The 57,671-nt window shown below is 47.8% G+C and carries 41 protein-coding genes and 1 pseudogene (2 of these 42 cut by a window edge); 33 read left to right on the top strand and 9 right to left on the bottom strand.

Annotation, left to right across the window (positions count from 1 at the left end; translation table 11 throughout):
• On the bottom strand, positions 1-1,297 hold the 5' portion of the coding sequence (locus HRM2_RS21500) for a succinate CoA transferase (protein WP_015906147.1). Its footprint begins 191 nt before the window's first position; only the first 1,297 of its 1,488 coding nucleotides appear in the window; it begins with the start codon at positions 1,295-1,297; its stop codon lies off the left edge, out of view.
• 644 nt (positions 1,298-1,941) lie between these two features.
• On the opposite strand from HRM2_RS21500, the gene HRM2_RS21490 reads away from it, so the two are divergent.
• The 12 genes from HRM2_RS21490 to HRM2_RS21435 all read left to right on the top strand — a co-directional run bounded on the left by HRM2_RS21490 (position 1,942) and on the right by HRM2_RS21435 (position 19,602).
• Entirely contained in the window at positions 1,942-3,075 is a 1,134-nt protein-coding gene (locus HRM2_RS21490) for a serine hydrolase domain-containing protein (RefSeq protein WP_015906146.1), read from the top strand.
• Between the two features lie 57 nt (positions 3,076-3,132).
• Positions 3,133-3,327 (top strand): hypothetical protein, encoded by a 195-nt coding sequence (locus HRM2_RS21485; protein WP_041273424.1) that lies wholly within the window; start codon positions 3,133-3,135, stop codon positions 3,325-3,327.
• 52 nt (positions 3,328-3,379) lie between these two features.
• Entirely contained in the window at positions 3,380-4,528 is a 1,149-nt protein-coding gene (locus HRM2_RS21480) for a SpoIIE family protein phosphatase (RefSeq protein WP_148214687.1), read from the top strand.
• Positions 4,529-4,628: 100 nt separating this feature from the next.
• Positions 4,629-8,447, top strand: a complete 3,819-nt coding sequence (locus tag HRM2_RS21475; protein ID WP_015906143.1) for a PocR ligand-binding domain-containing protein — start codon at positions 4,629-4,631, stop codon at positions 8,445-8,447.
• The gene (locus HRM2_RS21470; protein ID WP_015906142.1) at positions 8,444-10,903 is read left to right on the top strand and encodes a glycogen/starch/alpha-glucan phosphorylase; all 2,460 of its coding nucleotides are present in this window, start codon (positions 8,444-8,446) and stop codon (positions 10,901-10,903) included. The genes HRM2_RS21475 and HRM2_RS21470 overlap by 4 nt, the downstream gene beginning before the upstream one ends.
• A gap of 77 nt (positions 10,904-10,980) precedes the next feature.
• Entirely contained in the window at positions 10,981-11,325 is a 345-nt protein-coding gene (locus HRM2_RS21465) for an STAS domain-containing protein (RefSeq protein ID WP_015906141.1), read from the top strand.
• The gene (locus tag HRM2_RS21460; RefSeq protein WP_015906140.1) at positions 11,279-11,773 is read left to right on the top strand and encodes an ATP-binding protein; all 495 of its coding nucleotides are present in this window, start codon (positions 11,279-11,281) and stop codon (positions 11,771-11,773) included. The genes HRM2_RS21465 and HRM2_RS21460 overlap by 47 nt, the downstream gene beginning before the upstream one ends.
• Before the next feature lie 738 nt (positions 11,774-12,511).
• Positions 12,512-13,600 (top strand): chorismate synthase, encoded by a 1,089-nt coding sequence (aroC, locus tag HRM2_RS21455; protein ID WP_015906139.1) that lies wholly within the window; start codon positions 12,512-12,514, stop codon positions 13,598-13,600.
• Positions 13,601-13,671: 71 nt separating this feature from the next.
• Positions 13,672-15,081, top strand: a complete 1,410-nt coding sequence (gene leuC, locus HRM2_RS21450; protein WP_015906138.1) for a 3-isopropylmalate dehydratase large subunit — start codon at positions 13,672-13,674, stop codon at positions 15,079-15,081.
• Positions 15,082-15,123: 42 nt separating this feature from the next.
• Entirely contained in the window at positions 15,124-15,768 is a 645-nt protein-coding gene (gene leuD / locus HRM2_RS21445) for a 3-isopropylmalate dehydratase small subunit (RefSeq protein WP_015906137.1), read from the top strand.
• A 211-nt stretch (positions 15,769-15,979) separates the two neighbouring features.
• The gene (locus HRM2_RS21440) at positions 15,980-17,074 is read left to right on the top strand and encodes a hypothetical protein (RefSeq protein ID WP_015906136.1); all 1,095 of its coding nucleotides are present in this window, start codon (positions 15,980-15,982) and stop codon (positions 17,072-17,074) included.
• A 179-nt stretch (positions 17,075-17,253) separates the two neighbouring features.
• Positions 17,254-19,602: an SLC13 family permease gene (locus tag HRM2_RS21435; protein WP_015906135.1), complete on the top strand. Its 2,349-nt coding sequence runs from the start codon at positions 17,254-17,256 to the stop codon at positions 19,600-19,602.
• A 21-nt stretch (positions 19,603-19,623) separates the two neighbouring features.
• On the opposite strand, the gene HRM2_RS21430 is transcribed toward HRM2_RS21435, so the two are convergent.
• Both HRM2_RS21430 and HRM2_RS21425 read right to left on the bottom strand, forming a co-directional pair.
• Entirely contained in the window at positions 19,624-20,394 is a 771-nt protein-coding gene (locus HRM2_RS21430) for an acyl-CoA dehydratase activase (RefSeq protein WP_015906134.1), read from the bottom strand.
• An 80-nt stretch (positions 20,395-20,474) separates the two neighbouring features.
• Complete coding sequence (locus tag HRM2_RS21425) at positions 20,475-21,629, bottom strand: double-cubane-cluster-containing anaerobic reductase (protein ID WP_015906133.1); 1,155 nt, start codon at positions 21,627-21,629, stop codon at positions 20,475-20,477.
• A 133-nt stretch (positions 21,630-21,762) separates the two neighbouring features.
• Between HRM2_RS21425 and HRM2_RS27875 the strand changes: the two genes are divergently transcribed.
• The 13 genes from HRM2_RS27875 to HRM2_RS21360 all read left to right on the top strand — a co-directional run bounded on the left by HRM2_RS27875 (position 21,763) and on the right by HRM2_RS21360 (position 38,558).
• Positions 21,763-22,029 carry a hypothetical protein gene (locus tag HRM2_RS27875; protein ID WP_041273420.1) on the top strand — a complete coding sequence of 89 codons (267 nt, stop codon included), beginning with the start codon at positions 21,763-21,765 and terminating at the stop codon, positions 22,027-22,029.
• A 55-nt stretch (positions 22,030-22,084) separates the two neighbouring features.
• Positions 22,085-23,965 carry an anaerobic carbon-monoxide dehydrogenase catalytic subunit gene (gene cooS, locus HRM2_RS21415; RefSeq protein ID WP_015906132.1) on the top strand — a complete coding sequence of 627 codons (1,881 nt, stop codon included), beginning with the start codon at positions 22,085-22,087 and terminating at the stop codon, positions 23,963-23,965.
• A 35-nt stretch (positions 23,966-24,000) separates the two neighbouring features.
• Positions 24,001-24,507: a 4Fe-4S dicluster domain-containing protein gene (locus HRM2_RS21410; RefSeq protein WP_015906131.1), complete on the top strand. Its 507-nt coding sequence runs from the start codon at positions 24,001-24,003 to the stop codon at positions 24,505-24,507.
• Position 24,508: 1 nt separating this feature from the next.
• A complete protein-coding gene (locus HRM2_RS21405) occupies positions 24,509-25,759 on the top strand; it encodes an NAD(P)/FAD-dependent oxidoreductase (RefSeq protein ID WP_232364104.1) in 1,251 nt (416 codons plus the stop codon).
• 259 nt (positions 25,760-26,018) lie between these two features.
• Complete coding sequence (locus HRM2_RS21400; RefSeq protein WP_015906129.1) at positions 26,019-26,471, top strand: DUF302 domain-containing protein; 453 nt, start codon at positions 26,019-26,021, stop codon at positions 26,469-26,471.
• Positions 26,472-26,551: 80 nt separating this feature from the next.
• Positions 26,552-27,544 (top strand): alpha/beta fold hydrolase, encoded by a 993-nt coding sequence (locus tag HRM2_RS21395; protein WP_015906128.1) that lies wholly within the window; start codon positions 26,552-26,554, stop codon positions 27,542-27,544.
• A 200-nt stretch (positions 27,545-27,744) separates the two neighbouring features.
• Entirely contained in the window at positions 27,745-28,566 is an 822-nt protein-coding gene (locus HRM2_RS21390; RefSeq protein ID WP_015906127.1) for an EFR1 family ferrodoxin, read from the top strand.
• A 47-nt stretch (positions 28,567-28,613) separates the two neighbouring features.
• The gene (locus tag HRM2_RS21385; RefSeq protein WP_015906126.1) at positions 28,614-30,029 is read left to right on the top strand and encodes a dihydrolipoyl dehydrogenase; all 1,416 of its coding nucleotides are present in this window, start codon (positions 28,614-28,616) and stop codon (positions 30,027-30,029) included.
• Positions 30,030-30,152: 123 nt separating this feature from the next.
• On the top strand, positions 30,153-30,632 hold the full coding sequence (locus tag HRM2_RS21380) for a YbhB/YbcL family Raf kinase inhibitor-like protein (protein ID WP_015906125.1): 480 nt from the start codon (positions 30,153-30,155) through the stop codon (positions 30,630-30,632).
• Between the two features lie 413 nt (positions 30,633-31,045).
• Complete coding sequence (locus HRM2_RS21375; RefSeq protein WP_015906124.1) at positions 31,046-31,390, top strand: DUF3088 domain-containing protein; 345 nt, start codon at positions 31,046-31,048, stop codon at positions 31,388-31,390.
• A gap of 104 nt (positions 31,391-31,494) precedes the next feature.
• Positions 31,495-32,754: a metallophosphoesterase family protein gene (locus HRM2_RS21370; protein ID WP_015906123.1), complete on the top strand. Its 1,260-nt coding sequence runs from the start codon at positions 31,495-31,497 to the stop codon at positions 32,752-32,754.
• A gap of 2 nt (positions 32,755-32,756) precedes the next feature.
• Positions 32,757-36,257: an AAA family ATPase gene (locus HRM2_RS21365; RefSeq protein ID WP_232364103.1), complete on the top strand. Its 3,501-nt coding sequence runs from the start codon at positions 32,757-32,759 to the stop codon at positions 36,255-36,257.
• Positions 36,258-36,503: 246 nt separating this feature from the next.
• Positions 36,504-38,558, top strand: a complete 2,055-nt coding sequence (locus tag HRM2_RS21360) for a hypothetical protein (RefSeq protein WP_148214686.1) — start codon at positions 36,504-36,506, stop codon at positions 38,556-38,558.
• A gap of 312 nt (positions 38,559-38,870) precedes the next feature.
• Here HRM2_RS21360 and HRM2_RS28125 read toward each other — a convergent pair whose 3' ends face one another.
• Entirely contained in the window at positions 38,871-39,503 is a 633-nt protein-coding gene (locus tag HRM2_RS28125) for a TonB-dependent receptor domain-containing protein (RefSeq protein ID WP_015906120.1), read from the bottom strand.
• Positions 39,449-40,897: a TonB-dependent receptor plug domain-containing protein gene (locus HRM2_RS28120; protein WP_269719594.1), complete on the bottom strand. Its 1,449-nt coding sequence runs from the start codon at positions 40,895-40,897 to the stop codon at positions 39,449-39,451. The genes HRM2_RS28125 and HRM2_RS28120 overlap by 55 nt, the downstream gene beginning before the upstream one ends.
• A gap of 1,220 nt (positions 40,898-42,117) precedes the next feature.
• Between HRM2_RS28120 and HRM2_RS21350 the strand changes: the two are divergent.
• The 6 genes and pseudogenes from HRM2_RS21350 (at position 42,118) to HRM2_RS21325 (ending at position 50,166) form a co-directional block, all read left to right on the top strand.
• A pseudogene (locus HRM2_RS21350) lies at positions 42,118-43,374 on the top strand (IS110 family RNA-guided transposase).
• Positions 43,375-43,523: 149 nt separating this feature from the next.
• A complete protein-coding gene (locus HRM2_RS27865) occupies positions 43,524-43,805 on the top strand; it encodes a hypothetical protein (protein ID WP_232364101.1) in 282 nt (93 codons plus the stop codon).
• Between the two features lie 116 nt (positions 43,806-43,921).
• Positions 43,922-44,332 (top strand): hypothetical protein, encoded by a 411-nt coding sequence (locus HRM2_RS21345; RefSeq protein WP_015906116.1) that lies wholly within the window; start codon positions 43,922-43,924, stop codon positions 44,330-44,332.
• Between the two features lie 248 nt (positions 44,333-44,580).
• Positions 44,581-45,153 (top strand): YfiR family protein, encoded by a 573-nt coding sequence (locus HRM2_RS21335; RefSeq protein ID WP_015906114.1) that lies wholly within the window; start codon positions 44,581-44,583, stop codon positions 45,151-45,153.
• Positions 45,150-48,053, top strand: a complete 2,904-nt coding sequence (locus HRM2_RS21330; RefSeq protein WP_015906113.1) for a response regulator — start codon at positions 45,150-45,152, stop codon at positions 48,051-48,053. Before HRM2_RS21335 ends, HRM2_RS21330 begins: the two co-directional genes overlap by 4 nt.
• The gene (locus tag HRM2_RS21325) at positions 48,040-50,166 is read left to right on the top strand and encodes an EAL domain-containing protein (protein ID WP_015906112.1); all 2,127 of its coding nucleotides are present in this window, start codon (positions 48,040-48,042) and stop codon (positions 50,164-50,166) included. Before HRM2_RS21330 ends, HRM2_RS21325 begins: the two co-directional genes overlap by 14 nt.
• Positions 50,167-50,402: 236 nt before the next feature.
• Here HRM2_RS21325 and HRM2_RS21320 read toward each other — a convergent pair whose 3' ends face one another.
• The 4 genes from HRM2_RS21320 to HRM2_RS21305 form a co-directional block, all read right to left on the bottom strand.
• A complete protein-coding gene (locus HRM2_RS21320) occupies positions 50,403-50,627 on the bottom strand; it encodes a hypothetical protein (protein WP_015906111.1) in 225 nt (74 codons plus the stop codon).
• A 173-nt stretch (positions 50,628-50,800) separates the two neighbouring features.
• Positions 50,801-51,730, bottom strand: a complete 930-nt coding sequence (locus tag HRM2_RS21315; protein ID WP_015906110.1) for a hypothetical protein — start codon at positions 51,728-51,730, stop codon at positions 50,801-50,803.
• Between the two features lie 30 nt (positions 51,731-51,760).
• Entirely contained in the window at positions 51,761-52,693 is a 933-nt protein-coding gene (locus tag HRM2_RS21310) for a chymotrypsin family serine protease (RefSeq protein WP_015906109.1), read from the bottom strand.
• Between the two features lie 645 nt (positions 52,694-53,338).
• Complete coding sequence (locus tag HRM2_RS21305; protein WP_015906108.1) at positions 53,339-55,819, bottom strand: heavy metal translocating P-type ATPase; 2,481 nt, start codon at positions 55,817-55,819, stop codon at positions 53,339-53,341.
• A 361-nt stretch (positions 55,820-56,180) separates the two neighbouring features.
• Here HRM2_RS21305 and HRM2_RS21295 point away from each other — a divergent pair, with 361 nt between their 5' ends.
• Both HRM2_RS21295 and hutI read left to right on the top strand, forming a co-directional pair.
• On the top strand, positions 56,181-56,828 hold the full coding sequence (locus HRM2_RS21295) for an IMPACT family protein (RefSeq protein ID WP_015906106.1): 648 nt from the start codon (positions 56,181-56,183) through the stop codon (positions 56,826-56,828).
• Positions 56,829-57,054: 226 nt separating this feature from the next.
• A protein-coding gene (gene hutI, locus HRM2_RS21290; RefSeq protein WP_015906105.1) for an imidazolonepropionase crosses the window boundary here: on the top strand, positions 57,055-57,671 show its beginning. The gene runs 634 nt beyond the window's last position; 617 of the gene's 1,251 nt are visible here — the first part of the coding sequence; it begins with the start codon at positions 57,055-57,057; the stop codon falls past the right edge of the window.

Below are 57,671 nucleotides of genomic sequence, written 5' to 3'. Positions count from 1 at the left end.
CTGCCAGCCCCTGTTCTGTTACCACCACCTGGACCGAATGCTCATTGTTGTCCACATGGGGGACCATGGGAACCACTGCAGAAATTTTTCCCCCTTTGGCTATGGATGGGGTCATGAAAATGGACAGATGGCTGTTCCGGGCAAATTCGCCGCTGCCACCCACCCCGTTCATCACATGGGTTCCCAGCACATGGGAGGAGTTTACATTACCGTAAATGTCGATTTCAAGGGCCGTGTTAATGGCCACCACACCCAGGCGACGGATAATGCCTGGATGGTTGGAGATTTCCTGGGGTCTTAATACAATTTTTTTGCTGTAAAAATCCATGTTGTCTTCGATCTGTTTCAGCTTTTCCGGCACAATGGTAAGGGCCGTGGCCGAAGCACCTAAAAGTTTGCCAGAATCTATCAACTCCAGCATGGCATCCTGGAAAACTTCCGAATACATGTAAAACGGCGGGATATCCGGGTGGCGTCCTAGCCCGGCCAGCACGGCATTGGCTGTATTGCCCACACCGGCCTGGAGGGGAAATAATTGGGGGGGGATTCGGCCTGACTGTTTTTCGTTCAGTAAAAATTCAATCACATGGTTTGCGATTTTTTTGCTGGTTTCATCTTCCTGGCTAAAAGCCATGACCTGGTCCGGTTCATTATTTTCCACAATGCCCATCACTTTTTTGGGATCCACCTGGGCAAAGGGCCATCCAATTTTAGCCAGGGGGTTGTAAACATTGATGGGATGGCGTCTTGGCGGAGGAGGCATGATGAAAATATCGGCCAATTCGCTCAGGCGGGGGGAGTGGCAATGGTTAATTTCTATGATCACCTTGTCAGCACAGGTCAGCCAGGTGGGAGACGCTCCAATGGAGGCGGATAGATAGACCCTGCCGTCCGGTGTGATCTGGGTTGCTTCCACAACCGCCACGTTCACTTTTCCAAAGAATCCTGCGCTCACTGTCTGGGGCACATGGGACAGGTGCATGTCCACATACTCAACTTCCTGGCTGTTGATCTGATCCCTGAGATTTTTGCCCCCCTGGTAGGGGGCCCGCCATGAAATCGCATTGGCCTCGGCCAGATCATTGTCGATATAGTTTCCGCTGGAAGCACCGGTGATGACCCTTATCCGGAAGCTACGTCCATGGGCATGTTCCTGCCTTGCATGTTCAGCCAGCATGGCTGGAACAGCCTTGGCTGCACCGGCTGCGGTAAACCCGCTAAAGGCTACGGTATCTCCATCCTTTATCAGGGAGACCACTTCTTGTTTCGAAATTATTGGATATCCGGCTGTTTTCATCTTAACACTCCATGTGACTTATATTATTTCACAAATGCCTTGCATAAAATTATGAATGAAAAAATCAAAGGCGATCTGTTGATTTTTAACCCAAGTAGAAAATAAAAGGACTGTCTCTATCCTTTTTTTAATAAAGATACAAGCCTTTTGTGTCTTTTTTTATTCTTTTGCCGGTCGGTTGTGCGATAAAGGTGTCATGCCTGTCCTTCTCAAAAATCTGTCTTGGCTGCAATCATTGACAATTCGGTTAGCGCCTGATAGAGCCCTCAAGCAATATGGAGACGATAATTTTCACATTTTTAATCATGATTTTGATCTTTAAATTGAATTCACGATCTGCAATTGAGAACCTTGGGTTTCGCCAACAATGGGCCGTAATGAAACGGATAAACAAACGGCCTAAAATCCGAATGGCAGATCGGCTCTTCTGGGTTTTGCTTTTTCGTGCCGCAACTTAACTATTGGTTGATCGAAAACCTGTGTTTGGGCGGCTCGAAGGGGAGCTATGCTCACAAAATTGCCCGTGTGTATGGCGTAAAAAATTCTGGAACCGGGGTGTACTGCTGTAAATGAGGATTTCGTAATTTTGAAGCAACATTGCAGATTTTTCAGTGAACCCTTAATCAGGAAAAGGGAATCGAAGTATGAAAAAATTAATTGAATCATTTATTTCATCAAAAATCCAGCAGGGTTTATTTTCAGGATGCCAGGTGTTGGTGGCACACAAAGGAGAGACCCTGGTGGAACTTAGCCGGGGATTCATGGTGGAGCACTCCAATGCTCCTTTAGAGAGAGTGACGCCTCAGACATTGTTCAATATTGAGTCCATAACAAAGGTAATGGTGACATTGCCTCTGGTTTTTAAGTTGGTTGAACAGGGGCGGTTAAACCTTGAAAATAAGCTTGTTGATTATCTCCCGGAATTTGGAACCGATGAATTTAAAACAAGGGTAACCCTCAGGGATATGCTCAATTTTACCGCAGGCATCTCCCTTGAGGATCCCCAGGGTTGTGAGGCAGCCGCATTGGAAAAAGATCTGGAAAAGGTATGGGAACTGCACTATACCCAGAAACTTTCTGCGCAACCCGGTACCCGGGTTTTTTATTCTGATGTTTCCTGTAGAATCCTGGGAAAGCTACTTGAACGGCTATTCGGGGCAGATCTTGGAACCGCTGCCAGGCAATTTATTTTTGAACCCTTGAACATGAAAGATACGATGTTCACACCGGAGAACCAAGCCAGGTGCGCTGCCACGGGAACCTCGGACAGCGGCCGGAATCTTCGGGGAAGTCTTTGTCAGGATCTGGAACACAACATGGGAGGAATCCTTGGCTCAGATGGTCTTTTTACCACTGCACAGGATATGCTGAAATTTTCCGCCATGTTGTTGAATCAGGGAATTCTGGGCGGAAACAGGCTCTTTGGCAGGCACACCGTTGGAAAAATGACCGGTGCCGTCACCAATGAGGCGTTATACGAAACACCAACCTCTTACCTGCATTATATTTTAAGCGGGCCCAAGGTCTGGTTCTGGGAGTATGGGAAGTCGCCCTACTCATTTTTTGGTGATCTTGTTTCTAATAGGGCCATTGGTAAAATGGGAGGGGCGGGAACTTTTCTTCTGATTGATCCTGCTTTGGATTTGATAGTGATTTATTTGACCAATTACGGACAACCTGAGAATACCCTTGAAGGTGAAGCCTCCTGGACAAAGTTTCAAAATGACATCAACATGCCCGGCCTTTGTAACCTTATAATCGGAAATCTTGGGTGTTGATTAATTGGTAAGCCTGAACAGGGAAAGGAATAGAAAATTCATTACTTTTTCATCTTCATGATCAACGATGTTATGCCCGGTGCTGTCCTGGGGCTGGCTGAAGAAGTGCAGGCAGCCATCGGTTGCCCTGCGCTGGAGAATTTGCTGCGATTCAATATTCCTGATTTGACCATTGATCTTTTCTCTCTTTTTTATTGTGTCGAATTGATGGTTGCGGTATTAGATTACGAGCATGAGAGCATAAGAGTATGACGGAGGGTATATGGGCCTTCGGCCATGGGGCGGCCTGCCCAAGGGAGCGGTCATGACAGCAACAATCAAGATCACGGAATCTATTCTCCTGGTTGACGATCAACCTGTGAACCTTCAGGTGCTGATGCACACCCTGGAAAGGCTCGGCTGCAAGCTGCTGGTCGCTAAAAATGGCGAAACAGCCCTGACCATTGCCCAAAAGGCGCGGCCGGATCTCATTTTGCTGGATATAATGATGCCGGGAATCGACGGATTTGAGGTGTGTCGACGGTTAAAGGCGGATCCAAGCACCCAGAAAATTCCGGTGATTTTTCTTTCTGCCCTTGATGATACCGGGGACAAGGTGCGTGGGCTTCAGCTGGGGGCGGTGGACTATGTTGCCAAGCCCTTCCAGCCCGAAGAGGTCATCGCCCGCGTGAATACCCACCTGACGATTCATCGTCTCAGTCGCGAGGTGCAACAGCAAAGGGATGAGCTGGAGCACGAGCTGCAGGTGGTCTCCCAGCTTCAACGTAACCTTCTGCCCGAACGTCTGCCCCAGGTCCCCGGGCTGAGACTGGCAGTGCACTATGAAACCAGTCGTTATGCCGGTGGCGATTACTACGATTTTATGACGCTGCCAGGGGGGCTTCTGGCCGTTCTGATCGCCGATGCAGAAGGCCACAGTGCTCCTGCGGCTGTCATGATGGCCATGACTTGCGCCCTGTTTCGCTCCTGTTCAACCGGCCTTGCCGAACCGGACAGAATGCTCTCCTTCATCAATGAAAATCTCTGCAAGGTGAACAGGGATAGTTTTGTCACGGCAGTCTATGCTGTTTATGATCCCGCCCGAAGGACCCTCAGAATCGCCTGTGCCGGCCATCCACTCCCTATCCTTTATCGGTTTTCGGAAAAAGCAGCGGCTGAAATTCCCTGTGACAGCGTTTTGCTGATGGGATTGGGTCCCTATGCCGATGTGCCGGTGACCGAAGTCACCCTTCATCCCGGCGACCGCATTCTGTTTTATACGGATGGGGTCACCGACCGATTCAACGCATCCCAGGAGCGTTACGGGACGAACCGCTTGCTGGGACAGTTTTCAAACGCCGCCTCCGATGACCCAGAAGTCATTCTTAAAGAAATTGTTGACGACATCTCCAAGTTTGCAGGAGACTGTCCGGCTGATGATGATCAGGCCATGGTGATTATCGTTGTTGATTAGCATCAACGCCCCTGTGGTTTCTGTCAAGAAGTCTGATATGGGTACGTCGGTATAAAACGCCTGCTATCTTATTTGGGCGGAAAAAATTTAGGAGAACGCCTTGAAAGAAAACGGAGATACCAACGCGGTCAAGACGAAGGCGGAACATTCTCATGCCAAAAATGACCAGGCGGCTTTTGAGAGCGAAGGGTTTTCCTTGACGGAAGTGATCGATATTGACCAGCTGGAACCTGTTCTTGAAGATTTCTGTAATGTAATGGGGATCTCCTCTGCCATCATCGACCTGGAGGGAAATGTCCTGACGTCCGTACACTGGCAGCGGATCTGCACCGAGTTTCATCGTATTGATGAGCGGACGTGTATGCGCTGTGTAGAGAGCGACACGAAACTTGCTGCAAACCTGGAAGATGGGAAGCCATTTTCGATTTACCACTGCAAAAACGGCCTGACCGACGCTGCTTCGCCTATCATCATTGAAGGCCGGCGTGTTGCCAATTTTTTTGTAGGGCAGTTCTTCACTAAAGCGCCAGACAAGAATTATTTCAAACAGCAGGCCCGGAAATTCAATTTCAATGTGGCGGATTACCTGGTTGCCCTTGATGAGGTTCCGATCATTTCCCAGGAAAAACTCCTCACCATTATAGTTTTTCTGACAGGTTTTGCTAACATTGTTGCCAGTTTGGGCATCGAGCGGATTAAAGCTATAAAAGCCGAGCAGATCGCCAGAGTTCAGGCTGAAGATGCCGAGAGAACCCAAAAGGAGTTGACGCGCTACAAGGAACATCTTGAAAACCTGGTGGAGGATCGAACGGAAAGGCTCAGGGAATCCGAGGAATACAACCACCTTATCCTGCAATCGGTGGCAGAAGGTATTTTTGTTACAGATACTGAAGGTCTATGCACCTATGCCAATGAAGCTGCACAGAAGATGCTCGGATACGAGATCAAAGAACTTGTCGATGAAAACATACATGACCTGTTTCACCATTCAAATGATGATGGATCGCCACACCTTCGCGAGGACTGTCCGATTTATTGGGCCCACACTAAGGGGATCACTAGCTTTCGCAGGGACGAGGTCTTCTGGCGCAAGGACGGTTCATTTTTCTATACTTCCTACACAAGCGTGCCCCAGCGTAAAGACAAAACCATCATTGGCTCCGTAGTTGTCTTCCGTGACATCTCTGCCCGCAAGAAAGTCGAAGATGCCCTTCGGGAGAGCGAATACCATCTTAAAAGCATTCTGATGACGACCAATGAAGGGTTTTTGTGGGTAAACAATGGGGCGCACATCGTGTCCGTCAATGACACCATGTGCAAAATTTCCAGCAGGGCCCGGGAGGATCTTTTGGGAAGGGCGCTTTTCGAATTTCTGGACGAGGAAAATATAGCGATCTTGAACGAACAGCTTCGGCTCAGAAACACCGGCCAAACGAGCGTCTATGAGATTGCCCTCAACCGTCCTGACGGTTCAAAGGTGATCTGCGAGTTCCATGCCACCCCCCTTTACGATAAAAACGGTGTAAAAACAGGGTCCTTTGCCATGGTCTCGGACATCACCCACCGCAAAAAAATGGAGGAGGAACTCATCGTCGCCCGGGATAAGGCAGAGGCGGCCACCCGGGCCAAAAGCGATTTTCTGGCCAACATGAGCCACGAAATCCGCACGCCCATGAACGCCGTTATGGGAATGACCCATCTGGCCCTCCAGACGGATCTTACGCCGAAGCAGAGGGACTATCTCCACAAGATTCAGATTTCCGCCAACTCTCTTCTCGGGGTCATCAACGATATTCTCGATTTCTCAAAAATCGAGGCTGGCAAAATGGGAATGGAGTCCATTGACTTTAACCTGGATGAAGTCCTGGAGAATCTTTCCACCATGATAGCGGTCAAACTCCGGGAAAAAGAGGGAATCGAAGTCCTTTTCGACACCGGAGCCGACGTGCCCCGCCAGCTGGTGGGAGATCCCCTGCGGCTGAGCCAGATCCTGGTTAACCTGGCCAACAATTCCATCAAGTTCACCGAAAGCGGAGAAATAGTGGTCTCCACCAAAGTTGTCAGCCAGGGAAATCATGTTATAGTTCTCCAGTTCTCCGTGCGGGATACGGGCATCGGCCTTACCGAGGAGCACATGGTCCAGCTTTTCACGGCCTTTAGCCAGGCGGATACCTCCATCACCCGCCGGTACGGCGGCAGCGGGCTGGGGCTATCCATCTGTCAGCGTCTGGTGAAGATGATGGGCGGCAAGATCTGGGTGGAAAGCATTTACGGGAAAGGCAGCACGTTCTATTTTACTGCGGTTTTAAGGACAGTGCGGGAATCCAGAGAGGCCTGCTACATACCCCCGCCGGAGTTGAGAGGCCTTAAAGCGCTGGTGGTGGACGACAATGCAACTTCCCGGGAAATTTTCCAGAGTATGCTGGAATGTTTCTCTTTTGACGTTACCCTGGCGGCGTCCGGCGAAGAGGGGCTGGAGGAGATTGGAAAGTCTGTCGGGGGACGCCCCTACGACATCGTGGTGATGGACTGGAAGCTGCCGGGTATCGACGGCATCGAGGCTTCGAAACGAATCAAGAAGAATACAGGGTTGACCCGGATTCCACTCGTTATCCTGGTCAGCGCGTACGCCCGGGAAGAGATTATGTGGCGGGCCGAGGCGGCCGGGCTGGACGGTTTTTTAATCAAGCCCATCAACGCCTCGGTGATGTTCGATACCATCATGAACGCGCTGGCCAAAGAGGGCGGCAAGGAGATGCCGCCGCCGGCAGAGGAGGAGAAGAAACAGGCCTCAGATCTGCTCAAGAGCCTTGAAGGCGCCCGGGTGCTGCTGGTTGAAGACAATGAGATCAACCAGGAAGTTGCCATGGAAATCCTTGCCGCAGGGGGAGTTACCGTCTCCCTGGCCGCCAACGGCCGGGAAGCCGTTGACGCAGTGGGGATGAATCACTTTGACGCTGTGCTGATGGATCTGCAGATGCCGGTGATGGACGGTTATACCGCAACCCGGACCATCCGCCAGGATGTGCGGTTCAAGGACCTGCCCATCATCGCCATGACGGCCCATGCCATGGCCGATGATCCGGATAAAAGCCGCCATGCCGGCATGAACGCTCATATCACCAAGCCCATTGATCCGGAGGTACTCTACTCAACCCTGGCGGAGTGGATCTCAGCCGCCACACCCGGGGGTGAGGCAGGATCCAAGGCGGAGACGACGCAGCAGCCCGTTCCCGGAAATAGCGGCGCTGTCGTCCCGGCATCCCCGGAGGAGAAGCCGTTTCCAGCGCTTATGGATGGGTTTGATCTTTCTTCCGGCCTGGGACGTCTTCAAGGAAATCAGGCCTTGTATCGCAAGCTGTTGATCAGCTTTGGTGACAGGTACGCCCAGCGGTCCAATGAGATCCGGCAAGCTCTGGATGCCGGGGACTACCCCAACGCCCACAAACTGGTCCACGAAATCAAGGGGCTCGCCGGCAACCTCTCGGCATCCCAGCTGTATGCTGCGGCTACGGCCCTGGACCAACTGGTCAAGCATGGGGACTCCCAGAATCCCCCCCCGGCGGATGCCCTTGCCATGGCCTTTGCCACCTTGGAAAGTCGGATGGAAGAGGCCCTGGGATCCGTCCGACAGCTGTCGTCATCGACGGAGGACTCCGTCCCTGAACCTGCCCCTGAAGCGGTGCACCAACTGGCTCCGGACCTGGCCAGGGAGGCCGCCATACACCTGCGGGAGGCCGCCGAAATGGGCGATGTGTCGGCACTGACGAAAATTTCCGAAGAGATGGCTGACCGGTCAAAGGACTTTGCCCCCTATCTTGGCAGGATAAGACGAATGAATGATGACTTTGATTTTGAAGGGATCCTCGGCCTGGCCGATGATCTGGAAAATGATCTGGGAAAAAATGAGGGGAAATGAAACCAACCGTTAACAAAATTTCGAAATCCGATTTGAAAGCATCCATAGACTACCATCTCCGCTGCTCTCTGTGCAAGGAACCGCTGTCAAGGGAGAACCGTGACCTCTTTTTGTCCACGGCCTTTTCCCTGCGGGACCGAATGGCGGAAAAGATTTTACAGACGGAGCGGCGATACCAGGCATCCCAGACCAAGCGGGTCTATTACCTGTCTTTGGAATTTTTAATCGGCAGGCTGCTGGGCAATACCCTTCACAATCTCGGGATGTTCGACGCCTGCCGTGAACTCTTGACAGAGGCAGGCATCGACATCGAAGAGGTGCGGGAGCAGGAGAACGACCCCGGTCTTGGAAACGGCGGGCTCGGCCGCCTGGCGGCCTGTTTCCTCGATTCCATGGCAACGCTGGACATTGCCGGTTTCGGCTACGGTATCCACTATGAATACGGCCTATTCAAACAGGAGATCGACAACGGCTATCAGCGGGAAAAGCCGGACAACTGGCTGGCGGACCTCAACCCCTGGGAGATCAAGCGGACCGATGAAAAATGCATCATTCCCATCTACGGACGGATCGAACATTTCCAGGACCGTGATGGGGGGTACAATCCCATGTGGCTCGACTGGAAGCTCATCGTGGGGATTCCCTTTGATATTCCCGTTGCCGGATACGGGGGGAAAACGGTGAACTGGTTGCGGCTCTACGGTGCGGGTTCTTCTGCGGACTTTGACATCCAGATCTTCAATGAGGGTGATTACTTCCGGGCGGTGGAGCAGAAGGTTGCTTCCGAAACAATTACCAAGATGCTTTATCCCCTTGATACCATCAAGTCAGGCAAGGAACTTCGCCTGGTGCAGGAATATTTTCTCGTGGCCTGCGCCCTCAAGGACATCATTCGGCGTTATCTGAAAAACAACGAAAATTTTGACCGGTTCCCTGACCAGGCCGCCATCCAGATGAACGACACCCATCCCTCCCTGGCCGTGGCGGAACTGATGCGGCTTCTCGTGGATGAATATGCGCTGCCATGGGAGCGTGCCTGGGAGATCACCCAACAGACCCTGGCCTATACCAACCACACGGTGCTGGCTGAAGCCCTGGAAAAATGGCCCGTGGCTCTCCTTGAACGCGTCATTCCCCGCCATCTTCAGATTATCCATGAGATCAACCATCGATTTCTCGAAAAGGTTGCAGGTCGCCATCCCGGTGACGTTGATCTTCTCCGGCGCGTGTCTCTTATCCAGGAGGGGGAGACCAAGATGGTCCGGATGGCCCACCTGGCCCTGGTGGGGTCCCATTCCGTCAACGGTGTCTCCGCACTCCACACGGATATTTTAAAACAGGATAATTTTTCAGACTTTTACGCCCTCTGGCCGGAGAGATTTGTCAATATCACCAACGGCATCACCCAGAGGCGCTGGCTTCTCGAAGCTAATCCCCGACTGGCAAGACTGATCACCGACACCATCTCAGATGCATGGATTACCGATCTCAGCCAGCTTCGACTGTTGGAGCCCTATGCCGATCAGGCGATTTTCATGGATGAATTTAGTGGCATCAAGCGGGCAAACAAACAAGCATTGTCGAAAATCATCTCCGACACCCTCTGGCTTTCCATCGATCCCGACAGCCTCTTCGACATTCACGTCAAACGAATTCATGAATACAAACGCCAGCTCCTGAAAATCATGCATATCATCCATGAATATCTGCAGATCGTCAGGGGAGAAAAGACGCCCACGGTTGCCAAGACTTTTATTTTTGCCGGCAAGGCCGCACCCGGATACTGGGTGGCCAAACAGATGATCAAGCTGATTCACAATGTCGGGCAGGTCATTAATCAGGACAGACGGATCAAGGATGCCATGAAGGTCGTTTTTCTGCCGGATTACAGTGTCTCTCTTGCGGAAAAGATCATTCCGGCAGCGGATTTGAGTGAACAGATTTCCATGGCTGGCCAAGAGGCGTCTGGAACAGGAAACATGAAATTCATGCTTAATGGTGCCTTGACCGTGGGAACACTGGACGGCGCCAATGTTGAAATGCTCGAAGAAGCGGGTGTGGACAATATTTTTATTTTCGGATTAAAGGCGGAAGAGATTGCCGACATGATCAAAAAGAATACCTACCGCTCTAGGGAGTATTATCATCGCTTTCCGGAAATACGAACGGTCTTGGACGCCTTTCGTGATAATATCTTTAGCCCTGACGAACAGGGGCTCTTTCAATGGATTTACCATCGGATGATGAATAATGAGGATCCCTATTTCCACCTGATGGATTTTTCCCCCTATCTCCAGGTGCAGGATCAAATAGAAGCGGAATACCGGGACTCGGCCAATTGGACAAAAAAAACGATCCTGAATGTGGCCCGGTCCGGGAAATTTTCCAGCGACCGGGCCATTTCCGATTATAACCACCTCATCTGGAATAAGAAGGTCCTGAACGGATCGTTATGAAGGGAAAATTCTCAATGTGGGCTTGTCAAAATTGAGTCCAACAACTATCTGGAAAAATAGATTTTAGGAAGGAAATCATGCAGCTGAAGCATAAAAATATAAAGGATGTTCTGATTGTGAGACCGCTGGAAAAAAGAATCGACGCTTCAACGGCGGCGGAATTCAAACAAAAGATGGGCGATTGGATCGATTCGGGAAATCGGCGGATTGTGCTCAACCTCTCCGAAGTGGACTTTATCGACAGCAGTGGCCTTGGCGCCATTATTTCGGGGTTCAAAAAGATCGGCAATGACGGCCGTCTCGTAATCTGTGTCGTAAAGGAAAGCGTCATGAGCCTTTTTCGTCTGACCCGCATGAATCGGGTATTTGATATCTATGCCTCAGAGAATGAAGCCCTTGAGGCGCTTTCTGGAAAGGTATAAAACGATGAAAGCGGTGGGCATGATTCGGCTGATCATTGACAGCAGGCTTGAGAATGTTTCTTTGGTAGGGGGGGCCGTGCGTGGCATCGCCGACATCCTGTCCATGGACAGCACGACCCGTTACCAATTAGAACTATGTGTCGTGGAAGCGGTGAACAACGCTATAAAACACGCCTACCATTGCCAGGCAGGGCATTCAGTGGAAGTAGATGTCCTGCTTTATCCGGACCGGCTGACCTTCAAAATCTGCGACAGCGGAGAAAGCATGAATCCGGCAAAGGTCAAGCCCTTCTGCTTCGATCCTCTGAAGGTTGAAACCCTTCCCGAGCGAGGGATGGGGGTCTATATCCTGAACTCCCTGATGGACGAGGTCCATTATGAAACCATCAGCGGACAAAACATTTTGAACCTGATCAAATATTTGAAAAAACCGGAAAAATCTGCATAAGCAGGCCAGTTGAACATTATGGTGTAAAGATAGCAGTTTATACCGCTTATGTAGATAGTGTTTGAACGAAAACTCACCCATCTGCGGCGTTGCTACAAATTTTTGAAATCCTCACGGACAATAGTACGCTCCGGTTTCAGAAATTTTTGCGCCTTGCATATGGGCAATTTTGTGAGTATAGCTCCTTTTCGAGCCTCGCAAACACGGGTTCTCGGTCAGCTACTGTATAATTTCTCAACTTTGGGATTGGCTGTTTACATGGGTCAGGCTTGCATTGTTGCACTTTTAAAGACAACTCATTTCAACAAATCATTGTTATTAAGTCCTTGATTGTGCGGCTGGGCAGGGTCGTATAATTCAGCGGGTGGGACGCCCACTCCGGAAGGTAGGACTGCCGGATAGCAAGTTTTTGGCGGTTTTTTAAGGGAAAGACCGCGAGCAGATAGGCCGTAAGCCAAAAGGTTGAAATGCCATGTCGTCATGTGTGGTGGACCTCCTAGTAAAAACTTGTAAACTCCCCATGGAACGTGATACCAAATAAGACTGACTGGCCTTGGGACCAGCAGCTTAATCTGGGCGTTGAAGCTGTCGAAAAGGTCCGGGTAATATCAACTGTTAAATAAAAATACGACAAAAAATCGAGCCGGGATTTTTTCTATAGTTTCGTTATGTTGACTCAACCTCCAGTTTTTTGGGGAGGATCAAATTAAAGAAAATCTAACATATCAGGAGAAACAGATGGCAAGTACCTTTGGAAAATTGTTCAGGGTATCAACCTTTGGTGAATCACATTGCAAGGGGGTTGGCGCCATTGTTGACGGATGCCCTTCGGGTATGGATCTGAATGAATCAGATATCCAGACCCAGTTGGATCGTAGAAGACCGGGTCAGAGTAATGTGGCAACGGAGCGAAATGAAAAAGACCAGGTCACCATCCAGTCTGGAACAGAACTTGGAAAAACCTTAGGCACCCCCATATCTCTCTTTGTTCCAAACCAGGACCAGCGACCCGGCGATTATGCCGATATGGTGGATATCCCGCGACCCTCCCATGCAGACTATACCTACCAGATGAAATACGGCATCCGGGCGTCAAGTGGCGGTGGCCGATCCTCGGCTAGGGAAACCATCGGACGGATCTGCGGTGGAGCCATCGCTGAAAAATTTTTACTGACCGGCCCCGGAGTTGAGATTGTCGCCTGGGTCAGCTCTGTGGCAGACCTGGACGCCAAAACCCCCGACCTGCTCACCATTAATAGAAAAAAAGTGGACCAGAACATTATCCGTTGTTCAGATCCTGATGTTGCCGCGTCCATGGAAAAAATAATCATCCAGGCCAAAAATGAAAAGGATTCCGTGGGTGGCATTGTCAGCTGTGTGTGCAGGAATGTTCCCCCAGGGCTTGGAGAGCCCGTTTTTGATAAGCTTGAAGCCATGTTGGCCAGGGCCATGCTCTCTATCCCGGCCACCAAGGGGTTTGATATCGGATCCGGCTTTGCAGGAGCCAGGATGAAAGGATCGAATCATAACGATCCCTTTGTCTTAAAGGGAGATCTGCTGGGCACCCGAACTAATTTCAGCGGTGGTATCCAAGGTGGGATTTCCAATGGGGAGCCCATTGTTTTCCGGGTCGCCTTTAAGCCGCCGGCAACCATCGGGCTGCCCCAACAGACTGTGGACTTTAATGGAAACCCTGCTGTTCTTGAGGCAAAGGGGCGCCATGATCCCTGCGTGGTGGCACGGGCGGTCCCCATTGTGGAAAGCATGGCAGCCCTTGTTATTGCAGATTGCCTCCTTCAGCACCGGGCAGGGCGGTATTGGAATTAGTGTGTTTTAAATGAAAGCTTTGATTGCAGTCCAGGATACAATTTCAACCTTAACATACGGTGACAATAGCCATGGGAAAAACATTATTTGAAAAGATCTGGAATACGCATGTGGTAAAAGAGCTAGCAGATGGGACTTCTTTAATCTATATCGACCGCCACCTTGTGCACGAGGTAACCAGTCCCCAGGCTTTTGAAGGATTACGTCTGAAGGGTCTCAAGATAAGGCATCCAGAGCTTTGTTTTGCAACCATGGACCATAACGTTCCGACCACAGAGAACCGCATGGATATCAAAGATCCGGTTTCCAGAGCCCAGGTGGAAGCCATGCGTTCAAACTGTAAGGACTTTGGCATCCAATTGTATGATCTGGGTCATGACCGTCAGGGGATTGTGCATGTCATCGGACCTGAGCTTGGCATTACCCTGCCCGGACTGACAATCGTCTGCGGCGATTCCCACACATCAACCCACGGGGCCTTCGGCGCTCTGGCTTTTGGCATTGGTACCTCTGAGGTGGAACATGTATTGGTAACCCAGACACTGGTGCAGCACAAACCAAAAACGTTTAAGGTGGAGTTCAGAGGGCCGCTTGGCCAACATGTATTTTCCAAGGATATGATCCTCAAGTTGATCGGCACAATTGGTACGGCAGGCGGTGCCGGTCATGTACTCGAGTTTTGTGGAGAAACCATTCGCAGCCTTTCAATGGAATCCCGGATGTCCATCTGTAATATGAGCATAGAAGGCGGTGCCAGGGCAGGTATGGTGGCACCGGATGACACCACCTTTGAATATATCATTGGTCATGACCGTGCCTTTGCACCCCGGGGTAAAGCGTTGGAAAAGGCTCTGGCCTATTGGAAAACCCTGCCCAGCGACGAAGGGGCTACTTTTGATCAGTCAATCACCATTGATTGCAGCCAGCTCAAACCACAGGTAACCTGGGGTACCAATCCCGGCATGGTGATGGATATCGATCAGGCCATCCCTGAGCCCGACAAAACAAAAGGTTATAGTCCTGGTGATGTTGAAAATGCCCTGGGTTACATGGGCCTGACACCTGGCATGCGAATGACGGATGTTGAAGTGGATGTGGTTTTTATCGGCAGCTGTACCAATTCACGGATTGAAGACCTGCGGGTGGCGGCTGGCGTATTGGATGGTCGGAAAAAAGCTGAAAATACAGAACTGATAGTAGTGCCCGGTTCCACACAAGTTCGCAGACAGGCTGAAGCTGAAGGGCTGGATGAAATATTTAAGGCTGCCGGTGCACAATGGCGCCATGCCGGCTGCAGCATGTGCCTGGGCATGAACCCCGATCAACTCAAGCCCTTGCAACGCTGCGCATCCACCTCCAATCGCAACTTTGAAGGTCGGCAGGGTAAAAACGGACGGACGCATCTGGTAAGTCCTGAAATGGCCGCTGCCGCTGCTGTGGCTGGTAGATTTGTGGATGTTCGCAAATGGCTGGATGCTTAAATTATATCTTATTTGAACCATGCACAGAATACGAGGCTCTATATGAAACCCTTTACAACCCATACCGGCGTCATTGCCACCCTTAATCGTTCCAATGTGGATACCGATGCAATTATTCCAAAACAATTTTTGAAGTCCATTAAGCGGACAGGCTACGGCCCCAGTGCTTTTTATGACTGGCGCTATACGGCAGACGGCAGACCAGATCCCAATTTCGAGCTCAACCACCCCCGTTTTGAAGGCCGTTCAATTTTAGTGACCCGCAACAATTTTGGATGCGGGTCCAGCCGGGAACATGCGGTATGGGCCTTGGTTCAGGATGGATATCGGGTGATCATTGCTCCATGGAAGGAAATCGGTGAGAAACGATTACCCGCCTTTGCGGATATTTTTCTTTCCAACACCACCAAAAACGGAATGTTGTGCATCGAACTGTCCGAAACGATCATAGACGCAATTTTTGAACAAACCGCCTCCCAACCAGGGTTACAGGCCACCGTTGATTTAACGGTTCAGCAGTTAACAATTCACGGCAGGATACCTGCGACATATCCTTTTCAGATTGAGGAAGGCGTCAGGGAGCAGCTTATCAACGGTCTGGATGAGATCGCTCTCTCCTTGAAGCATGAGGCTGATATCGCTGCTTTTGAGGCCAGGCGCCCAACCTGGATGGATGGACGTGATTGATCCTCTTGAAAATAACGCCATTCTTGGGGGGTGTTATTCCAGGTTGGATTTGATTTTAAGCTGTTTTACAATATTTCCTAAGATCGTTTTTGTAATGAATAAAGCGATAGCTGGAAAACGTTTTGGGGAGGAGAAATTTACGATCCGTGTCCCTTAAATTTTTATTTTGAGGGTCTTTTTTTTAAAATTTAAATCAGGTATGATAAATTCCATGAATCAAAAACAAAATATTCTTTCACGTTTTCAGCCCGGTCAATTGAGTGACCCGGTTTTTATGCCGGATCTGACCCTGTGGTATAAATGGCACAGGGACCGGAAAACTCTACCCGGGAAATATAAAAATCACACTATGGTTGAAATCGCCCAGGTACTTGGGTGTCCCGTCTGGAATCCACTTCGTCCCTGGCGAATGGATAACCTGGGAGTTGATATTATTGAAGAGAAATCTGACAATGAAAAGGTGATCTGTTATAAAACACCGGAACGGGAGCTAACCGAACGATGGGAGCTAGGACCTGACGGGGACTGGTGGCAGGTAGAATATCCCATTAAGGGTATGGATGATCTGAGTGCCGCCCGCACCGTGGTCCAGAGCAGGCAGTATAAACTGGACCCAGATATTATCTCAACCCTGTCCCGGGAAGAAGTGAAAAACCATGTGATCGTTCTGGAACTACCCATGCAACCCTATGCCGACCTGCTTCACAATTTTCTGGGGTGGAGTGACGGTCTGATGTTGCTCATGGGTCAGGGAAAAGCCCCTTTGACCGAAATGATGGTATTAATGGAAGAAAAACGGTTGGCCATCCTGGAAGAAATTGCCGGGCTGCCCGGGGATATAGCGCTTGCTGCGGACAATCTGGATGGTCAGTATATCTCGCCGCCCATCTTCAAGGGCCATCTTCAAGAAAGTTATGAGAAAACGGCAGCGATGTTTCACAACCATGGCAAAAAATTGATGGTTCACGTGGGCGGACCTGGCAAACATCTTTTCCCTCTGCTTGCGCAGGCCGGTGTGGACGGTGTTCAGGGGGTTTCTGGTCCCCCCCAGAGCAATGCCACCCTTAAAGAAGCCCGCAAGGTATCGGGTCCGGATTTCACCTTGTGGGGGGGCATTCCCCAGGATCTGATGATTTCAACACACACGGAATCCGAATTGATGGAATCCATACAGGAGGCCATCGCCCATGTCAGACAGGACAACAGAATGATCATTGGTATTGCAGATCGTGTTCCTGTGGATTGCGATTTTTCAAGATTGCAGACCACCGCTAAACTTATTGCTGCAGCGGCTGATCCTTCTTGATTCTTTTTTCCCTGTGAGAATTCGGAATTCGGATGAATTTGGGGGATACGAATAAAGGTTCCTGTTCCATGCTCTATCCTGCTAAAATCTCCAGGAAACCTAAAAACTGCGTTTTACCTAAAACTTATAGGTAAAACGCTTACTTTATTGTACGCAGAAAGGTTGAAAGGGTTTGTTTCATGACTGTTCAGGTAATTCTGCTGCTGATAATTGTCGGCATGGCCCTCATCGTCTTCATCGGAGGGTGGTTGTCCGTGGATCTTGTCGGGCTGCTCGTGCTCTCGGCCCTGGCGCTGTTTGGGTTCCTCAGCCCGGAAGAGGCTCTGGCAGGATTCAGCAGCCCGGCGGTGGTCACAGTATGGGCAATGTTCATCATCTCTGCAGGGCTGAATCGCACCGGCATTGCCCATCAAATCGGGCAGCCACTCCAGCGTTTTGCCAAGGGAAGCGAAGTGTTGCTCATGGTGGTCTTGATGGTCACGGCAAGTATTCTTTCGGCCCTTATCAATACCACGACAGTTGCTGCGATTCTTTTGCCGACGGCCATGGATCTGGCCCGGCGAAGCGGTCGGCCGCCCGCACGGCTCTTGATGCCCTTTTCCCTCGGGTGCCTGCTTGGTGGGCCGTTTACAGGGATTTCCACCGCTCCCAATATCATTGCCACCGATATCCTGCACAGCGCCGGCCTTAAAACATTTAAAATTTTTGATTTTACGCCCATTACGACGGTAACTGTAGTGGCCGGTATTTTCTTTGTGGTTACGATTGGACGTTTTTTGCTGCCTGCGGGGCCTGAAAAGGACTCCGATAACAGCCGCCTTCCAGATGCAGATCCCTATGGGCTTGACAGGCATCTTTTCACCACCCGGATTCGGCCTGGATCGACCCTGGCCGGCCGTACCCTGGCCGAGAGCCGTTTGGGTTCGGCCTTTTTTGTCACCGTGGTGGCGCTGCAACGCAAAGGTGTGCTGATCCTTGCCCCGCCCCCCACGGAAATTCTGCAACTGGATGACGAACTTATCATGCACGGCCAAGCTGAAATTGTTCAACGATTCGATGGTAGTCAGCATCTTCAGATAGAATCCTTTGATCCGGCTCAAGAGATGGTTTTTCAGCAAATGACCATGGCCAATTGCCGTGTGTCTGAGAACTCCCCCCTTTTGGGCGCGACGCTGGTCGAAAGCGAATTACGGCGCCTGCACCAGGTCCATGTGTTGACCCTGCACGACCCGGAAGGCAAAGTCATCCGGGATGCCCGGCAGCATTGCTTTGTTGCGGGGGATCGTTTGCTGCTCCAGGGCGAAAAAAAAGCCCTGGAAGCGTTGGTTCAAAAGGATTTTGTGACCGAATTGGAGTTTGTCTCCCGGGATGAGGTGGATCGCTTGACCTATGGCCGTGCCAAATTGTTGTCCGTACGCATTCCTCCGGGCTCGGTGATGGCGGAGCACAGTCTGCTTGAAAGCCGCCTGGGGAATGTTTTTGGACTCACTGTGGCAGGAATTCTCCGTGGCGGGGCGCTGATCTGCATGCCGTTGCCCAATGAAAAAATACAGGCGGGGGATCTGCTGGTCATGCAGGGGGCTCCACGGGACCTTGAAATTCTCCAGGGCCTTCAGGAACTCAAGATTGCTGAAAAATCTGCCAGCCTGCTTGCTGAACTGGAGTCCCAGCAGGTAGGGGTGACCGAAGTGCTGCTTTCGCCCAGAACGACCCTTACGGGCCGAACCCTGGCGGACCTTTTATTTCGGGAGCACTATGGAATCAGCGTTCTTGCAATCTGGCGTAAGGGTAAAGCCTTTCGTACCAGTTTGCAGGACATGCCCCTTAAGTTCGGGGATGCCCTTCTGGTCTACGGACAGCGCAAAAAGTTACAGGCCGTGGCCCGGGATCCTGACTTTCTCGTACTCGATACGGCGGCTGTGCAGGCCCCCCGCCTGGAAAAGGCGGGGTTTGCCGCCGTCATCATGGTGGCGGTGATCCTGAGCGCCATTCTTGGTCTGGTCCCCATCGCCATTGCGGCCGTTGCCGGATCGGCCCTCATGGTTCTTTCCGGCGCGTTGAACATGCAAGAAGCGTATCAGGCCATTGAGTGGAAGGTTATTTTCCTTATTGCCACCATGCTGCCTTTGGGGGTAGCGATCCAGAATACGGGAGCGGCCCAGATGGGGGCTGAGGTTTTAATCACCATGGTGGGTGACCTTGGACCCCGCTGGGTGGTTGGCACTATCTTTTTTGTCACCGTGGTCGGAACCCAGGTGATTCCCACTGCGGCCCTGGTAGTGCTCATGGCCCCGGTGGCGCTGAGTGCTGCATCCACCCTTGGAATTTCCCCCCAATTGTTGATGATGACGGTGGCCATTGCAGCTTCAGCAAGCTTTGCAAGTCCGCTATCCCATCCCGCCCATATGCTTGTCATGGGACCTGGTGGATATCGTTTCATGGATTATGTCAAGGTAGGTGTTCCCCTTACGGCCGTTGTTTTTGCGGTCTCGGTGTGGCTGCTCCCTATTTTCTGGCCGGCGTATTAGGAGATGAAGTCTGGGCTCTGACTAATCCGATTCAGAAGCTTTTTCTGCCAGAATCAAAGCAGCCCCCAAAGCCCCCATCCTCTGGGGCATCTCTGGAACCAGGACCTGTCTGCCTAATTTTTGAGAAATCAATGCCTTGATGCAGGGATTGTTTGCCACCCCACCTGAGAAAACAATGGGTCCCAGGGATGAGACCCGGTTGATCATGCCGGCGGCCCGCTTGACCACGCTCAAATGCAGTCCCCTGGCAATTTCTTTGCGGTCAGCTCCTTTGGCGATCAGTGAGGTGACCTCGGATTCGGCAAAAACCGTGCACATGCTGTTGATACTCAAATCATTTTTTGCATCAAGGGCTGCCACTCCAAACTCGTCAATGGAAAATCCCAGATTTTTGGCCATGATTTCTAAAAATTTGCCCGTACCTGCGGCACAGCGGTCATTCATTTCAAATTTCTTAACCCGACCCCCATTGTTGAGGGCAATAGCCTTGGAGTCCTGGCCACCAATATCTAAAATGGTGGTTGCCCCGGGGAAGATTGAAACCACTCCCCTTGCATGGGCCTTTATTTCTGTAATGGTTTGGGCATCATCAAAGGCCGTCTCAAAGAGTCCCCTCCCATATCCCGTGGCCATGATCTGATCGTGGGGAACCCCCGCAAGAATCCGGGAGGCTTCGGTAATGGGATCAAACCCGGTATCTGTTTGAATAAAATCCATGATATTCCCCTGAATATCCACCACGACTAACTCAATAGTTCTGGATCCGATATCAATTCCTGCATATACTTTCATTATTTTACCATATCTTTATTATAGTTAATTATTTTATTCATTCTATTCTTTCCATGCCTGAATCGTATTGAAACAGGTTTTTACCCCAAAATTTCAAACAAGGCTTCAATCTTGGTTCGAATCTGCCCCTCATCATTGTCCGAATAATCAGACTCTATCTTTAAGTATGGTAATCCATGCCTTTCTCCCACATATTCGCCGACCTTATAGGCTTCCACATTATAGGAATGGCAAGCAGTCAGCACAAAATCAACCACGGCATCGGGTTTAAATTTTTCAATCATTTCAGAAAGTGACGACAACCGGCGATCATTGGGTGTCATGCAGGCACAGGGAATTTCAAGGTAGCGCTGGGCAATTGCCCGGACAGGATCCGGAGTGTTTTCTTCGATTTTTCCCATGAAGGCCTTGATACCGGTGCAAGCATCCGGTACCACCACCAATCCGCCTGCGGCTTCGATGATTTTAAATATTTTAAGGGCATCGCCCCCCACGGGACAACCGGTCACAAGTACCCGGGGAGATTCCGGTGATCCATAGTGCACTCCCTGTTCCACTCGTTTGTCTAATTTCTCCAACAGGGTTTCCAAGAGGGGGATCATTTCATCTCCAGTGGAGGGTAAAGCGAGAAAACCCACATCATACATCTCCTGCCAATTGATGACGGGTGGATGGATTGCGGCATAATCATAGAATTTTCTCATCATGCTGTTCTTGCGGTTGGTCTTTTGAATGGCCGTTTCAATTGTTTGATCCGTGGCCTTTGTATGGTAGGTTTTTTCCAGAAATCCCTGGAGTTTTCGAATCATCACCGTCCAATTATCCAGGGCTTCCACTTCATCTGGAAGCTGGGGAAGATCCATGACGTGCAAAGGTTTTACCTGGGCTGCCAATTCAAACATTTTCTTTTTCCCATCACAGGTGGTTTCTGCGATTATTGCACTGGACATGGAAAAAAACGGGCAGGTTCCCTCCAGGATAAATCCATAGCTGGATTTAATAAGGGGGCAGAGATTGGCAGGAAGAATGGCCTCAGCGCTGGGAATGGGTGCCTTGGAAAAGGCGCATAAAACAGTGGGAACGATGCCCATGGCATAAATCAGTTCAATGGGCGCATACCCGCAATAGATGCCGACAATGGGGTGTCCCTTTTCCTTATGACCCTCCATGTAACGTAATACTCTTCTGGCAGGTTCACCATCAAACCCGTCATTCATTAATGGTTCAATATTCACAACACGGTTCTCCTTACAGGATGAATCTTTTTTTAAAATTAAACCTGCCTATCAGTAGTCGGAATACCGTGGAGAATCAAATTCAAAATATGAGTAACAGAGAGGGGAATGGATTGAAAATAGCTATAAAAGAATGGAAGAGACATTGGTCCCATTCCTTGGCATGACGGTTTCCATGATAATGTCTGGCCACCCGGGTCAGGCCTTTGCCCAGGATGGGTACGTCTCCACAAGAATAAAGATATTGGACCACCAGGATGGACAGCCTCTGAAAATGGTTCTCCCCATACTTGTAATCTGCGCTTGCTTTAGGATTGCGCGGCTGATAAATATCAAAATAATATGTTTCAGGTTTGGCATGACGAAATCGAAGTTCATCCCTGAATTCACAGGACCATAAAATTTAAAGGAAGACCTCATTAATTTCAATGATTAAAGCTGGAGGTGTTAATATTATGTCTTATTCAGAAAAGATATTGAGCAAAAGTGTTGATCCGGCAACGCAGCAGATGCTGGAATTTGCAGAAAAGCAGGGGCTGGAGACTGCCTGGGATCGATACGAAAAAATGCTTCCCCAATGTGGTTTTGGAGAACTGGGGCTGTGTTGCCGAATTTGTAACATGGGACCCTGCAGGATAAGTCCTTTTGAAGACACCGGACCTAAAAAAGGTGTCTGTGGCGCAACCGCAGACATTATTGTGGCCAGAAATCTTATCCGCATGATCGCCGGAGGTGCGGCAGCACATTCAGATCACGGCAGGGATCTTGCCCACACCCTTCTTCTTACGGCCCAGGGAAAAAGTGGCGGGTATGAAATTAAAGACGAAGTCAAACTTGCCGCATTGGCCAAAGAGTATGGCATTAAGACAAACGGCCGTTCCAAAGAGGACATTGCCCTTGATCTTGCCCACAGTGTCTATGCTGAATTTGGCAAGCAGGAGGGCTTTGTACAGTTCAGCCGCAGGGCCCCGGAAAGAAGGGTGGCACTATGGAAAAAAGCCGGCATTGACCCCAGGGGAATTGATCGTGAGATCGTGGAGATAATGCACCGCACCCATATTGGTGTTGATAATGATCCGGTCAATTTGATTCTTCAGGGACTCAAAGCCTCCATTGCAGACGGCTGGGGGGGCTCATGCATTGCAACTGAAATATCAGATGTGCTTTTCGGTACTCCGGAACCTGTCCGGTCACAGGCCAACCTTGGCGTTTTGAAAAAAGATGAAGTCAATATCATTGCCCATGGCCATGAACCCGTATTGTCTGAAATGATAGTTGCCGCAGCCCGGGATCCCAGACTTTTGGACAAGGCCAGGGCAGCAGGGGCCGAGGGGATCAATGTGGTGGGCATGTGCTGTACCGGTAATGAGATCAGCATGCGCCACGGCATACCCATTGCCGGAAATTTTCTCCAGCAGGAACTGGCCGTCATCACCGGTGCGGTGGAAGCCATGATTGTTGATGTCCAGTGCATCATGCCGGCTTTGGGGGACCTGTGTGAATGTTTCCATACCAAATTTATCTCCACCTCTCCCAAAGCAAAGTTCCCGGGAGCCGTCCACATGGAATTCAATGAAGAAAAAGGCTTTGACATTGCAATGGAAATTGTTGAAGCGGCTGTGGACAATTATGCCATGCGGAACCCGGACAAGGTATTTATCCCGGAAGACAAAACAGACTGCATGGTGGGTTTCAGCACCGAGGCCATTGTAAAGGCTTTGGGCGGCACCCTTGATCCTTTGCTGGACGCGATCAAGTCCGGTGCGATTAAGGGTATTGCGGGAATAGTGGGCTGCAACAATCCAAAGATAAAACATGATCACGGCCACGTTGCCCTGGTGGAGGAACTGATCAAAAATAATGTTTTGATCGTTTCCACCGGCTGCAATGCCATTGCCTGTGCAAAAGCAGGATTGATGCTGCCTGAAGCAGCCGATCAAGCCGGGGACGGGCTCAAGGGTGTTTGCAAGGCACTCGGGCTTCCACCTGTACTTCACATGGGTTCCTGCGTGGATATCAGCAGGATTTTGACCGTCTGCGCTGCTGTTGCCAATGCCCTTGGCGTCGATATAAGTGATCTGCCGGTTGCGGGCGCCGCACCAGAATGGATGAGTGAAAAGGCAGTCAGTATTGGTGCCTATGTCGTCTCTTCCGGTATTTTTACCGTTCTGGGAACCGTTCCCCAGGTACTGGGCAGTCCTTTTGTTACGGAAATTCTTACCAAAATAGCCAATGATGTGGTGGGAGCCGCTTTTGCAGTGGAGACGGATCCTGTAAAAGGTGCCCATCTCATGATTGCCCACATGGACGCCAAACGCCAGGCCCTGGGAATATAACTTCAAAGAGTCGCAACTTGGGAAAGGAGACGATTATGCCACAACCCAAAGAAATATTCGTAAAAACAGATCGGTGTGTTGGATGCATGTCCTGCATGCTAGCCTGCGCAGTAGAGCACTCCCAGAGCAAAACACTCTTTGGTGCTATTGCGGAGGCTAGGGCCCCAAAATCAAGACTATATGTAGAATGGGCTGCGCCGGATAGAAAAATTCCGCTTGTGTGCAGGCAATGCGAGGATGCCCCCTGCATGCACGCCTGTATCAGTGGTGCGATTACCAGAAATGAAGACAATATCGTTGTCACCAATGCAGATAAGTGTATTGGTTGCTGGACCTGTGTGATGGTATGCCCCTACGGAGTGATCGGGCGTAATATGGACACCGGCAAGGCGTATCGATGCGATCGGTGCCCGGACCGTGAAATCCCGGCCTGTGTAAGTGCCTGCCCTACAGGTGCTCTGATTTATGAAACCGTTCCTGAGTATTCCAAATCTATTCGAAAACAGGCCTCACAAGAGTTTGCCAGGGCCGAAGGAGAATGATGTGGACCGGAATGCCACCCAATATTTAATCGTCGGAGGCAGTGCCGCCGGAATGGCTGCGGCACATACCATCAGAAGCCATGACCCCATGGCGCCTGTAACCGTACTAACGGATGAAACAGATAAACCCTACTTCAGGCCCATGATCCCCTTTGTCGTCTCTGGGAAAAAAAAATCACAGGACATGGCAATGGAAGGATGTGGACCCTATGTGGGGAAAGATATCTTTGTTAAAACAGACAGCCGGGTCGTTTCTGTGGATACGGATTCACATAGGGTATTCTTGGAAAATAATCAGGTTTTTAATTACGGAAAAATCCTGTTTGCCACAGGCAGTCGTCCCTTTATTCCGCCGGATATCAAGGGAACCGAATCAAACGGCGTGTTTGCCTTGAGGACACTCGCCCATGCAAGAAAGATGAACGCAAGGGCGGCTCAGACGCAACACGCTGTCCTATTGGGCGGTGGATTGCTTAACCTCAAGGCTGCCTTTGCCCTCCTTGAGAGGGGAATAAAGGTTACACTTGTGGTGTATTCTCCCCAGGTCCTGTCACAACTTATGGATGCTGAAGATGCTGTATTGATACGCAATGCTTTGGATGATGCCGGTCTTGAAATAAGGACCGGGACTGCTGCCGTCGAAATTGAGTCAGACAACAGCGGGGTTAGAGGGATTGTCCTGGATGATCATACCAAAATTTCCTGCCAGATGGTCTGTATCGGCAAGGGGGTGCGGCCCAATGTTGAATTCCTTGAAAACAGCAAAATCAAACTGGAAAAGGGGATTGTTGCAGACATCCATACGGCCTGCAGTCAGTCAGACACTTTTGCAGCAGGAGATGTAGCCGTTACCCACGACCCTGTATCTGGAAAGCCGGTTATGACAGCCCTTTGGACCAATGCTGTAGAGATGGGACGCTGTGCCGGATTGAATATGGCAGGGCTGCCAACCGCCTATGCCGGAACCTTTGGTATTTTAAATGCAACCCAGATTGCAAACATGCCTTTTGTTTCCATGGGGCTGGTGCATACAAAGGATCTGGATTGTGAAATATTCAGGTCCGGGGGCCAAGGTTCTTTTAGAAAAATGGTTTTCAGCTCTGATGGACGCCATCTCATTGGAATGGTTCTTATTGGTGATATCTCCAATGCCGGGCTTTACCGCCACGTGATCCAGGGAAAAAAGCTTGTGGAAAAATTTAAGCACCATATAATCGGCCATAACCTTCATTGGGGACATTTTATAAAATAGGCGATGCGGGCCGGTTAATATCCGGCCTGTCCGATCGGAGGATCGGGTGATTATCAGATCGGTTAGATCGGCGGCAACCGGTAGGCACCTTATCTGATTTTAACCAATGAAAACGGCTTGTTTTCGGAGTGATGATTTTATGTCTTTCACGCAGATGCTAGCGTATCGCTTTATTCAGGCCTGTTGTGGAGACCATATGTGAATATGTTCGTCAAACAGGAGATTTGTTTTTTTATTAGATCCACAAAAGGAGAAAACAATGAAAAATTTAATTTTCACAGTATTGTTGATGTTATCCATTGTCATTCCTGTAGAGGCAGCAGATGGAGTGGTTGATGTACAAAGCACCTTTAGTGTAAAAGAAACCGCGGATCGAATGGAAAGCATCTTGATAAAGAAAGGAATGACTGTTTTCAATCGAATAAAGCATTCTGAAGGTGCTGGTAAAGTCGGTATAGAACTGCGTGATACAGAATTAATAATATTCGGGAATCCAAAGGTGGGAAGCCCTCTTATGCGATGTCAGCAAAGTGTTGCCATTGACTTACCCCAAAAAGCTTTAATTTGGGAAGATGATAAAGCTAAGGTCTGGATATCGTATAACGATCCAAGCTATTTAGTACGAAGACATAATATTGTCGGTTGCGAAGATGTCATCTCAAAAATAGAAAAGGTACTGGCGAGTATAGCCGAATCAGCATCAACGAAATAAAACCGTCGAATAAAACGCAACAACTACGCCGCTGATTGTCGTTGTTCTCTTGGTTCAATAATTTATAAGAGGAGGTTGATATGAAAAAGTATCTTTTGATTTTGATTTTGGCTTTTGCTGTGATTTCACCAGCATTTGCTGGGGATACCATTAAGTATAATAAAGAGTTGGATGGATTTAATTACCCATTTGAAGTCAACACATTTAAGTTTAATTCTCAAAATCAAGATTTGAGAATGCGATATATGGATATTGGAGACAGGGATGCACAAAAAGTAATTGTTTTAATACATGGTAAGAATTTTTCAGGCTACTATTGGGAAAGAGTTGCAAAAGATCTTTTAAAGAGGAAATACAGGGTGATAATGCCTGATCAAATTGGCTTTGGTAAATCCTCAAAGCCAGAGTCCTACCAATATAGCTTTGGGCAGTTAGCGTTAAATACCAAATCCTTGTTGGATAATTTAAATATTAAAAAATTTGATCTTGTAGGCCACTCCATGGGGGGGATGTTGGCAACCACTTTTGCTGTGAATTATCCTGAACTGGTTAATAAACTGATTTTGATTAACCCTCTTGGTTTAGAAGACTATGGAAGGTATGTAGAATTCAAAGACATTAACTTCTTTTATGAAAGAGAGCTTGCCAAAACACTCGATAATGCTAGAAACTATCAAAAAAAGAATTATTATGATGGAAAATGGTCAAGCGAATATGAGAAGCTTTTAATCCCTTTAGACGGAATGCTTGCTGGGGAAGATTGGAAAATTGTTGCTTGGAATAATGCGTTAACTTATGGCCCCATTTTTTCAGAGAATATGGTGGATAAATTTTCACAAATTCAAAGTGAAACTTTTTTGATCATTGGTACCAGAGATAAAACTGGACCTGGTAGAGGCTGGTTAAAAAAAGGTGTGACGAGAAAGTTAGGAGAATATAAAACACTCGGAAAAAATGCTAAAAATATGATTAAAGGTTCAATACTCATTGAATTGGATGGACTAGGCCATATGCCGCAGTATGAAAACTATGACGTTTTTATTAAAGCTTTTTATCAGGCGATTGATGCATAATGAACCTGTCTGCTGATCTGCTGGAGCCGACCACTCATGTTGGTGGCTCAGATGTAAACAAGTCCACCAATATGGCGCAGGATTTCAGCTTGAATAAAATTTACCAGGATTGTACGGCCTCTTTTGAGGCGTTGATGCGATAAGTCACTCCCCTGAATCCGTTTTAATGAGTAACTTTTTAACATAGGAAGGCTTACCTGATGAACAAGAAAATAAATACACTGTATTTCAGCGCAACAGGAACAACTGAAAAAATTGTAACCGGTATTGCGGAGAAGATTGCGGAAAATTACGGCGGGAAAAATGCGGTCAGCAATATTGACTTTACACTGCCGGAAGCCCGAAAGAAAACTTTTTCCTTTGACAAGGATACTATTGTTGTTGCGGGTATTCCGGTTTACGCTGGACGCGTACCTAATCTTCTGCTGAAATTTTTAAACACAATTTCCGGTAACGGGGCAACGGCCGTTGCCGTAGTTCTCTACGGAAACCGTGACTATGATGATGCGTTAATCGAGTTCAAGGACATTCTGGATACGAATGGTTTTAATGTTATAGCCGGTGGCGCATTTATAGGCGAGCATTCTTTTTCAACCACGCTCGGGGCCAACAGGCCCGATGAACAGGATATGGCCGCAATGGCTGATTTTGCTGCTAAAATAATTGATAAAACAAAGTCTCCGGGTGAAAGTTCTTCTGTTGTGGTAAAAGGAAATAAACCTTACAGAGAATATTATCGACCTAAAGATCAAAACGGTAATCCAGTAAATATCCTTAAGGTTACCCCCAAAACAAACAGCGATTGCATCGACTGCAAGCTTTGCTCAGAAGTTTGTCCAATGGGGTCAATTGATTCAGACGATGTTTCCAAAATAACAGGCATTTGCATTAAGTGCTGCGCCTGCGTTAAAAAATGTCCTGTTGGGGCGAAATATTTTGATGATGAAAATTATTTGCGGCACAAACATGAACTGGAGGTTGGGTATACCGGTACGCGGCGGGAACCGGAATATTTTGTATAGGGCTAGTGAAGTTCTCCCTTAAACATTGTTATAATCAGGATAATTCCATGACCAGAGAAGTTGATGTGGCCATTATTGGTGCCGGAACTGCCGGCTTAACTGCCCAGGAAATTGTCGTGGAGAAAACCGACAACTACGTGATCATTGACGATGGTCCTTTGGGCACCACCTGTGCCCGGGTGGGATGCATGCCGTCCAAGGCGCTCATTGCCGTGGCAGACGATTTTCACAAGCGCCTTTTTTTTGATGAATACGGCATTTCAGGGGCAAAGGCCCTCAGGCCCGTTTATTCCCGGATCATGGCCCGGGTGCGCATGCTCCGGGACGAGTTTTCCGGCGGCGTTATTCATGAAATGTCACCCTTCATGGACAAGTTGATCCGAAAGCGTGCCAGGTTTATCGATCCCAATACCCTGGACCTGGGAGACGAGAGAATACGGGCCAGGCGCATTATTATAGCCACAGGTTCAAAACCATGGATTCCGGAACGCTGGCAGCCCTACAGGGACCTTATCATTGATACGGACCAGTTTTTTGAACTTGAAGATTTGCCTGGGAAAATGGCGGTCTTTGGCCTGGGTCCCCTTGGTATCGAACTGGGGCAGGCCCTGCACCGCCTGGGGGTGGAAATCATTGCCTTTAGCCGACGCAAAACTGCAGGTGGCCTGACTGACCCTGACCTTCAGACCTATGCCTTTGATCATTTCTCAAAGGAGATGAACATCAAGCTGGGTACGGCCGATATCCGCTGCAAGTCGGAAAGTGGAGTTGTTGTGGGATGCGAAAGCGGAGAATGGACGGTTGACCGGATATTATTGGCCACAGGGCGCCGCCCCAATGTCCAGGGGCTTGGCCTGGAGAATCTGGGCGTAAAACTGGATGACAGAGGGCTTCCTGCCTTTGATCCGGGTACCCTTCAGATCAAGGGCCTGCCCGTATTCCTGGCAGGAGATGTCAACGGACAAAAGCCCATCCTCCACGAAGCCGCTGATGACGGCAATATTGCCGGATACAACGCCACGGCTGACACCACCTCCTGTTTTAAAAAACGCATCCCGCTGACCATTACCTTTTCCTCTCCGGACATTGCCATTGCAGGGCTTTCCCACAGGGAATTGACTGACCTGGGAGTTGAGTTTGTAACGGGCAACGCCTCATGGGAGAAACTTGGACGGGCCAGGATGATCCTGGGCAAGGCCTCGGGCATTGCACGGATCTACGCGGATAAAAAGGACGGCAGGCTTTTGGGGGCAGAACTTATGGCACCGGCCGGCGAGCACATGGCCCATCTTTTATCCTGGGCCATAGGTGCCGGTCTGACTGCGGCGGATGCCCTGGCCATGCCCTTTTACCATCCGGTTCCCGAGGAGGCCTTAAGGTCTGCTCTGGGCCAGATTTTAAAGCAGACGGACGATCCTCCCCCTGATACTCCGTTGGAATTCTGCCGGAAATCCAGTTCATAGAAAAGCCTGGCAGGCACCGGTGAGATCAAGGAGGTAAGGACCCCAGGGAGACCATTGACAGGAAAAACAATCAACGGTAACCTGATTTCGCCATTCAGAAACCAAAATAGAGGAGATACCATTATGGGTTTTGCACCGACAAAAATGCAGGTAAAAAGTGATGTATTTGAACATGATACTTTGATACCGTCCAGGTTTACTGGAGAAGGAGAAGATGTTTCCCCGGCGTTGTCATGGGAAAACCCGCCTGGGGGAACAAAGGCCTTTGCCGTTATCTGTCACGACCCGGATGCACCGTTGGTAACCAGCAGAGGCACCTATGGTTTTGTTCACTGGGTTCTGTATAATATTCCCGGAGATGTGACACATCTGGATGAAGGTACCCATTTGTATACCAGCGGTATTACTGATTTTGGAAAAACCGGCTATAACGGCCCCATGCCGCCAAACGGGCACGGCCTGCACAATTATTATTTCTGGGTCCTGGCACTGGATAAGGCCGTGGCACTGGAACAGGGTCTGAACATGTGGCAGTTGTTAGAAAAGGTAGAGCCATACCTTCTCGGAATGAACCGGCTTACTGGGCGTTATAAAAGGGATTAAGGGAATTTGAAAATTTGATGAAAGCGGTTTGATCCACGTGACACTTATTATCGGAACTTTAACGAAGCCAAATGACAGGGTGCAACCTGAACGTTGCACCTTCTATGTGCAATGTTAAATAGTGTTTGAACGAAAACTCACCCATCTGCGGCGTTGCTGCAAAATCCTGAAATCCTCACGTACAGTAGTACGCTCCGGTTTCAGAATTTCTTGCGCCTTGCATATGGGCAATTTTTTGTTCAAACACAGGTTTTCGGTCAGTCACTAAATACGCTTTTCAAGATGGTTCAGTATGGATAAAACCCGGAAAACCCGGAAAAAAGTCCTTTTGTTTGACCAACAGGGTTTGTCTTGACAGCTGCAGGGTTGACCGGTATGAAGGGTGAAAAAGTGAATTACAGGAGATATTGAGAATGGGAAAATATACGTTGTTCATGCTGAATCCATGGAAAGAAGACGATAAGGGTCCTTTTTATTGCCCGGACTGTGGTGTTGTAGAAGGCTTTTTTGCCTATTCCCCACAGATCAGGCAAAAAATTGAAATTGTTCTGGTTGATTATCCGCGGCCCCGTAAATTGGTGGTTGAATCCCTGGGCGCTGAAAATCAGGGGTGCCCGGTTCTGGTGCTCGACGATGCAGCCCCCGGGTTTGAGGGCACTAAAAAGAGTTTTTCAACGGGCAAAACCTTTATTGATGATGCCCGCTTGATTTGTGATTACCTGGGGGCTGTGTTTGATGGGGTTAAACCACATCCCTGAGGGTCATCTGCCTTGAATACGACTTAAAATCCTACACCATGTTTTGGAAGCTTTTATTCCGATCATGGGCCTAATCTGCAGATCAAAATCACAGGATTGAATCCATGGTCAAATTTATCCACACAGCAGATATACACCTCGACAGCCCATTAAAAGGGCTTGAGGTCCATGATGATGCCCCGGTTGAGGAAATTCGTGGGGCTACGAGGCGAGCGTTTGACAATTTGATTGACCTGGCCCTAGAGGAAGAAGTTGACTTTATACTAATTGCCGGTGATCTTTATGATGGTGATTGGAAGGACTACAACACCGGTCTCTTTTTTTCGGCCCGGATGGGTAAATTGTCCAAATCCGGGATAAAAGTATTTATTGTTTCTGGAAATCACGATGCAGCCAGTCAGTTGACCAAGACGATGCCATTGCCTGACAATGTGACTCTTTTTTCTCCCAGAAAGCCTCAATCTGTAAAACTTGATGACATTGGTGTCATCATCCATGGCCAGAGTTATTCCCATCGTGCTGTAACTGAAAACCTTGCCTCTCAATATCCCCAGTACGATTCTAACTATTTTAACATCGGTTTACTTCACACATCCCTGACGGGTCGAGAAGGCCATGAGGATTATGCACCATGTACGATGGATGATCTCAAGTCCAAAGGTTATGATTATTGGGCTTTGGGACATGTTCACACGAGAGAAATTATTTCTGAAGACCCCTGGATTGTCTTTCCAGGCAATATTCAGGGCCGTCATATTAAAGAAACTGGCGCTAAGGGCGCTTCACTGGTGAGTGTGGAGGATGGCCGTATTGTCAAGGTTGAAGCGTTTGAACTGGATGTGCTTCGCTGGGCCGTCTGCCAGGTGGATTTGTCTGAGTGCGAAACTTGCGAAAAAATTTATGATGTGGTTCGCCAAGCCTTAGAACAGGCGCTTGACCAGGTTGACGGTAAGCCCCTTGCCATACGGCTCATTTTGACAGGTTCCTGTCCTGTCCATGGCAAACTGCTTGACCAGACAACACAGTGGACAGAGGGGTTTCGTAGTATTGCTGTTCAATCTGGAGAAATGTGGTTAGAGACGGTGAAGTTTCAGACAACCCGCAAGGTGAGCCTTGAAGAAATGTTTGGGGAAGATAATCCCATTGCTGGTTTGTTAAAGTCGGTTCAACAGATTGAATTGGATGGAGAGACCCTTTTTAGACTGGTGCCTGAGTTATCTGCTTTGAAAAATAAATTACCTGCTGAGATCCAAACCGGGGACGAATCCTTTCTGGATCCATCTCCTGATAAAATGGAGGGGTTGCGTAATGAAATTCAGGAACTTTTGATTGCCAAACTTCTTCAACATGGCGGTGCTAAATGAGGTTGAAACGTCTCGATTTGAAGGCCTTTGGTCCTTTTACAGAAAAGCCACCCCTGGAATTTAATTCTAAAGAGCCAGGGCTTCATATCATTTTTGGCTCAAATGAAGCAGGAAAAAGTAGCTCCCTAAGAGCCCTGAAGGCGTTATTGTATGGTTTTCCCCAACAGACCCCTGATAATTTCATTCATAATTATGATCATTTATTAGTCGGCGGCTGCCTTGAAAACAGTGCAGGAGAAGAGATCGTTTTCCAACGTCGGAAAAAACGTCTCAATGATGTCATTAACGGGGCAGGGGATGCACTTGATTTGGATGTTTTAACTCCATTCCTCAATGGTGTTGAACCAGAAATGTTTGAATCTCTCTATGGAATTGATCATGATACTCTGGTCCAGGGGGGGGAAGAAATTCTTGCCCAGAAGGGGGAGGTGGGGCAAGCTCTGTTTGCCGCCGGTGCTGGTATATCCTCTTTACGGGAGGTCATCGATCAGCTTGAAAAAGAGGCGATGACTCTGTTCAAATCAGCAGGTCAATTGCCTGAGATCAATAAGGCCGTCAAAAGGTTTAAGGAACTGCAGAAAGAAATTAGAATAGTTAGTCTTTCTTCCAAGGCCTGGAAAGATCACACCAAAGCCCTGAAAACTGCTGAGGAAGAGCGGCACAATTTGGAGAAAGAACGAGATCAAAATAATAAAGAATTGCAGCGTCTTGATCGACTGGTGAAGGCCATTCCTGAACTGGCATCTTTGAAATCCTTGCAGGACCAGCAATCGGCATTGGGAAGGGTCATTTTGTTACCCCCTGATTTTACCGAAAGATACCAGCAGGCTGGCCAGGAAATTCGTGAGGCCAACCAGCATTTACAAAAAGATACCGACTACCAGGAGAAACTTGAAGCAAAGCGCAAGTCTATTTCGTTTAATAATGATCTCTTAAGCCAGGCACAAAGGGTGGATGATTTTCATCAGCGCCTCGGTGAATACCGCAAGGGCCAAAAGGATATTCCGGTAAGGAATGGTATGCGAATCAGTCTCCGTAGAGAGGCTGCCGCTTTACTAAAACAGATTAGACCGGATTTGAGTTTGGAGTCGGTTGAAACGTTAAGACCGGTACTTTTTAAAAAAAAGACCATTCAGACATTGAGTTCGCAATATGAGTCAATAAACCAGCAATTCACACTGGCCCAAAAGAAGCTTGCATCTGCAAAACAGGAAAACAAAGATTTAAACAAAGATATAACTGCCTTTCCTGTTGTAAAGGAATCCCTGGCGCTTGTTCAAACGGTAAAACTGGCTCAAAAAGCTGGGGATATTGATGGGCAGTTGGAAAAAAGTAAAACTGATGTTGAAGTCAATAAAAAAGAATGTCTTGCCGAGATTAAGCGGGTGGGGCTTTGGTCTGGTGATTTAGCCGCACTCATGGGACTTCCGTTACCGCTTTTTGAAACTGTTCAGCAGTTTGAAAAAAGATACAGCGAAATTACTGAAAAAAAGCGTGAGTTTCAAAAAGAACTGAAAACAGCTGAAAAAGATCTTAAACATATTCGGGTTGAAGTCAAAAAGGCAGTGTATGCAGGAGCCGTTCCTTCAGAGAAAGATTTGAGTCTAACCCGTGAAAAACGGGACCAGGGTTGGCAATTGATTCGGCGAGAATGGCTTGATCAAGAGGACATCACCCAAGCGAGTAAGTCTTATAATCTTGAACGATCGCTTCCTGAGGCTTACGAAGGATATGTGGAGCAGGCAGATATTATTTCAGACCGACTACGCAGGGAGGCAGACAGGGTAGCAAATGTAGCATCTTTGAGAGCACAGGAAGAGGCTCTTGGGGAGGTCATGGCAGCGAATAAAAAAGAGATGCTGGAATTGGAACTTAACGCAGAAGAACTTCATGAATCCTGGCGTTTGGCGTGGCAGCCTTCTGAAATTATACCCCTGTCCCCAAAGGAAATGATCGGTTGGCTGGCTGAAATCGATAAGCTCCGTTTCATGGTGAGAGATAACTTCAAGAAGGAACAGGAAATCGAGAAGGATGTACAGTACCGAAAAAAACTTAAACAGGCATTACAAGATGAACTCAATTTGATTGGGATAGAGGGCACTCCCACCGGTGAAGAACTTGGACCTGTTTTGATTTTTGCAGAGACTGCCTTGGACAGACTTGTCAGGCAAAAGTCAGATTTTGACAAATTAAAAGAAAGACAAGAACAAACGGAAAAGGCTTATTCTCAGGCAGAGGAAGATCTTAAAGAAACCCAAGATGCCCTTACTGCCTGGCAGAAACAGTGGAAAAAAGCTTTTCTTGATTTGGGACTTAGGGGTGGAGTTTCCACCATTGAAGCAATGGATCTTATTGAAACGCTTCAAAATTGTTTTGAAAAATTGAAAGAGGCAGATGATCTTAAAAAGCGCATTGACGGTATTGAACGTGATGCGGCTGAACTGAAAGCAGAGGTAAATGTCCTGCTTGGGAAAGTAGCTCCTGCCATGCTGAATTCGCCGTTGGACCAGGCAATTCTGGAATTGCGAATAATGCTCAGCCAAGCGCAACGAGACAGTACACTGTATGACAAACTTTCTGAGGAGATCGATTCCTTAAAAAAAGAAGTCTCCACAGCTGAAAAAGCGTTTCAAAATGCAAGAAAACAGATGGATGAACTCCTTGGCATCGCTAAATGTGAAAAACCAGAAGAATTAGCAGCAGTAATATCCAAGTTCATGGAATATAAGCGGTTACAGGAGAAAATCTCTGATACCGAGGCAATCCTGGCCAAGATCTGTGCTGGCGTGCAGTTAGAAGAGATTGTCCGACAGTCGGCAGCCGTTGATGCCGATGAATTACCTGGATTGATTGAGTCTCTGGTTAGGGATGTTGAAGAAAGGATAAATCCTGGGATTAATGAAATATCCCAAAGAATTGGAGAGGAAAACACCAAACTTGCCGCCATGGATGGCAGCTCTAAGGCTGCTGAGATAGCCGAAAAAATGGAACAGGAACTCACCAGAATACGGCGGCTGGCTGAACGGTATTCTCTATTAAAATTGGCCTCCAAGGTTTTGCAGCAGGAAATAGAACGCTACAGAGAAGAGAATCAGGATCCGGTTTTGAAAATTGCTTCCGGGTATTTTAACCATCTGACCATGGGCTCCTTTGTCGGGTTACGTACCGATGTGGACGATAAAGGTGGACCCATTCTTGTGGGGGTGCGACCTGATAATTTGCGACTAACCGTGGAAAAAATGAGTTCAGGAACCCGTGATCAGCTTTTTCTTGCCCTACGCCTTGCAACTCTGGAGTGGCGTCTTGAAGCGAATGAACCCATGCCCTTTATTGTGGATGATATTCTAATAAACTTTGATGATGAACGTTCCCGAGCAACCCTTGAGGTTCTGGCTGCTTTATCCAAGAAAAATCAGGTGATCCTTTTTACACATCACAGGCAAATTGTAGAAGAAGCGAAAACGATTAAAGGGAATGATATTGTTCACATCCATGAGTTATGATGGATTCTTCCAAGTTTACCAATCCCCTGATGGGCGGTGGATTCGAGGCTTTTAGATTCTCTTGACAAAGATCACATTTCTATCATATACATTACGGTTTAAATTTTTAACAGCCGAAGGAAAAAGCTGATTCTTCAACGGACTGATGGAAAAATGCGAATGTGGATCGTTCAAGGAAAATTCAACATGGGTTTACAGTCGGTTATGATTTTTATCTGTATTCTGTTATCAGGATTCGTTGGCCCCATGGAAATTTGGGCAAAATTCAATCCAGAGCAGATCCAGAGTCAGGTTCAGGGCCTGGATGAGATCCAGAGTCAGGATGAGGATGTGGATGAAGCAGAGGTCAAGGCCCAAGCAGAGGCCAAGGCCCAAGCAGAGGCCAGGGCCCAGGCAGAGGCCAGGGCCCAGGCAGAAGTCAGGGCCCAGGCAGAAGCCAGGACCCAGGCAGAGGCCAGGACCCAGGCAGAAGCCAGGACCCAGGCAGAGGCCAGGACCCAGGCAGAAGCCAGGACCCAGGCAGAGGCCAGGGCAAAAGCTAAGGCCAAAGCTGAGGTTCAAGCTCAAGTATTGCAATCCTTAAACCTCATTGCAGTCTCTTTGACCTATATCATGAATTACAACGATAAGGTGGTTCTTGACCAGGAATACAATACCATAATAAATAACCTGAATCTCAGCAATATTCCTGATGCTGATATTATTACATTGCTTCAGGAACTGATGGATCTGCTCACAAATTCCAAGATTCAGGATCATGAACGGGAATACCTCTTGAGCAGCTTTGATAAAAATGTCCAGAGTGAGCTTAAAAACAGAGTAAAATCAAAGGTTTTCGATACAGATCTTATCATAAGTCCTTATACGAGCATTTTAACTGCTGTACTTTCCACAGGCTCTTTTTATTTTAATTATCGATCCCAGATGGATACATATGCTAAACAAAAAGAGGAGGGAAAATGGACAATTGACTCAAATACAATGCAGGGGCTCAACAGTTTTTATAAAAAGCTGCTGAAATATTCCTGGGAGTTGATGCGCAAATATAATTTACCAGATGAATGGCGATTGGACGAAAAACAGCTCAGCATTTATACGGGTATTCTAAAGGAAACGGATCTTGCCCGTCGGTATCGTAAATTGGAGCGGATTGAAAAAAGTTTCCAGAAATTTCCGCCTTACTGGTATTACCGCGGTCAGGCAGCCCAGGAAATTGGTAAGAATGATGAGGCGGCTCGTTGCTTCAATCAGTTTCAGCAGATTCATCAGGGAATATTGAGAAGGGATCCTTATGCGGCTTCAGTTGCCATGTGTAAAACCATGCTAAAAGCGGAGCGGGTAGATCCGGTCATGCTTAAAAGCGATCTGGATCTGATTCTTGCAAATTCTGAGGATGCCGATTGGGGAAATATCCTTTTTGTGGCCCTTCAGTATGCACGTCTGGGTGATTCTGATGCTGCAGGAAGGTTGATTATGAGGAATCTGGACAACGGACATATTTCCTTTCTTGATTCTCCCGACATGATTCGATCTGTTGGTCCGGCCTTACTGCTCAACGCCAGGCCTGATGTCTTTAATCGTATCCTTGAGATGGTGCTGAAAAATGATAAGATCAAAAATTACGATCTGCTGTGGCTCTATGGAAAGATTCGAAACAGAGACATTTTAAAAAGGATACAACCTGAATTCGACCGTGTATTGGTGCAGGCAGCCAACAAGTCTCTTTTAAATCCCATCAACATTTTTAAGGACAACAATATTACACTTTTTTTGCCGACGCGCTGGATGGCTGAAAATTCGCTGGTGACATTGTACTTCAAGAATGGAGACGGGGAGAAAGAATTCCGTTTTTCCGATGCCCATGTGATGCCCAACCTTCCAGAAATGAGTGTGCTGACCTTTAAAGATGTATTCCCGATCAGATCCTTTATAAAGAATAAAGATTCAGCGGAGATCACCATCTCTCTGGTTTGCGAAAAGCTTGCGATGGACAATACGGAAACAGACGGCTACGATATAGAGATGGTTTTTAAAACCCAAATTATTCGCTTTGAAGAGCAATTATCCAAAACAATGAAGTATACCAATTCTCTTTCTAAAGTCTGGACACCAGGCGTTGAAGCAGAAAAAAAGAGTCAGGATTTGGATGATTTGACTGTTTGGTTCAGCAAAGAAAAAATTATCTTGAACGGCGAGGCTTTCGGGTGGAGCGATGACGGTGTCACCCTGTTCATCTCCCCGGACAATCCGGTGAGCTTTCCATCCACTCCCTCCACAACCTTGGACAATGGATTTAAATAAGGGACTCAGAAATAAATAATTCCTCAATCTTGCTTGTTTTTCAGCTCGTCTTCTGCGTTACATCAAAGGGCACATATTTCAATATGCTCCCTTTGATCCGCCTTGAAGACGAGCTGAAATTCTGCACCATATTTGTGGAATTATTTACATCTGAGCCCCTAACCTGTTGTCGAAGGTTGTGGAAAACCGCCTCAAAGGAACCAGGGGCTTTTTGTCATTTTTTAGAATAGCGATACATTTATCACCGTCAATGCGCAGTGGGGGCCACGGTATCCATGGAGCGAACACAGGGAAGAAAGCGCTGGGCCGTTTTTAAAACCGGTAACTTAACATGGCATATGCCGACCTTGGAACTTCAATGGGTTGGCTGAAGGATTCCTGTACAAATTCCATGTGGCTGCCATCCAAAAGGTTCTGGCCCACTAGGGAAACTGTAAATTTTGGACTGATTTTCCAGCCAAGACGCAGGTCCATGGTCATATAATCGTCAATGTCATACTCGCCAGTGGCGGAAAAAATATAGGCGGCGGTGGTTTCATCAACATATCTGAGCCAGATATTCAGGTCCAGGGCTGCAGAGAGGTCAAACTGACCGCGCAGGGAAACCTGGTGCCTGCTCATTCCGTAAGCTGTTTTATTTTCAAGCTTCTCGTTCGAATATCCATAGGCCAGGTCCGCTTTGAAAGAATCGGAGAACTGATACCCCATGGCCAGCTCCAGGCCATAGGTCTCGCCTTTGCCATTGTTTTCCATAATAAAGTTCTGCTGGAGCGTTGCCCCGTCGAACTCAAGGTCTGCAGTCCTCAAGTCTCTATAATCATGGCAAAAAACGGTAAAATCTGCTGATAGTTTGGAATTTGGGATAAACCGATACCCCAACTCATAGGCAATCAGCGTTTCCGGTTTAAATTCTTTGTTTCCAACGACGTTGACCGTAACGGGCAATCCCGGGGGAATAAATGGTGAACCCAGCAGGGAAGAATTGTAGGCCAGACTGGTAACTGTGGCGTCACTCTCCCCTTGGATGGGGTCCTGACCGCCCGTGAAACCGCACCCCAGAATTTATGGGAAGGGTTCATACTCCACATCACCCTGGCACTGGGCTGGATTTCAAAACCGCTGTAGTCGTTATGTTCAAATTTTGACCCCAGGGTCAGGTGGAGCCGGTTATCCAGAAACAAAATTTCATCCCGGATAAACGCGCTGTAAAGCTGGTCGCATCGACTGTCTGAATCCAGCTGTACAATGGCAGTATCAATTTTGTCTGAAGTTGAAAAATCATCCTGGGTATACCGGTATCTGGCCCCCCAGATGATTTCGTGCCTGGCTCCCGGGGCAAACCGGTGCTGGAAATCAATATCCACATTGTCCCGGTCCTCATTGATCCAGTCTTCTGTTCGTCTGGAGGTGTCGTAGTACACCTGGAGGGAGAGGTCCGAGGTTGAGGAAAGGGTACGTTCCCAGCGGGAGAGCAGGTTCCCGCCGGACACCGATGTTTCAACGGGAAAGGTATCCATAAAAGAATCGGGGGTGGTTGGGCTGATCAGGAAGAGATCCTGGTTGATTTCACCCTGGTATACATCCCCCTGGACGGTCAGGTTGTCCCTGGCGGTCAGATCTGAATCCATTCTGAATCCGGTTCGTGTTGTTTTCCAGTCATCATTGCCATCACCGCCGGAAAGATGTTCAAACGCCCCCCTGCTGTTCTGTTTGGCGTAGATCCGCCATGTGATGTCTTTTCCGGTGGTGCCGCCGTACCTGAAACCTGCCATGGTTTTTTCCACATTCCCAGCGCCTGCACTGACAAAGCCTCCCTGGGTCTCCTTGGCCGATTTGGTGATGATGTTGATGACACCGTTGACCGCGTTGGCCCCCCATAGGGTGGCACCGGGTCCCCGGATAACCTCGATGCGATCCACATCCTCCAGGAGTACGTCATTTACCTCCCAGTAAACCCCGGAAAATGTGGGGGTATAGACACTTCTGCCGTCGATCATAACCAAGAGCTGGGCTGAAAACCGTCCGTTAAACCCCCTGCTGTTGACGGCCCATTTGTTTGAGTCAATGCGGGCCACATTCATCCCCGGAACCATGCGCAGGGCATCGGGAATGTTGGTAACCCCGGAACGCCTTAAATCTTCATTTGTAATGACAAAGATGGCGGCAGCACTGTCAGACAGTCCCTGGCTTTTTTTTGCCACAGATGTGACCTGTACCTCCATCAATTGTTCAATGCTGAACTGGGTCAGATCCGTGGTGTTGGCTCCAAAACAAAGGGAAATAAGAAAAAAGGGTGTAAAAATGATAAATAAGAACGAAAATAAATTTTTATTTTTCATGGATTTAAGCATTCTTTTGATGGTTAAATTTGTTTTTTAAATTCAAGTAACTTATATTACTTGGCATTTGAAATGAAATTTGTCAAATTAATAAATTTCAGGCATCAATATTAATGACCCTTGGCAGAGTCTTTAGAACACGGAGTACTCCATGGGCATTCAATGACCAAAATTAACCATCAAAAACCCGGAAAGCCCTTGTAATGCTATATCTTTGCTGCATTGGCTGAAAGGAGCCGATTGAAACTCCAGGTGGAACATATCTCATGTATTCTTAACTGCTCGATACTCACCAAAATTATGGCGGATCAAAACTCAGAATAAGCGAAACCTCCGGGATTGCAACTTTTAGGTTTCATATAACCGGCACGGCCGGAACGAGGGATGGCATCCGGCCACAACAAATATGGAAACTCCGCCAATGTTAATGCTTTGGTGGGTGTTTCATATAACCGGCACGGCCGGAGCGAGGTATCTTCACCGGCCACAACGAATGATGAAACGCCTCTGTTTACAATGCTTTGGTGAGTGTTTCATATAAAACCCACATGTCCTATCGGACACAACGAAATATGAAACACGATGATACAGGGCAGGCGATAGTACCATTCCGCCCCCTTTGGTTACCCTGACCGGAACGGTAAACGTCGGGGGGATTTCTGCCCTTCCAGACTAAAGCGCAGGAACTGCGGGCTAAAGTCCTCAAACAGCCTGCGCTTCTTAACGCCTGGAAGGGCAAAAATCCTATCCCCTTTGGTTTACAATGTTCCGATCAGGGAAACCAAAGAGGGCTCGAAAGTCGAGACTTTCACAATGATGTTTCGACATGCGTTTCTTATAAACCGGCATGGCCAGAGCATGATATCTGCTTTGGCCACAACGAAATTTGAAATGCCCTCACTGGCTATGTTTTGGTGGGCGTTTCATATAACCGGCACGGCCAGAGCGAAGTATCGGCTCTGGCCACAACGAATATAGAAACTCGACAGCAGAGGTGGGCGGGAACGGGTATTGCCCGCAGCGGATTAAACGGCAGCGGTCAGCATGGACGCTGAAGGAGCTGCCGTTTCCCTCGGAGCAGCCCAGAACGGGCTGCGAGAATGAGCGGAGGGTTATACCCGTTCCCGTCTACCGGTCCGACGAGAGTTTCATATAAAATGAAAAATGGTCATAACTATCCAATTTTTTTTATCTTCCCAAACAAAAGCGAAAGGATAGTCATGACCAAGAGATCAAATAGCACATTAATCCAAATCGTTCACCCTATTTGTTGTGGTTTGGATGTTCATAAAGACAAAATTTCAGCTTGTTTAATCACTTTGAATAATGCAGGAGGTGAGCACCATGAGATTCGAGAGTTTTCAACATTCACTCACGATCTGCAAGAAATGAAAAAATGGCTGCTTGATAATAATTGCCCAATTATAGCAATGGAAAGTACCGGGGTATACTGGCATCCGGTTTATAATACCATTGAAGATAAAATTGAAGTCGTTTTGGTGAATGCCAGACATATTAAAAACGTTCCTGGCCGAAAAACTGATATCTGTGACAGCAAGTGGCTTGCCGGACTGCTTCGACACGGTTTAGTAAGAGGTAGTTTCATCCCTCCGGGGAATGTCCGGGAATGGCGAGAATTAAGCCGATTGAGAAAAACATACACCGAATCCCTTGCCGATTATAAAAGACGTGTTCACAAGCTGTTCATTACTGCAAATATAAAAATTGATTCAATAGTTTCGGATTTGTTTGGTTTGACAGGCACGAACCTGATCAATTTATTATGCAATAATAGTGAACTAAGCTTGGAAAAGGTCCAGGAGTGCACCAAAGGCGGCCTTAAGAAAAAAACGCAGGAACTGCATAAAAGCCTTAATGGATATTTCAAAGATCACCATCGTTTTCAACTTGTTGAGATGATGGAAATTATCAATATTTTTAAAAAAATGATTGAACAAGTTAATACTCGATTGGAATCTCTTACACGTGAGCACAAAGATTTATTGGAGCGTTTAGACGAAATTCCAGGTGTTGATAAAAAATCGGCACAATCCATTATAGGAGAAGTCGGGGTTACGCTAAATTAATTCAAAACTATGTCAGCATTTGTTTCATGGGCAGGCCTGTGCCCCGGAAATAATGAAAGTGCAGGAAAACGGAAAAGTGGCAGAAATGCAGTTAGAAACCATCCATTCAAAACGATTTTAGTCCAGGTTGCATGGGCAGCAATCAAGAAAAAAGGCTCTTATTACAAGGCCAAATATTACAAACTGAAATCCAGGAGAGGTGCCAGAAAGGCCATTGTTGCTATAGCCCATAGAATTGCAAAAGCCATTTACAGCATCATTAAAAATGCAGACACGTATAAAGATCTTGGCGAAGAGTACCTGAGCAAGCCCAACAAGCAAAGAGTATTAAAAAATTTAGCAAAAAAGGCTGATGAATTAGGCATGAAACTTGTGCCTTGTGGAAATTAATCGAATTGACAGCACGCTTTTAACAGGTATTGTTTAGAGAAGGACAGCAGACAAAGAAATTATTGATTCGGTAAACAAACGTCGGATGATCAAATGAAGCCTTAGAGCGCGAATATAACATGACGGGTCGGTTTTTTGCACAACGAAGCATGAAACTCGACAGTATTAGGCCGGTGGGAACGGGTGTTGCACTGAACGGATTAAATGGCAACGGTGGACACGAGGTCCAAGGAGTTGCCATTTTCCTCGGAGCAGGCCATGGACGGCCTGCGAGAATGAGTGAAGGGCAACACCCGTTTCCGCCGGCCGGTCGAAGCGAGTTTCATACAAAACCGGCACGGCCGGAGCGAGGTATGGCTCCGGCCTCAACGAATTTTGAAACACCTTCATTGACAATGCTTTGGCGAGTGTTTCATATAAAACGTCCTTGACAACAACTATGAGTTCATTTTAGTTTGTTTCTCAACTTTAATTGAGTCTTCCCATGGAAAATAGGCGCAGCAGAACGATTTTTGATTATGAAATTTATGGGCAGGGGAAATCGTAGATGTACAAACTGGACTTCAAAACAAACCTTGCATCTAAGAATTTGGCCGGAATCCTATATGCGTTAGTGGCTGTGGCTTTTGTTTTTAACCCGTTACCTCTTTTTGTTGAACAATCGGATTTGACCGGGTTGATCATAGAAGACCTGATGGACGTCCGACATCATAATACCGTTGATGATTTTGCCGCAAATTCCATTGTTTCAATAATACCTGAAAGCCAGGAGGCCTATTTTTACAGTATTTTTAGCCAGGATGGAATTTTGCCTGTGCAAAAATGCTTGCGAGTGACCATGGGATCAAAATCGGAAAAGCGAACAGCCTGTGAACTGGGTTATTGTTTTGTAACGAATCCAGCCTTTTTTCTGGATCTTAGCGCATTTTTCAACGATTACTGGAAAGTAGTCCTTTGAAAATTGTTCAGAAAAACTTCACCCAGCCCACCAAGGTTAGGGCCATGGAAACAATAAAATGTACCATTCAACTTGTCTTTTTACCTGTTTTCTGCGTTATGTCAATGCGCACATATTTCAATATGCTCCCATTGACGCGCCTTGAAACCAGGCAAAAATCCGGCGTTGGTCTGGCACATTTTAAAATTTCCATGACCCTTAAACGGGGCATTTACGAGAAAAGAACCTGCCAGTTCTAAGGAACTCCCATGAAAAAAGACAAAGAACTGGTTAAACGTTTGAAGCGGATCTTCGGTTTTGCTGTTCTGTTGATGTTCCTCTCGATTTCTGCAATTGGCAATGCGGTCAGTCAAAGCATGGAGGAGTATGCCGTAAAAGCCGCATTTGTAATTAATTTTGCCAGGTATACCCAGTGGCCGGATGAATCCTTTGCCGGCCCAACCGAGGCCTTAAAACTCTGCGTTCTGGGCAATAAGACCATTCAATCCGCCTTCCAGGCACTTAACGGTAAAAAGATCAATGACCGAACACTTGATGTGCATTTTCTGGACAAGGCCGAAGACGCTGGGCAGTGTGATATGATGTTTATCGGTAAAGGGGTTGATCGTACTATTCTCCTTGATACGCTTGCAGCCGTGACAGGTAAACCCGTGTTAACGATCGGTGAAACCAGGACGTTTATCAACAGTGGGGGGATTATTAATTTTTTCAGCAGAAAAGGACGGTTGCATTTTGAAATCAACGAGGCCATTGCCCGGAAAAATCATTTAAAATTGAGTTCTCGCCTTTTGAAACTTGCTATTATTGTGGGGGACAAATGAACAAGGAGCCGAGGGGGTGGCGGTGGGCGAATTTATCCATTAGAACTAAGCTGTTTCTTCTTCTCAGCCTGACGGCGGGAGTTGCCCTGTTGCTGGTATCAACCGGACTGATGATCAATGAGAAATGGAATGCCCGGGAAAATCTTGTGGGTGAGTTGTGTTCCATCGCAGACGTGGTGGCCCTGAACAGTGGGGCGGCCATGGCTTTTGATGATGAGCAGGCTGCAAAGGAGACCTTAAATTCATTTGCGGTAAAACCTGAAATTGCAGCAGCCATTCTGTATGATAAAAACGGTGACACCTACAGTAAGTATCACCGGAAGGGTGTTGATACAGGTCTTTTGATTGCCGATTTAAACGCCGCTTATCCTGCCCGACAGGATATTTTCAAGCAACTGGAGAAAGAAGGCTTTGTCTCTCACCTGTTTAATGGGTATATCCATATTCTCCGGCCTGTTTTTGCACAAAACGTATTGGTGGGTGCGATTCATCTGGTCGATGATATGCAGCAGGTCCGCAACCGACTTCATACCTATTATATCGTTGTTGCTTTCATAGTGGTCATTACGCTTATGGTCGTGCTTCTTCTATCCAACAAGAGTCAGAAAATTTTTACACGCCCCTTGCTTGAATTGATGCAATCCATAAGAGAGGTGACAATAAAAAAGAACTATGATGTGCGGGTAAAAAAACAGGGCAGAGATGAATTTGGAACATTGATCGACTGTTTCAATGATATGATCGGTGAGATCCATGCCCGGGATGAAGACCTGAAAATGTACAGCGCTGATTTGGAAAAACGGGTTAAATTACGCACGGCAGATCTTTCCCAGGCAAAAAAAGCGCTGGAAGCCATGGTTGTCACCTTGGAAAAGGCCAAAGAAACTGCCGAAGAAGCCAGCCGTGCAAAATCCCAGTTTCTGGCCAACATGAGTCATGAAATCCGTACACCCATGAATGGCGTCCTGGGAATGGCTGAATTGTTGATGGAAACAGATCTCACCGAGGAACAACGCCGGTTTTCCAAAACCATTCAGAGTTCGGGCAGCTCTCTGCTGGCAATAATCAATGATATTCTCGATTTTTCGAAAATCGAGGCAGGCAAACTTGAACTTGAAACCATAAATTTTAATCTGCAAATACTCATTGATGATGTGATGCAGATGCTGGCCTCCCGGGCCCATGCAAAGCAGCTTGAACTGGCTGTCCTCATTCCCCCGGAAACCTGCATTTTTTTGAGGGGAGATCCCACCCGTTTCCGGCAGGTTCTTACCAATCTTGTCGGCAATGCAATTAAATTTACAAAGCAGGGTGAGGTCGTTGTTCAGGTGGCCACGACCGTTTCTGATCAGAATCGAGTAAAGCTGCATGTCTTGATCCGTGACACGGGGATCGGCATCAGTCAGCAAGACCTTCAACGGCTTTTCAGCCCCTTTTCCCAGGCAGATGGGTCCACCACCCGCAAGTATGGGGGGACAGGTCTCGGGTTGGCCATTTCCAAGGAAATTGTCGCGTTAATGGGAGGGGATCTGCACTGTGAGAGTGAACCTGGAAAAGGATCCACCTTTTCCTTTACGGTGGATTTTGCAGCCAGCCTGGAAACCGAAAAGAACAGATCCCGACTCAACACAGCCAATTTAAAAGGGCATCGGGTTCTTGTCATTGATGATAATCTGACAAACCGGGAAATCCTCAAACGCCAAACCAGTTCATGGGGAATGAAACCTAAAAGTAGCGATTGTGGGGCCAAAGGGATAGAAGAACTGCATTTGGCCCAGCAAAAAGGAGAACCCTTTGATCTGGTACTCCTTGACAAGGATATGCCGGGTATGGATGGGCTGGAGGTGGCCCAGCAGATAAAGGCGGATTCGGCAATTGCTGACACTCGGTTGATCATGTTGACATCGGTAGGGGCGGGCAATGATGCTGCACAAGCGAAAAGAAACGGTATCTCAGCTTATTTGAATAAACCGGTTCCTCAAGCTGATCTGCACGCTGCTGTAATCCAGATTATTGGCGATCACCCTAAAAATAGGTCTGACCACATGATCGATTCAACCGGGATTGATCAAGATAAGCAGCTGTTTAATATTCATGTCCTTGTTGCAGAAGATAATCTGACCAATCAAAATGTTGCCGCTGCCATGCTTAGACTTTTTGGGTGCAGGGTAGATATTGTTTCAAACGGCAGGGAAGCGGTTGACGCCATATCAAAGAAATCCTATGATCTTGTTTTTATGGATTGTCAAATGCCTGTGCTGGACGGTTACCAGGCCACGGCAGCTATTCGGCAATTTGAAAAAGAAAATGGCGTGGAAAAAAATATGCCAATTATCGCATTAACTGCAAATGCCCTTGAAGGGGACAGGAAAAAATGTTTGACAGCCGGTATGGACGATTATCTGAGCAAACCTTTTTTGAAAAGTCAGATTCTGTCTATCCTTAAATCCTGGTCTCCCATGGGAGTCAATGGGGACAATGTGGCAGGTTCGAAAGATTTGGCGGGGATAAAATTGGTCAACGAACAAGGAAACGATTCTGGTTCCATTGACCAAAGCATGCTTATTGCAATTCAGGAACTTCAAATTGAAGGAGAGCCCAGTATCGTTGATAAGGTTATCAAGGTTTACCTGGAAAGTTCAACGGTTTTGATAGCAAAACTGCGAAAATCTCTGGATGTAAACGATATTGAAGCGTTGCAAAGGAATGCCCACAGCCTTAAATCAAGCAGCGCCAATGTAGGCGCGGTAAAATTATCCAAAATGAGTAAAGAGCTTGAAGAAAATTGTAGATTCGATCACCTTGAAAATGCCCCAGAGCTGATCACATTAATTGAGAATGAGTTTGTTAAGGTTAACGAAGGTTTAAAAATGGAGTCTTTTTCACATGATTTCCGATAGGCACACTCAGAAAAAGCCCCTTGCCCTGGTTGTGGATGATGATTTTTCTTTACGTTTAACCATGGGGGCGGCACTTACCAAAGCTGATTTTGATGTCATTGAGGCGGAAAACGGTCGTATCGCCCTGGCCATGTTTAAATCCCAGAAACCGGATCTTATTTTACTGGATGTTGTTATGCCGGAGATGGACGGCTTTGAAGTATGTACAGCCATCCGCAATCTTCCCGGAGGAAAATATCCTCAGATCCTCATGGTCACTGGAATGGATGATACAGACTCAACCGCCCGGGCGTTTGAAGCCGGGGCAAATGATTTTATTGCAAAACCGATCAACTGGGTAATGCTGGGATACCGTGCAAAATATATGCTCAGGGCCGGTCAGGCCTTTCGGGAATTGTATTTAAATGAGAATCGATTGATCAAGACCCAGAAGCTTGCTAAGCTGGGGAACTGGCAGATTGATCTGGTAAACAATGTCTTTTCCTGTTCCCCCGAAGCCTGCTCTCTTCAGGGGCTGAACCCCATGGACAAACCGGTGACTTTTGATGGTTTTTTTGAGCCCATCATTGCCAATCAGCAGGACATGGTCAAACAAACCATCAGTAATGCTGTAAAGGCTAAAGAAAATTTTAGCCTGAATTACCAGGTAATGAATTTAAATGGTACTCAAAAGCATATTTTGAATCAAGGGGAAGTCTTTGTCGACGATAACGGCGTTCCGGAAATAATGCTGGGGGTTGTGCAGGATTTATCCCAATTGAAACAGGCGGAAGAAAGAATCCGTTTCCTCGCCTTTTATGACGGATTGACTGGTCTGGCGAATCGAATGCTGTTTATGGACCGGCTGGATACGCAAATTAAAAAGGCAACCCGCTATAATCAAAAATTTGCCTTGTTTTTTCTTGATCTTGACCAGTTTAAGAAAATAAATGACACCCTTGGACACCATATCGGGGATTTGTTGTTAAAAACAGTGGCAGAAACACTCAAATCGTGTATCCGAAAAACAGATACTGCTGCACGGCGTGACAAGGACGAATCAGGTTCAATGATTGCAAGGCTGGGGGGTGATGAATTTACAGTTTTGCTTTCCGACATCAAAAGCCCTGAAAATTCAGCCATAATTGCCCAACGCATTCTTGATGCGATTCCCGAGGCTTACAGCATTGAAGGAAAAGAGGTGTCCGTGACCACCAGTATCGGCATCAGTGTCTTTCCTGCCGATGGTTCAACACCTGAAACCTTATTGAAAAATGCCGATTCCGCAATGTATCATGCAAAAGACCGGGGAAAGAATAATTATCAATTTTATATGGAATCCCTTAACCGGGCAGCTATAGAACGGTTTTCCATGGAGCGGGATCTCAAGAAATCATTTGCCCGTGATGAATTGGTTCTTTATTACCAGCCCCAGATTCGTTTTGCTGACCGGAAGATTGTTGGGGCAGAAGCACTTATTCGATGGATTCATCCACACAAGGGGATGATTCCGCCCGATAAATTTATCCCCCTTGCAGAAGAAACCGGCCTGGTAATCGACATCAATAAATGGGTGCTTAAGACGGCATCCAGGCAGAACGACGAATGGACAAGAGCCGGTTTGAACTCCATTCGTGTTGCCATGAACCTTTCCGGATATAAACTTGCCACCCAGAATATTATACAAGACATCAAAGAAGCACTTAAAACCGTAAAATTTGATTCAAAGAAGCTTGAACTGGAAATTACTGAAAATATCCTGATGCAGGATGATGATGAGACCATGCAAATATTCCAACAGATCCGGGAGATGAACATAAGCATTGCCCTGGACGACTTTGGAACCGGCTACTCTTCGTTGAGTTACCTGACCTCTTTTCCCGTGAATACAATAAAAATCGATCGATCGTTTATAATGGGAAGCGCTCTGCAGGTGGATAATCGTGTTATCATCAAGGCCATTATTGCCATGGGTCACAGCCTGGGAAAAACAATTATAGCTGAGGGTATTGAAACAAAGGAACAATTCGACCTGCTGAAGCGCTATGGATGTGATGAAGCCCAGGGATATTATCTAAGCCCCCCCATTCCTGCAGATGAATTTGCAAAATTGTTGGTCAAGGGCTTTTTATAATATGAAAAATACCGCCCCAATAAAATTAAAATGTTAGATGAAATGCGTTTTTAGACAGTTTGAAAAATTTGATAACCGAGATTCAGAAATTTTTTATCCCATCCGGGACAACATAATATGGATGGATTTAGGGTGAGGCACTGTCGTCCACTTCACGTTCAGCACATACGGGTATAGGGCTAGCCAGATGCCATCTGGTTCTATAACTGATTTAATCCTCATCCTTTATCGAGCGGTTATTCAGCTTTAATCTCCCCAACATATTCTATATCCACTTCAATTGTACCCAACTCCCTGGGAAGCTTGTCTCGAAGCTTTTGACCGGGAACAGAGGTATAGATTTTAAGACAGGGTTTGTCATTGCAAAGGCCTGTTCCCACGCCGACCACGCCCTCAATCTCCATGATGGTTGATTCAAACTGACCTCGGATATTTTCTATTTTCTGTATGCCAGGTTCCATGGGCAGGTCTCCTTGTTTTCCTTGATCACACCCTGGTACTATTATCAAGCAAAGTGTTAAAATAAAAATAAAGACAATTGTTGCACCCCTCAAAATTTACTCCTTTTGTATCAACCGTCTTAAGAGAATTAAGGGGCAGACAATATTGCCGTCTGCCCCGTTAAATAATACCACTAGGAAAAGTCAAACCGCACATATGGAACATAGATATAGTCAGAAGAGCTGAAATTCAGGGTGGCAAGTGTTCCGCTCCCTTCGGTTTCGACACGCGCCCTGGCAGCAACTTCGGCAATCACCCATTTATTGACGCCAATGGCAATGCTGCCGGAATAAATTGAGCGATTATAGTCTATTCGTCCGTTTCGATTGATGTTGTCATCCTTGATACGATAGACATCATCCTTGACATATCCTCCCCAGAAATTCTGGTAGAGCTGCACATGGAAATCAAGGTCTATCACAGCTTCTTTTGAATTATACCATTTGTCATTTGAACGGATCTGATACCACCCCCGTGTATAATAAGGAACGTAGGCACGGACATGTCCATTGTATCGAGGCCAGAAGGCAAAGTAAAGCTTTGTCCAAGTGGTCACATCGTTGTCATCTGAAATCCCTGAGCCGTCCCCCCGGGCATGGGCGTAGGGGTACATTTTTCTTGCTGAAAGGCTATAGTTGGCACTACCCGTGGTTGTTCCCCCTTCATTGTGCCAATAGTACTTTCCCCAGCCCCTGTAGGGGTTGTGGTCATAATATCGGCCAGGACCGTTTCCCGTAACGGTTAAACTATCAATACTTTCATCCAGCAGAACCTGCTGGATGATCTCCACCTCATCCATCTCGGCTTTACTGGCGAGTTCATCTTCTGCAGAGACAGCAAGAGTCGTGGCAAATTCCGATTCTGTTTTATTTTCATCTTCAAGCGCCGAAGCCTTTATTTTCAATGCAGACGTCACATCCAACATTTCAGCCTCATTTTTTTTGTTGACCTCTGCTATGTTTGCGATGGCCTGCTCGTCCTGGACAAATTCCAGTTCCGGGCCTTTTGCGGCTTCTTTTTCTATCCATTCACCATTGGGTAATCCTTCTTTCATGTTCTCCATGATCTTTCTCCTTACCTATAAGGTCATTTTTCAGGCGGTTACAATCTCAACGCCAAGTGCCATCAGCACATTGGCAATGTTGTTGTGAATGGTAACCTTGCTTGAACCGGCAAAAAGCAATCCAGTTGCTTTTTTATCCGAACTGGAGATGAGAAGTGATCCTGAATCCCCCCCCTGGGACATATTGGTCGTCAGAATCTGGTTTCTGAAATAGCCGACCCTGCCGCTTCCGTACCCAACGCTGACGGTAACATCAATACCAGTAACCTTTCCGGCAGTGACCTGGGTGGTTCGCCCGCTTTTTATCACATTCATCCCCAAACCGGCTTCCACCGTTCCCTTTGGGATTCCCAGTGCAACCACCGAAGCGATAACGTTTCGCTGGTCAGTGGGTCTTGCCAGGGCTGCATCCACCAGATTATAGAAGGTGGGATTGTTGAACCGGATTGGGATGAACCTGGACAGGCGTGCAACCATATCTGCCGGATATGTCCCCCCATCCACCCTGCCGGGTTGCAGGATCGGATCACCAATATTGGCAACATTGGAATTAGCCAGAACGTGATTGTTGCTGAGGATATGGATGTGGCAGGGAGAACAGACATCTCTGACAAGACAGCCAAAGGTTCCTGCGGTTATCTTGTAGTGTCCCATACTATAGCCGGGCTTGACTGGGCGTATCCTGGTGGTAAAGGCGAGGGCTTCAATGCAGTCGACTTCCTCCACGTCTGTCTTGACACCATCTGCGGTTTCTGCCACAAATTCTTCATCCGGTAATTGTTTTTTGGAAAGTTTTTTCTCCACATAAACCTTTATGCAAAGATCGGTTGTCTCCTTTCCCCCTATATCCTTATACCCGATGCCGACGCCCTGTATTTTTGGCAGTGCAAGGATTTTTTCTTCATTGGCCTTTTTAGCTTCCTGCACTTTTGCCAGCTGAATATTAAACACTTCTGCTGCCATGATTAACCTCCGATGGTTTAAAGTTTCAATAATCTATCCAAGGTTTCTTCGTTAAATAGCGGCGCTTTTCTAGCAAATGTATCGAGACTCCAAAATGATGACATCCATTGGTACCACCCCCTTTTTGTTACTTATGGCCGTTTGGTAACGTTTCAAGTGGAAGTGATGGGTTTTCTTGTGCAGTGTTACCTGTCTTTTGCAACACTCTGATCATCAAGGTGTCGGATATTACCATGATTTTTCAGCCCTGGCTTAAATCGTAAGCGGGTTTGTCACATGATATTTTAACCCGGATAAACCATTGCCATGGGATGTTGAAAAAAAATCCTGGTTATTGTTATCCTTTATCGGGGATCAATATAGGCTGAATGGAGGTTCAATTATGAAGAATAGGCAAGCGTTTTAATGTGGGCTGAATTGCAGTTTAATTTTGAAGAATAGCAAGCGTTTTAATATAGGTATAAATTACGCTTTTAAAAAAATTGGATATATTTAACCAGAAATATTGGTCGCTGTCAAGGTCCTTTTCACCTGTTTCACCTGAATTATTTGTCCATGCCGGGAAATTCTGCCAGTTGAAGTCATAGGAAAAGGCCCAACAGACCCGGGGGTCTGCGGCAAATATCGGCGGATTGTGACCCGTGTTTAAAACCGGTATCTTTTCAAGAGCAGGGAATTTCCCACAACCGTAAGTGAAGACAGCCACATGGCAATGCAGGCCCATTCAGGTTTGAGAACCAGCCCCAGGGCAGGGTAGGCAAGGCCGGCTGCAACCGGTATCATGAGCAGGTTGTAGAAAAAGGCCCAGAAGAAATTGATGCGTATGGTCTTGAGGGTCTTTCGTCCGAGCCCAATGGCCCGTTCAACGTCTAAAAGGGAGTTGTTGACCAAGATTACGTCCCCGGTCTCCTTGGCAATGTCCGTTCCTGAACCCACGGCAATGCCGATGTCTGCCTGGGCAAGGGCCGGGGCATCGTTGATGCCGTCTCCTGCCATGGCGACCCGGTAACCCCGTTCCTGCCATTTTTTGACGATCCGACTCTTGTCACCGGGTAGCACCTCGGCTTCGACTTCATCAATTCCGACGATCTGAGCCACACGCTTTGCCGCCTTTTTATTGTCCCCAGAGACAAGGGCTGTTTTGATGCCAAGGGCGTGGAGTCTTGCCATGGCCTCTTTTGAATCGGCCTTGATTTCATCAGCCAGGGAGATGATGCCCTTCATGGTATTGTCCTGCCATACATACACCGAAGAATCTCCGGTATCTGAAATCTGCTGACCGGCTGCTGCGGCCTCTTCTGAAAGAAAGCTTCCCTGGGGTTGCAGTTTGAGGTTGCCAAGCATGACCGGTCTGCCGTCAAGTTCGCCCGTTGAGCCGTGTCCGGGGATTTCCCGTTGATTTGAGATTTTTTCCATGGAGACACCCGCCTGTTCGGCCTTTTTAACAATTGCGTGGGCCAGGGGATGGATTGATGCGGCCCCCAGGGATGCCGCTATTTTAAGCACCTGGTGTTCAGATCCATGGTCCATGGGGTAAATGGCCGAGACCCTGGGGCTGCCCTTTGTGAGGGTGCCGGTTTTGTCAAACAGAATCACATCCAGCTGGGAGATATTTTCAAGCACTGAGGCCCGTTTAAAAAGGATTCCCCTTTTAAGACCCACACCGCTTGCCACCATTATGGCCGTGGGGGTGGCAAGGCCAAGGGCGCAGGGGCAGGCCACAACCAGTACCGCGATCATCAGCTGAAAGGCAAAGAGAAACCGGGTGATACCCAAGGGCGGCGGATATTCAACAACAAAGTTCCAGACAATAAAGGTGAGGATGGCGGCAATGACCACCACCGGGACAAAGTAGTTGGACACGGTGTCGGCAAGTCTCTGGATCGGGGCCTTGTCTGCCTGGGCCTCCTCAACCATCTTGACAATCCTTGCGAGCATGGTTTCTTTGCCCACTCGAACGGCCCTGGCTGTGATGGCACCTGTCTGGTTGATGGTGGCCCCGGTTACCGGGTCGCCCTTGATCTTGTCCGCAGGAATGGCTTCGCCAGTGATCATGGATTCGTCAATGGTGGTGGTTCCCTCGACGATTTCACCGTCAACCGGAATGGTTTCTCCGGGCCGGACGGAAAAAAAATCGCCTTTTTTTATCTCGGACGCCTTGACCATGTGTTCGCTGCCGTTGACTAGGATCCTTGCCCTGTCAGCCCCAAGGGAGATGAGTTTTTCAAGGGCCTCGCCTGTTTGACCCTTGGCCTTGGCCTCGATCATTTTGCCCAGCAGGATAAAGGTGATGAGCATGGCTGCACTGTCAAAAAAGGTATGGGCCGCGGGGTCAAGGACGAGCAAAGAAAAAAGGCTGTAAAAATAGGCAGCAGAGATGCCAAGGGCGATGAGGACATCCATGTTTGCCGAACGGTTTTTCAGGGAATGAAAGGCACCCTCGTAAAAGGTGCGGCCAGACACAACCATTACCAGGGTGGCAAGCAGGCCCATGGAATAGTTGGTGTTGGCATGGCCAAAGGGCATGGTGTACATGAGAAAGACCAGGGGGATGGTCAGGCTTGCTGCAAAAATAAACCGGAATCGCTCTTTCTGGGCAATGGGAGAATCCTCTGTTCTTTTTTCTTCCTGGCTGAAGGCAGTATAACCTGCCCGCTGGACGATTTCAAAGATGCCCTGCTCATCCACCAGGCTTGGGTCATAGGTTACAAATCCCTTTTCCATGGAGAAATTGATCGAGACCTTTTCTATGCCCTTGGATTTTTTAAGGGTTTTTTCTATGGTGTTGGAACAGTTGGCACAGGACATACCCTCAATTTTAAAGCTTGTTTCAACCGGCTGTCTTTGCCGGGCAAAGGGCGGTTCAACGTTTTTCGGGGCAATAATGGTAAACGGCTTGTTATTGATTGGCGAGGGTGCTTCAGTGCCAAACCCCTTTTCCCTGATGGCGGCCTTTAAAGTTTCAAGGTCAACGGCCTCCTGGTCAAAGGTCACTTCAGCCGTTGAATCTTCAAGGGAGACCCTTGCCGAACTTACGCCCTGTATGGCTTCCAGGGTCTGGGTTACGCTGTTGACGCAATGTCCGCAGCTCATTCCAGATACGTGAATATTCTTAACACAAACCATGGGTACCCTCCTTTTTTTTCATATCACCGGCACGGCCGGAGCGAGGTATGACTCCGGCCTCAACGAAATTGGAAACGCCTCCATCGGTGATGCTTTGGTGGGTGTTTCATATGAAACCGTCATGGTCAAAGCAGGGTATGGGCTCTTGGCCACAACGAACAATGGAACGCCCTGGTTTGCAATGCCTCGGTGGGCGTTTCATATAAAATCAGATAAAGAAAGATGGGGCTGTATAAAGGTTTTGTCAAATATACAAATAGGGGGTTGTGGTTTTTTGTAAATTTTTCTATTTTTACAGGTCGACACAAACAGTGGGGTTGACCCCATGTGTTGGTACAACCACAGGAGAATCGATTGAAACGTGTCTGATAAGAATAGTGCAACGGGTGCAGAAACAACCCCTGGTCCGGATGATTTTTATTCTATTGACCGGGGCAGAACCCTATCGGTAAAAATTAAGCGGTCCGAGTTTATCTGTGCACTGGAACCTGTCACCACCGTTGAAGATGCCAAGGCGTTTATTTCTGCCATCTCGTTGGAGCACCGCCAGGCCACCCATAATTGCTGGGCCTATCGTGTGGGGGAAAAGGCTGAGATGAGCCACAGTTCGGACAATGGAGAGCCTTCGGGTACGGCCGGGCGGCCCATGCTCAATGCCCTTGAGTCAAACGGACTCACCCAGGTGGCTGCTGTTGTGACCCGTTATTTCGGTGGGGTAAAGCTTGGTATAAAAGGGTTGATCCAGGCCTATGCCGGGGCTGTCCAGGCTGTGGTTGATTCGGCATCCCTGACACGGCTTGTCCGGTGTAAGCAATATGTGGTCAAGGTTCCCTACACCTTTAACGACACCTTTCTTCATCTTTTGAAGGCCCACCGTGTGACGGTTTTGGATACGGTTTACACTGAAGATGTTACCCATACCCTTGGGGTTGAGGAGTCAAGCTGGTCCAATGTTCAGGAGTTGCTCGACGGATACGTGGCTGCCGGAAAGATTGTCCTGGTTAGCTGATGGTCCCAGCCCCTTTCTACGCCTAAAAAAAGTGCAATAATGCAAGCCTGACCTCCATGTAAACAGCCAATCCTGTAAGTTGAGTAAAGTATACTTTAATTTATCCCATGGCTGAAAAGGATGGTTTTTTTTCACCATTGTAAAACCCTTTGGAGTATGATTAAACCCCAAGGGGTTAAACATGGGTAAAATTTGCAGTGTCCAAAAAAAGAGACCAGGAGGAAAAATGCGGGGAAACCTAATCATAAAAAATGCATCCCAGCTGGTGACCTGCAGTGGGTTCAGGGCAAAGCAGGGAGCGGAAATGTCCGAACTTGGTATCATTGAAAACGGGGCCGTGATCGTTGAGAAGGGTATGATAACCGCTGTGGGTGATTCCGACGACCTCCTGACTGGGTTCAACACGGAGGGGTTTGACATTGTTGATGCGGCTGGCAAGTCGGTATTGCCTGGATTTGTTGATTCCCACACCCACTTCGTGTTTGCCGGATACCGGCCGGATGAGTTTGCCTGGCGGCTCAGGGGTGACAGCTACATGGATATCATGCGCCGGGGGGGGGGGATTGCCAACACGGTCAAGGCTACACGAAGGGCCGGAAAAGATACCCTGATCTCCCTGGGTCTGAAAAGACTGGATACCATGCTCGCGTTTGGCGTCACAACGGTGGAGGGTAAGAGTGGCTATGGCCTTGACCATGACACGGAGATCAAACAGCTTGAAGTGATGCAGGCCCTGAATCGGATACACCCTGTGGATGTTGCGGTCACCTTTCTTGGTGCCCATGCCACGCCTGCCGAATTCAAGGGGCGGAAAGACGCTTTTATTGATCTTGTGGTGGAGAT

Source organism: Desulforapulum autotrophicum HRM2 (assembly GCF_000020365.1).
Classification (GTDB): domain Bacteria; phylum Desulfobacterota; class Desulfobacteria; order Desulfobacterales; family Desulfobacteraceae; genus Desulforapulum; species Desulforapulum autotrophicum.
This window is presented reverse-complemented; position numbering and strand designations above follow the sequence as displayed.

What these genes read in the sequence shown, in the direction of transcription:
- HRM2_RS21490 (WP_015906146.1), top strand. Translation starts at nt 1,942, where the DNA reads ATGAAAAAATTAATTGAATCATTTATTTCATCAAAAATCCAGCAGGGT.
- HRM2_RS21485 (WP_041273424.1), top strand. Translation starts at nt 3,133, where the DNA reads ATGATCAACGATGTTATGCCCGGTGCTGTCCTGGGGCTGGCTGAAGAA.
- HRM2_RS21480 (WP_148214687.1), top strand. Translation starts at nt 3,380, where the DNA reads ATGACAGCAACAATCAAGATCACGGAATCTATTCTCCTGGTTGACGAT.
- HRM2_RS21470 (WP_015906142.1), top strand. Translation starts at nt 8,444, where the DNA reads ATGAAACCAACCGTTAACAAAATTTCGAAATCCGATTTGAAAGCATCC.
- HRM2_RS21465 (WP_015906141.1), top strand. Translation starts at nt 10,981, where the DNA reads ATGCAGCTGAAGCATAAAAATATAAAGGATGTTCTGATTGTGAGACCG.
- HRM2_RS21460 (WP_015906140.1), top strand. Translation starts at nt 11,279, where the DNA reads ATGCCTCAGAGAATGAAGCCCTTGAGGCGCTTTCTGGAAAGGTATAAA.
- aroC (WP_015906139.1), top strand. Translation starts at nt 12,512, where the DNA reads ATGGCAAGTACCTTTGGAAAATTGTTCAGGGTATCAACCTTTGGTGAA.
- leuC (WP_015906138.1), top strand. Translation starts at nt 13,672, where the DNA reads ATGGGAAAAACATTATTTGAAAAGATCTGGAATACGCATGTGGTAAAA.
- leuD (WP_015906137.1), top strand. Translation starts at nt 15,124, where the DNA reads ATGAAACCCTTTACAACCCATACCGGCGTCATTGCCACCCTTAATCGT.
- HRM2_RS21440 (WP_015906136.1), top strand. Translation starts at nt 15,980, where the DNA reads ATGAATCAAAAACAAAATATTCTTTCACGTTTTCAGCCCGGTCAATTG.
- HRM2_RS21435 (WP_015906135.1), top strand. Translation starts at nt 17,254, where the DNA reads ATGACTGTTCAGGTAATTCTGCTGCTGATAATTGTCGGCATGGCCCTC.
- HRM2_RS21430 (WP_015906134.1), bottom strand. Translation starts at nt 20,394, where the DNA reads ATGAAAGTATATGCAGGAATTGATATCGGATCCAGAACTATTGAGTTA.
- HRM2_RS27875 (WP_041273420.1), top strand. Translation starts at nt 21,763, where the DNA reads ATGGAAGAGACATTGGTCCCATTCCTTGGCATGACGGTTTCCATGATA.
- cooS (WP_015906132.1), top strand. Translation starts at nt 22,085, where the DNA reads ATGTCTTATTCAGAAAAGATATTGAGCAAAAGTGTTGATCCGGCAACG.
- HRM2_RS21410 (WP_015906131.1), top strand. Translation starts at nt 24,001, where the DNA reads ATGCCACAACCCAAAGAAATATTCGTAAAAACAGATCGGTGTGTTGGA.
- HRM2_RS21400 (WP_015906129.1), top strand. Translation starts at nt 26,019, where the DNA reads ATGAAAAATTTAATTTTCACAGTATTGTTGATGTTATCCATTGTCATT.
- HRM2_RS21395 (WP_015906128.1), top strand. Translation starts at nt 26,552, where the DNA reads ATGAAAAAGTATCTTTTGATTTTGATTTTGGCTTTTGCTGTGATTTCA.
- HRM2_RS21390 (WP_015906127.1), top strand. Translation starts at nt 27,745, where the DNA reads ATGAACAAGAAAATAAATACACTGTATTTCAGCGCAACAGGAACAACT.
- HRM2_RS21385 (WP_015906126.1), top strand. Translation starts at nt 28,614, where the DNA reads ATGACCAGAGAAGTTGATGTGGCCATTATTGGTGCCGGAACTGCCGGC.
- HRM2_RS21380 (WP_015906125.1), top strand. Translation starts at nt 30,153, where the DNA reads ATGGGTTTTGCACCGACAAAAATGCAGGTAAAAAGTGATGTATTTGAA.
- HRM2_RS21375 (WP_015906124.1), top strand. Translation starts at nt 31,046, where the DNA reads ATGGGAAAATATACGTTGTTCATGCTGAATCCATGGAAAGAAGACGAT.
- HRM2_RS21370 (WP_015906123.1), top strand. Translation starts at nt 31,495, where the DNA reads ATGGTCAAATTTATCCACACAGCAGATATACACCTCGACAGCCCATTA.
- HRM2_RS21360 (WP_148214686.1), top strand. Translation starts at nt 36,504, where the DNA reads ATGGAAATTTGGGCAAAATTCAATCCAGAGCAGATCCAGAGTCAGGTT.
- HRM2_RS28120 (WP_269719594.1), bottom strand. Translation starts at nt 40,897, where the DNA reads ATGAAAAATAAAAATTTATTTTCGTTCTTATTTATCATTTTTACACCC.
- HRM2_RS27865 (WP_232364101.1), top strand. Translation starts at nt 43,524, where the DNA reads ATGAAACTCGACAGTATTAGGCCGGTGGGAACGGGTGTTGCACTGAAC.
- HRM2_RS21345 (WP_015906116.1), top strand. Translation starts at nt 43,922, where the DNA reads ATGTACAAACTGGACTTCAAAACAAACCTTGCATCTAAGAATTTGGCC.
- HRM2_RS21335 (WP_015906114.1), top strand. Translation starts at nt 44,581, where the DNA reads ATGAAAAAAGACAAAGAACTGGTTAAACGTTTGAAGCGGATCTTCGGT.
- HRM2_RS21330 (WP_015906113.1), top strand. Translation starts at nt 45,150, where the DNA reads ATGAACAAGGAGCCGAGGGGGTGGCGGTGGGCGAATTTATCCATTAGA.
- HRM2_RS21325 (WP_015906112.1), top strand. Translation starts at nt 48,040, where the DNA reads ATGATTTCCGATAGGCACACTCAGAAAAAGCCCCTTGCCCTGGTTGTG.
- HRM2_RS21320 (WP_015906111.1), bottom strand. Translation starts at nt 50,627, where the DNA reads ATGGAACCTGGCATACAGAAAATAGAAAATATCCGAGGTCAGTTTGAA.
- HRM2_RS21315 (WP_015906110.1), bottom strand. Translation starts at nt 51,730, where the DNA reads ATGGAGAACATGAAAGAAGGATTACCCAATGGTGAATGGATAGAAAAA.
- HRM2_RS21310 (WP_015906109.1), bottom strand. Translation starts at nt 52,693, where the DNA reads ATGGCAGCAGAAGTGTTTAATATTCAGCTGGCAAAAGTGCAGGAAGCT.
- HRM2_RS21305 (WP_015906108.1), bottom strand. Translation starts at nt 55,819, where the DNA reads ATGGTTTGTGTTAAGAATATTCACGTATCTGGAATGAGCTGCGGACAT.